49 protein-coding genes, 1 tRNA gene and 10 pseudogenes (1 of these 60 running past the window's edge) are annotated in these 56,564 nt (G+C 60.7%); 32 read left to right on the forward strand and 28 right to left on the reverse strand.

From position 1 onward, the window contains the following. Positions 1-663 precede the first annotated feature (663 nt). Positions 664-1,317: pseudogene (locus NKH29_RS25815) on the forward strand (IS110 family RNA-guided transposase); the annotation flags it as partial. A gap of 24 nt (positions 1,318-1,341) precedes the next feature. Next, positions 1,342-1,546 (forward strand): annotated as a pseudogene (locus NKH29_RS32705) (spore coat protein U domain-containing protein); the annotation flags it as partial. A 95-nt stretch (positions 1,547-1,641) separates the two neighbouring features. Here the strand turns inward: NKH29_RS32705 and NKH29_RS25825 are convergent. The 3 genes from NKH29_RS25825 to NKH29_RS25835 form a co-directional block, all read right to left on the reverse strand. Further along, complete coding sequence (locus NKH29_RS25825; protein WP_084643096.1) at positions 1,642-1,839, reverse strand: RNase H family protein; 198 nt, start codon at positions 1,837-1,839, stop codon at positions 1,642-1,644. A gap of 99 nt (positions 1,840-1,938) precedes the next feature. Beyond that, the gene (locus tag NKH29_RS25830; RefSeq protein WP_023722565.1) at positions 1,939-2,451 is read right to left on the reverse strand and encodes a DUF2231 domain-containing protein; all 513 of its coding nucleotides are present in this window, start codon (positions 2,449-2,451) and stop codon (positions 1,939-1,941) included. A gap of 418 nt (positions 2,452-2,869) precedes the next feature. Next, a complete protein-coding gene (locus NKH29_RS25835) occupies positions 2,870-3,079 on the reverse strand; it encodes a hypothetical protein (protein ID WP_023722566.1) in 210 nt (69 codons plus the stop codon). 313 nt (positions 3,080-3,392) lie between these two features. Between NKH29_RS25835 and NKH29_RS25840 the strand changes: the two genes are divergently transcribed. Continuing rightward, positions 3,393-3,611 (forward strand): KTSC domain-containing protein, encoded by a 219-nt coding sequence (locus NKH29_RS25840; RefSeq protein ID WP_023722567.1) that lies wholly within the window; start codon positions 3,393-3,395, stop codon positions 3,609-3,611. 435 nt (positions 3,612-4,046) lie between these two features. On the opposite strand, the gene NKH29_RS25845 is transcribed toward NKH29_RS25840, so the two are convergent. Then, positions 4,047-4,277 carry a hypothetical protein gene (locus NKH29_RS25845; protein ID WP_353000849.1) on the reverse strand — a complete coding sequence of 77 codons (231 nt, stop codon included), beginning with the start codon at positions 4,275-4,277 and terminating at the stop codon, positions 4,047-4,049. A 181-nt stretch (positions 4,278-4,458) separates the two neighbouring features. On the opposite strand from NKH29_RS25845, the pseudogene NKH29_RS25850 reads away from it, so the two are divergent. Further along, positions 4,459-5,334 (forward strand): annotated as a pseudogene (locus NKH29_RS25850) (IS110 family transposase). A 344-nt stretch (positions 5,335-5,678) separates the two neighbouring features. Here NKH29_RS25850 and NKH29_RS25855 read toward each other — a convergent pair. Then, positions 5,679-6,281 carry a DUF4142 domain-containing protein gene (locus NKH29_RS25855; RefSeq protein WP_352885128.1) on the reverse strand — a complete coding sequence of 201 codons (603 nt, stop codon included), beginning with the start codon at positions 6,279-6,281 and terminating at the stop codon, positions 5,679-5,681. Between the two features lie 56 nt (positions 6,282-6,337). Beyond that, positions 6,338-7,735 (reverse strand): cytochrome B6, encoded by a 1,398-nt coding sequence (locus NKH29_RS25860; RefSeq protein ID WP_353000912.1) that lies wholly within the window; start codon positions 7,733-7,735, stop codon positions 6,338-6,340. 228 nt (positions 7,736-7,963) lie between these two features. Here NKH29_RS25860 and NKH29_RS32710 point away from each other — a divergent pair. Together NKH29_RS32710 and NKH29_RS25865 are read left to right on the forward strand one after the other, a co-directional pair. Continuing rightward, positions 7,964-8,380 (forward strand): annotated as a pseudogene (locus tag NKH29_RS32710) (DHA2 family efflux MFS transporter permease subunit); the annotation flags it as partial. Beyond that, a pseudogene (locus NKH29_RS25865) lies at positions 8,376-8,782 on the forward strand (molybdopterin cofactor-binding domain-containing protein); the annotation flags it as partial. The pseudogenes NKH29_RS32710 and NKH29_RS25865, both read left to right, overlap by 5 nt. Before the next feature lie 24 nt (positions 8,783-8,806). Here NKH29_RS25865 and NKH29_RS25870 read toward each other — a convergent pair. Then, on the reverse strand, positions 8,807-9,424 hold the full coding sequence (locus tag NKH29_RS25870) for an alpha/beta fold hydrolase (RefSeq protein ID WP_352958801.1): 618 nt from the start codon (positions 9,422-9,424) through the stop codon (positions 8,807-8,809). 553 nt (positions 9,425-9,977) lie between these two features. On the opposite strand from NKH29_RS25870, the gene NKH29_RS25875 reads away from it, so the two are divergent. The 5 genes and pseudogenes from NKH29_RS25875 to NKH29_RS32720 all read left to right on the forward strand — a co-directional run bounded on the left by NKH29_RS25875 (position 9,978) and on the right by NKH29_RS32720 (position 14,262). Further along, positions 9,978-11,564 carry a serine hydrolase gene (locus NKH29_RS25875; RefSeq protein WP_353000851.1) on the forward strand — a complete coding sequence of 529 codons (1,587 nt, stop codon included), beginning with the start codon at positions 9,978-9,980 and terminating at the stop codon, positions 11,562-11,564. An 868-nt stretch (positions 11,565-12,432) separates the two neighbouring features. Then, positions 12,433-12,576 (forward strand): DUF982 domain-containing protein, encoded by a 144-nt coding sequence (locus tag NKH29_RS25880; RefSeq protein ID WP_352549436.1) that lies wholly within the window; start codon positions 12,433-12,435, stop codon positions 12,574-12,576. A gap of 42 nt (positions 12,577-12,618) precedes the next feature. Further along, positions 12,619-12,818, forward strand: a pseudogene (locus NKH29_RS32715) (biotin/lipoyl-containing protein); the annotation flags it as partial. Between the two features lie 168 nt (positions 12,819-12,986). Next, on the forward strand, positions 12,987-13,442 hold the full coding sequence (locus NKH29_RS25885) for a Ros/MucR family transcriptional regulator (RefSeq protein WP_353000853.1): 456 nt from the start codon (positions 12,987-12,989) through the stop codon (positions 13,440-13,442). Between the two features lie 229 nt (positions 13,443-13,671). Beyond that, entirely contained in the window at positions 13,672-14,262 is a 591-nt protein-coding gene (locus tag NKH29_RS32720) for a hypothetical protein (RefSeq protein WP_502897708.1), read from the forward strand. 55 nt (positions 14,263-14,317) lie between these two features. On the opposite strand, the gene NKH29_RS25895 is transcribed toward NKH29_RS32720, so the two are convergent. Beyond that, on the reverse strand, positions 14,318-14,581 hold the full coding sequence (locus NKH29_RS25895) for a hypothetical protein (protein WP_023722282.1): 264 nt from the start codon (positions 14,579-14,581) through the stop codon (positions 14,318-14,320). A 304-nt stretch (positions 14,582-14,885) separates the two neighbouring features. On the opposite strand from NKH29_RS25895, the gene NKH29_RS25900 reads away from it, so the two are divergent. Together NKH29_RS25900 and NKH29_RS25905 are read left to right on the forward strand one after the other, a co-directional pair. Next, entirely contained in the window at positions 14,886-15,548 is a 663-nt protein-coding gene (locus NKH29_RS25900; protein ID WP_352484673.1) for a nucleotidyltransferase domain-containing protein, read from the forward strand. After that, entirely contained in the window at positions 15,545-15,961 is a 417-nt protein-coding gene (locus tag NKH29_RS25905; protein ID WP_023722279.1) for a hypothetical protein, read from the forward strand. Before NKH29_RS25900 ends, NKH29_RS25905 begins: the two co-directional genes overlap by 4 nt. 41 nt (positions 15,962-16,002) lie before the next feature. Here the strand turns inward: NKH29_RS25905 and NKH29_RS25910 are convergent, their stop codons facing one another. Both NKH29_RS25910 and NKH29_RS25915 read right to left on the reverse strand, forming a co-directional pair. After that, positions 16,003-16,377, reverse strand: coding sequence for an FCD domain-containing protein (locus NKH29_RS25910; RefSeq protein ID WP_352593159.1), 375 nt, complete (start codon positions 16,375-16,377; stop codon positions 16,003-16,005). Between the two features lie 818 nt (positions 16,378-17,195). Further along, positions 17,196-17,507, reverse strand: coding sequence for a hypothetical protein (locus NKH29_RS25915; protein ID WP_023722276.1), 312 nt, complete (start codon positions 17,505-17,507; stop codon positions 17,196-17,198). A gap of 446 nt (positions 17,508-17,953) precedes the next feature. Here NKH29_RS25915 and panB point away from each other — a divergent pair, with 446 nt between their 5' ends. Continuing rightward, on the forward strand, positions 17,954-18,790 hold the full coding sequence (gene panB / locus NKH29_RS25920) for a 3-methyl-2-oxobutanoate hydroxymethyltransferase (RefSeq protein WP_353000855.1): 837 nt from the start codon (positions 17,954-17,956) through the stop codon (positions 18,788-18,790). Beyond that, positions 18,787-19,745 (forward strand): annotated as a pseudogene (panC, locus tag NKH29_RS25925) (pantoate--beta-alanine ligase). The gene panB and the pseudogene panC overlap by 4 nt, the downstream one beginning before the upstream one ends. Before the next feature lie 140 nt (positions 19,746-19,885). Here panC and NKH29_RS25930 read toward each other — a convergent pair. Then, complete coding sequence (locus tag NKH29_RS25930; protein WP_353000857.1) at positions 19,886-20,566, reverse strand: GntR family transcriptional regulator; 681 nt, start codon at positions 20,564-20,566, stop codon at positions 19,886-19,888. A 232-nt stretch (positions 20,567-20,798) separates the two neighbouring features. Between NKH29_RS25930 and NKH29_RS25935 the strand changes: the two genes are divergently transcribed. The 8 genes and pseudogenes from NKH29_RS25935 to NKH29_RS25970 all read left to right on the forward strand — a co-directional run bounded on the left by NKH29_RS25935 (position 20,799) and on the right by NKH29_RS25970 (position 30,186). Further along, positions 20,799-21,926: a sugar ABC transporter substrate-binding protein gene (locus NKH29_RS25935; RefSeq protein ID WP_023722272.1), complete on the forward strand. Its 1,128-nt coding sequence runs from the start codon at positions 20,799-20,801 to the stop codon at positions 21,924-21,926. 72 nt (positions 21,927-21,998) lie between these two features. After that, positions 21,999-23,537, forward strand: coding sequence for a sugar ABC transporter ATP-binding protein (locus tag NKH29_RS25940; protein WP_502911299.1), 1,539 nt, complete (start codon positions 21,999-22,001; stop codon positions 23,535-23,537). Then, positions 23,534-25,603: an ABC transporter permease gene (locus NKH29_RS25945; protein WP_353000859.1), complete on the forward strand. Its 2,070-nt coding sequence runs from the start codon at positions 23,534-23,536 to the stop codon at positions 25,601-25,603. Before NKH29_RS25940 ends, NKH29_RS25945 begins: the two co-directional genes overlap by 4 nt. Before the next feature lie 13 nt (positions 25,604-25,616). After that, positions 25,617-26,423 carry an SDR family oxidoreductase gene (locus tag NKH29_RS25950; RefSeq protein WP_023722268.1) on the forward strand — a complete coding sequence of 269 codons (807 nt, stop codon included), beginning with the start codon at positions 25,617-25,619 and terminating at the stop codon, positions 26,421-26,423. Between the two features lie 9 nt (positions 26,424-26,432). Continuing rightward, positions 26,433-27,380: a 3-hydroxyacyl-CoA dehydrogenase gene (locus tag NKH29_RS25955; RefSeq protein WP_353000861.1), complete on the forward strand. Its 948-nt coding sequence runs from the start codon at positions 26,433-26,435 to the stop codon at positions 27,378-27,380. Beyond that, complete coding sequence (kce, locus tag NKH29_RS25960; RefSeq protein ID WP_353000863.1) at positions 27,377-28,339, forward strand: 3,5-dioxohexanoate:acetyl-CoA acetone transferase; 963 nt, start codon at positions 27,377-27,379, stop codon at positions 28,337-28,339. The genes NKH29_RS25955 and kce overlap by 4 nt, the downstream gene beginning before the upstream one ends. Positions 28,340-28,374: 35 nt before the next feature. Continuing rightward, a complete protein-coding gene (locus tag NKH29_RS25965) occupies positions 28,375-29,253 on the forward strand; it encodes an SMP-30/gluconolactonase/LRE family protein (RefSeq protein ID WP_352593129.1) in 879 nt (292 codons plus the stop codon). Positions 29,254-29,557: 304 nt separating this feature from the next. Continuing rightward, positions 29,558-30,186: pseudogene (locus tag NKH29_RS25970) on the forward strand (DUF6088 family protein). Between the two features lie 23 nt (positions 30,187-30,209). Here NKH29_RS25970 and NKH29_RS25975 read toward each other — a convergent pair. The 4 genes from NKH29_RS25975 to NKH29_RS25990 all read right to left on the reverse strand — a co-directional run bounded on the left by NKH29_RS25975 (position 30,210) and on the right by NKH29_RS25990 (position 34,152). Further along, positions 30,210-30,890 carry a hypothetical protein gene (locus NKH29_RS25975; RefSeq protein WP_352791786.1) on the reverse strand — a complete coding sequence of 227 codons (681 nt, stop codon included), beginning with the start codon at positions 30,888-30,890 and terminating at the stop codon, positions 30,210-30,212. Positions 30,891-31,056: 166 nt separating this feature from the next. Then, a complete protein-coding gene (locus NKH29_RS25980; protein WP_352549455.1) occupies positions 31,057-31,929 on the reverse strand; it encodes a carbohydrate ABC transporter permease in 873 nt (290 codons plus the stop codon). Beyond that, entirely contained in the window at positions 31,926-32,816 is an 891-nt protein-coding gene (locus NKH29_RS25985; protein WP_353000866.1) for a carbohydrate ABC transporter permease, read from the reverse strand. The genes NKH29_RS25980 and NKH29_RS25985 overlap by 4 nt, the downstream gene beginning before the upstream one ends. 43 nt (positions 32,817-32,859) lie before the next feature. Then, on the reverse strand, positions 32,860-34,152 hold the full coding sequence (locus tag NKH29_RS25990; RefSeq protein ID WP_353000868.1) for an ABC transporter substrate-binding protein: 1,293 nt from the start codon (positions 34,150-34,152) through the stop codon (positions 32,860-32,862). Positions 34,153-34,601: 449 nt separating this feature from the next. Here NKH29_RS25990 and NKH29_RS25995 point away from each other — a divergent pair, with 449 nt between their 5' ends. Genes NKH29_RS25995 through NKH29_RS26005 form a run of 3 tightly spaced genes read left to right on the forward strand, consistent with a single transcriptional unit; the run spans position 34,602 to position 37,073 of the window. Continuing rightward, positions 34,602-35,477, forward strand: a complete 876-nt coding sequence (locus NKH29_RS25995; protein ID WP_353000869.1) for an ROK family protein — start codon at positions 34,602-34,604, stop codon at positions 35,475-35,477. Further along, complete coding sequence (locus tag NKH29_RS26000; RefSeq protein WP_353000871.1) at positions 35,474-36,244, forward strand: GntR family transcriptional regulator; 771 nt, start codon at positions 35,474-35,476, stop codon at positions 36,242-36,244. The genes NKH29_RS25995 and NKH29_RS26000 overlap by 4 nt, the downstream gene beginning before the upstream one ends. Before the next feature lie 37 nt (positions 36,245-36,281). Then, complete coding sequence (locus NKH29_RS26005) at positions 36,282-37,073, forward strand: sugar isomerase domain-containing protein (RefSeq protein ID WP_023722251.1); 792 nt, start codon at positions 36,282-36,284, stop codon at positions 37,071-37,073. Between the two features lie 24 nt (positions 37,074-37,097). Here the strand turns inward: NKH29_RS26005 and NKH29_RS26010 are convergent. From NKH29_RS26010 to NKH29_RS26020, 3 genes and pseudogenes are all read right to left on the reverse strand, one after another. Further along, a pseudogene (locus NKH29_RS26010) lies at positions 37,098-37,763 on the reverse strand (IS5 family transposase); the annotation flags it as partial. A gap of 148 nt (positions 37,764-37,911) precedes the next feature. Next, positions 37,912-38,340, reverse strand: coding sequence for a type II toxin-antitoxin system VapC family toxin (locus NKH29_RS26015; protein ID WP_353000873.1), 429 nt, complete (start codon positions 38,338-38,340; stop codon positions 37,912-37,914). After that, complete coding sequence (locus tag NKH29_RS26020) at positions 38,340-38,585, reverse strand: type II toxin-antitoxin system VapB family antitoxin (protein WP_353000875.1); 246 nt, start codon at positions 38,583-38,585, stop codon at positions 38,340-38,342. The genes NKH29_RS26015 and NKH29_RS26020 overlap by 1 nt, the downstream gene beginning before the upstream one ends. A 406-nt stretch (positions 38,586-38,991) precedes the next feature. Between NKH29_RS26020 and NKH29_RS26025 the strand changes: the two genes are divergently transcribed. Then, entirely contained in the window at positions 38,992-39,234 is a 243-nt protein-coding gene (locus NKH29_RS26025; protein ID WP_352578507.1) for a hypothetical protein, read from the forward strand. Positions 39,235-39,334: 100 nt separating this feature from the next. On the opposite strand, the gene NKH29_RS26030 is transcribed toward NKH29_RS26025, so the two are convergent. From NKH29_RS26030 to NKH29_RS26050, 5 genes are all read right to left on the reverse strand, one after another. Continuing rightward, a complete protein-coding gene (locus NKH29_RS26030; RefSeq protein WP_352938298.1) occupies positions 39,335-41,380 on the reverse strand; it encodes a CHASE2 domain-containing protein in 2,046 nt (681 codons plus the stop codon). A 15-nt stretch (positions 41,381-41,395) separates the two neighbouring features. Then, complete coding sequence (locus tag NKH29_RS26035) at positions 41,396-42,208, reverse strand: FecR family protein (RefSeq protein WP_352938295.1); 813 nt, start codon at positions 42,206-42,208, stop codon at positions 41,396-41,398. An 11-nt stretch (positions 42,209-42,219) separates the two neighbouring features. Then, positions 42,220-43,491: a tetratricopeptide repeat protein gene (locus tag NKH29_RS26040; RefSeq protein ID WP_353000877.1), complete on the reverse strand. Its 1,272-nt coding sequence runs from the start codon at positions 43,489-43,491 to the stop codon at positions 42,220-42,222. A 311-nt stretch (positions 43,492-43,802) separates the two neighbouring features. After that, the gene (locus tag NKH29_RS26045; protein ID WP_353000879.1) at positions 43,803-45,956 is read right to left on the reverse strand and encodes a SulP family inorganic anion transporter; all 2,154 of its coding nucleotides are present in this window, start codon (positions 45,954-45,956) and stop codon (positions 43,803-43,805) included. Between the two features lie 139 nt (positions 45,957-46,095). Continuing rightward, the gene (locus tag NKH29_RS26050; RefSeq protein ID WP_353000881.1) at positions 46,096-47,283 is read right to left on the reverse strand and encodes a magnesium transporter; all 1,188 of its coding nucleotides are present in this window, start codon (positions 47,281-47,283) and stop codon (positions 46,096-46,098) included. Between the two features lie 686 nt (positions 47,284-47,969). Between NKH29_RS26050 and NKH29_RS26055 the strand changes: the two are divergent. Continuing rightward, positions 47,970-48,774, forward strand: a pseudogene (locus tag NKH29_RS26055) (TIM barrel protein); the annotation flags it as partial. Between the two features lie 355 nt (positions 48,775-49,129). Here the strand turns inward: NKH29_RS26055 and NKH29_RS26060 are convergent. Continuing rightward, positions 49,130-49,294 (reverse strand): hypothetical protein, encoded by a 165-nt coding sequence (locus NKH29_RS26060; RefSeq protein WP_352593088.1) that lies wholly within the window; start codon positions 49,292-49,294, stop codon positions 49,130-49,132. A gap of 146 nt (positions 49,295-49,440) precedes the next feature. On the opposite strand from NKH29_RS26060, the gene NKH29_RS26065 reads away from it, so the two are divergent. Continuing rightward, the gene (locus NKH29_RS26065) at positions 49,441-50,148 is read left to right on the forward strand and encodes a hypothetical protein (RefSeq protein ID WP_352813356.1); all 708 of its coding nucleotides are present in this window, start codon (positions 49,441-49,443) and stop codon (positions 50,146-50,148) included. Next, complete coding sequence (locus NKH29_RS26070) at positions 50,138-50,215, forward strand: hypothetical protein (RefSeq protein WP_353000914.1); 78 nt, start codon at positions 50,138-50,140, stop codon at positions 50,213-50,215. Before NKH29_RS26065 ends, NKH29_RS26070 begins: the two co-directional genes overlap by 11 nt. 446 nt (positions 50,216-50,661) lie before the next feature. On the opposite strand, the gene NKH29_RS26075 is transcribed toward NKH29_RS26070, so the two are convergent. After that, a complete protein-coding gene (locus tag NKH29_RS26075) occupies positions 50,662-52,593 on the reverse strand; it encodes a calcium-binding protein (protein ID WP_353000883.1) in 1,932 nt (643 codons plus the stop codon). 863 nt (positions 52,594-53,456) lie between these two features. On the opposite strand from NKH29_RS26075, the gene NKH29_RS26080 reads away from it, so the two are divergent. After that, the gene (locus NKH29_RS26080; protein ID WP_353000885.1) at positions 53,457-54,443 is read left to right on the forward strand and encodes an NAD-dependent epimerase/dehydratase family protein; all 987 of its coding nucleotides are present in this window, start codon (positions 53,457-53,459) and stop codon (positions 54,441-54,443) included. Between the two features lie 74 nt (positions 54,444-54,517). Here the strand turns inward: NKH29_RS26080 and NKH29_RS26085 are convergent, their stop codons facing one another. The 3 genes from NKH29_RS26085 to NKH29_RS32725 form a co-directional block, all read right to left on the reverse strand. Continuing rightward, positions 54,518-54,976: a hypothetical protein gene (locus tag NKH29_RS26085; RefSeq protein ID WP_352813352.1), complete on the reverse strand. Its 459-nt coding sequence runs from the start codon at positions 54,974-54,976 to the stop codon at positions 54,518-54,520. A 740-nt stretch (positions 54,977-55,716) separates the two neighbouring features. After that, positions 55,717-55,791, reverse strand: a tRNA-Gln gene (locus tag NKH29_RS26090). Between the two features lie 250 nt (positions 55,792-56,041). After that, the gene (locus tag NKH29_RS32725; protein WP_502911300.1) at positions 56,042-56,293 is read right to left on the reverse strand and encodes a hypothetical protein; all 252 of its coding nucleotides are present in this window, start codon (positions 56,291-56,293) and stop codon (positions 56,042-56,044) included. A gap of 139 nt (positions 56,294-56,432) precedes the next feature. Here NKH29_RS32725 and ppdK point away from each other — a divergent pair, with 139 nt between their 5' ends. After that, a protein-coding gene (gene ppdK, locus NKH29_RS26100) for a pyruvate, phosphate dikinase (protein ID WP_353000887.1) crosses the window boundary here: on the forward strand, positions 56,433-56,564 show its 5' end (the start). 2,544 nt of this gene lie beyond the right edge of the window; only the first 132 of its 2,676 coding nucleotides appear in the window; the start codon lies at positions 56,433-56,435; its stop codon lies beyond the right edge, outside the window.

A 56,564-nucleotide genomic window follows, 5' to 3' on the forward strand; every position in this document is an offset into this window, starting at 1 on the left:
CGCTAAACACGGGGGCTGCGCGGCGGACACGCCGACGTCACAGCTACTGCCACGCCATTTTTGCAGAACTTGACGCACACAACTACACCGCCTTCGCGAAAGGAGCCCGCCGCCAGCAAGGGGAGGCGACGGACCCCGCCACAGCGGCTGCACATCCGAGAAGGACCACTGCAACCTCTAAACCCGCGAGGGCCTACATCGTTCCCTTGGCTGCGGCTACAACTGGGTTGGTCAGCGGGCTCTTGTCGCTCTAAGTTCCCCCTCATGGCTCCCCTCTCGTTCAACCCTCCGGTCTACGTGAAAACGAAACGTCCGGGCATTCGCAATGGGGTCAGCCACGTCGAGGGAGCCGCCGAGGAACTCATGGCGTGGGACACAAAGGGTCCGAAGTGGACCAAGGCGGTCCAATCCTGCGTGGACGCGTTCGAGGACAGAGTCTTCCCCCAAGAGGTCGTCAGCCTTTGAGGCGGCTGCCAAGGAGGCCAACGTGTATCGTTTTTTGCCGACTGTGCTATGAAGGCAGGTGCGGTGGCGGACCGGAGACCGGAGCATCTTTGGGTGATCGAGGCCGTGGGAGAGCAAGGGTCTTCGTCCGCCGTTCCATCGAACCCGAACAGTCGCCTGGGCCGCAAGCGAAGCCCGATTAGGCAAGGATGGGACAGGATGGAAATCATTGTTGGCATCGACGTTTCCAAGGATCGGCTCGACGTGCATGTTTTGCCGTCCGGCGAGGCGTTCTCGGTGGAGAATGACCACGCCGGGGTGGAGGATCTGGTTCGGCGGCTGGCAGCCCTTTCGCCGGCCGTTGTCGGATTGGAGCCGACAGGCAGCTTCGAGAGACTGGCGGTCGCCGCCTTGGCAGGCGCCGGCCTGGCGATTGTTGTGGTCAATCCGGCGCAGGTGCGCGCCTATGCCAATGCACTCGGCAAGCGGGCCAAGACCGACCCGATCGATGCTGCCGTCATTGCCGCTTTCATCGCTGCGACCAGGCCGCAATTGCGGCCATTGCGCGACGCCGAAACCGAGGCCCTGGCCGAGCTCGTCGCCCGCCGGCGTCAGATGGTGCAGATGATTGTGGCGGAGGACAACCGTGCTCGCACGGTCATCGCGAAACAGGCGCAAAAGAGCATCCACCGGCTGCTCGTCGCGCTTCGGCCTGAGCTGGCAAGCCTCGATGCGGGCATGGACGATCATATCCGCAAGTCCCCAGTCTGGCGGGTCAACGAAAAGCTGCTTTCCTCCGTGCCGGGTGTCGGTCCTGTCGTTGCCCGCAGCCTGATCGCCGAAATGCCGGAACTGGGCAGCCTCGACCGCCGGTTCACCCCCGCAGCCGCAAATGTCAAAGGGGGCGGAACCGTGACTTACGGGCTCTACAAGGACATTGCCCGAACTCAGCCTTGGGGTGATGCGTCGATGGCTGGCAGCATGGTGACGGGAACTGGCACCGGACACCCCAGCCTTGACCGTTTATGGCCGGGTGCCTCCGCAGGCCATGCCGTCGGCCGGTGTTTACACCGACACTGTCGTCGTCACAGTCACTTACTGAGTGGGACACGATGCGGCCCGGGGAGCGATGTTTACTTGGGCAGCCTGGCTAAAGCAACAATGGACGCGAACGCCAATCCGACAGCAATGAGCATTTTATGAGAACCTAGCCGACCGAGCAGCTTCATTGGCTAACCGGTCGACCTCCTCGTTCAATGGATCGCCATTGTGGCCACGCACCCGTTCCCAGGTGATATCGCGGCCGGCAACGAGGGCTTCTAGTTCCTCCCACAGGCTACGGTTTAGAACTGGCTTGCGTTGAGCCTTGCGCCAGCCCTTGGCTCTGCAACTCAAAACTCATGGTGTCTCCCTGGTATTTGACGAATCCCAGAGACACGAAACAACGCCGGTGACCACGACGACGGCTCCCGGCAGGTCGGCCATTCGTCAACCCTATCGGGATAGTTCCGGGCGGGAGTTGACGTCCTCACCCTCTTCGGGATGGACGCCTACCCTGTGTTCGTAGACAAGCGTCCCGCCTTTCCAGCCGGTATAAAGGAGCAGCAGAACGACAATCGTCGACAGCGCCAGGCCCCAGGGCAAGGCGCCCTCGGCGGCACCGGCGCTTAGGCGCAGGATGAAGCTGGCCAGCGCCAGCACCACGGCCACGACGTTGCCGACCATATGGTGCCACGCGGCATTGATGGACCGCACCCTTGAATTTCCAAGAAAATCGGCAAAGCCGGCCAGCGCCGCGGCAGCGCTCATCAACAGGGCAAAGCCGAGCAGCCAGAAGGATGCTTCGGCCCAGAATGCATTGCCGGTCGACCAGAACACTAAATCCGACAGGAATACCGACACGAGCAATGCGATCGGGAAAGGGATCAGCATGGGGTGAATCGGATGGCTGCCGATCTTTGCGGTGGTTGCAACGCCCAGCAGATGATTTGCGCGATCGTCAGCCATGCCCAACAACGTTGAAGGCGGCCCGGGGGTTCCAGGCGAACAGCAGCAATCAGTCGCTATCGAAAGTTGTTCTCAGCGGCGCGATGCGCAGGATGAAAACCTTCGACTTAAATATTCCGAGCCGCGCAGCCGAACCGCCATTCGGCCTCGGCGGCCTTGGAAATGCCGATCCTGCGGCCTGTCAGAACTTGCTGCGTTCGCGCGGTGGGTCTCGACGATGACGCCGCCGACGCCGTGGAAAAGGGCGGGCCGCTGGGCTTACAAGCCGATACGTCTTCCCGTCGGTCTGTCCTGGTGCGGGCAAAGGCCCGACGGTGGTACATTCAACGTTTCTAGATTGACGAGCGCACGCCCGCAAACGCCAAAAAGCCAGGCGCACCTTCGCGGCGGGATCTGGCCCGCCACACAAGCCAACTCCCTAGCGCGCCAGCGGTAGTTTCGACGTTGAAACAAGTTCTTCCTCGTGTGTAATTCCAGCGGTGTAGTTTGCAAGGATACGAGACGCCAGCGCTTCGCGCCGCTGTTCAGATTGACCTTCGAACTTGAGCCGATCGAACACGCGGCCCAGCAACGCGAGTTCGGATGGATTGAAGACGCCTGCCTCTTCAGCTTTTCGGTGGATCGGCATGTGTCCCTCCCACGCCGGATGAGTATGCTGCGCAACTAATCCCATTTGGCTGACGCCCGAGCGGCAATGTCATGGGCGGCTTCTTCGAGACCAGCCGCATTGTTAGTATTGACGCTCGCGCTTTCTCAGAAATCCAACGTGCGCGTGATGCCGAAAGGTGCAGCTACCTTTTTGTGTATCTCGATTGGGAACACGGGACCGCCGCGAAAGTTCGGTGCACGCAGCGAACCCTCCCCTCCAGGTATTGCTGCAGATCGGTATCCCGATCGGCCCGCGCTCCCCGCAAGGGCGCGGGCCTCGGCCTGTGGTGCTCATGCCATCTACTTCGATCCGCAAGATGGAATATGATCTGGATAGAAGGACCCTCTCGGTGTGGTTCGTCGCCAGCGGTAAACGGTACGAGTTTGAGGGGGTACCGCCGGAAACCTTTGCCGCGTTCCGGGCCGCGTTCGCCAAGGGCCGCTATTTCAACGACCACATCCGCAACAATTTCCGCTACCGTCTGGTTGCGAGCGATAGCGACCCGGGATGACCTGACCTGCCGGCGGCTCAATCGTCCTGTCGCTCCAACCGGCGGTTGGTGGACGCGTTGCCGCTGTTGCGCTTAGGGTTGGTTACGGTCCGCGCTCACTTGGCAAGCCCAACCCCCCCCGCATCCCCCGCCTGGTGCAAAGCGTTTGATCGGTCCCGCCGTTCTGGCAGTGCGGCGGGACTTTTTGCGGTCCAGGTGGAACATCGGCGCGCGGGGAAGGCGCGGTGCACGCAGCACCCTTTTCTCATCCAACGTACGTCGCTGGCGCTGAAGGGTCTCAACGTCGGTTTGCCGCCGGAGCTCAACTAGTGGATTATTGCTCGACCGGAAGCGGCTCGTGCTGCGGCTCAGCGTGGTGGAACACCTGTCCAAGATCGCGCGCGTCGAACGTTTGGCCGCAGACTGGGCAGTAGATAAAGTGCTTCGATTCGTCCTCTACCGGCCCGTCATGCGGCCTGCCCTTATAGCCTGTGGCGATGTTGTCGGTTCTAATCCGGGGCATCGACAAGTGCCTTTGGTCGTTTTGGCGGCCGATATTTCTCGCTTGTCACGGTCGACCGTGACTAGTGGCCCGAGGTCGATCGTCACGGTGTCCTCGTCGATGCGCGTGACCTCGCCTTTCAGGTCAATTTGCTGGCCTCGGTTCACCTTGATGTGGTCGATCATGGAATGTGGCAAGTCGTAACCTGGGATAGAGACGCTTACGCGGTCCTCTGTTATCCGCCTTCGAACCGTGGCAGTAATCGCCACTTGGTCACCAATGCCTATTCCCCGAGCCATGCCATGGATTCTGGTGCGGGCAGTGTCTTCTTCAAGAGGCTTCTAATATACGCCAGCCATCCTAAGGCTGAAGCAATATGTCGGATTGGATGTGTCGCAGCGAGAGACCAGCGTTTGCGTCGACGATGATGCTGGAAGGCCTATCTTCCAAGGGAAGGTGAAGTCCGATCCGGGAGCACTGACCGAGTTGCTCCGCAAACGGGCACCTCACGCCGAGCGCATCCGATTCGAGACGGGCCATGTCCAGCTGGCTCTGGCATGAGCTCAAGCGGGTCGGATTGCCGGTCGTCTGCATTGATGCTCGGCATGCGAAGGCGGCACTTTCAGTTCGAATGAACAAAAGTGATGAGAACGATGCCCGCGGCCTGGCCGAGCTGGTTCACGTCGGTTGGTATCGGGAAGTGAAGGTCAAAAGCGCGGAGAGTCAGGCCACCAGATCCATGCTCGTCGCACGGTCAAGACTTGTTGAGGTCCGGCGCGATCTCGAAAACCAGACACGGTCCAGGAATACGGGCTGCAGTTCAGTCGATCGATTGGGTCACAGTTCCGGCGAAAGGTTTGGGAGCTGGTTGCTGACGGGCATCCGCTTCGGTCGTTGGTTCAGGCCCTTCTATCTGTCCACGAGCAGGTCTGCTGTGAACAGGAGAAGCTCGATCGGCAAGTCCGGCATCTCGCTCGTGAAGACGACGGCGAAACGGATATCAATGGCCGCGTCTCACGCTGGGGCGATCGACTGTTGCGAACCTATCTCTACGAAGCAGCCAGTGTCCTCCTGCACCGGACGAAGAAATGGTCCACGCTGAAAGCCTGGGGGATGCGTCTGTCGAGGCGGATCGGCTTGAAGAAGGCAAAGGTGGCGGTCGCACGGAAGATCGCGGTTCTGCTTCATTGCATTTGGGTCGACGGCACCAGCTTCGAGTGGGGCAGCGAAAAGATGGCGTAACAGATCCGCACTCGATCCCAATCGCGGGCCCTTTGCGGAACTCGTGATGTCCCCCGCCGGGACGGTGGTTGCGGCGACCTCGGTCAAACGGCTGACAGCAGTTCATCTGCATCTCGTTGGAAACGTTGAGGCGCCCGACCCGAACATCATCATGAGGCACTCGACCTCGGAAAGGACCATGACCCCGGCGCTGGCAGTGCGAGATCCGGATTGACAACCACCCGCAATTAAAGGGCCGTTTGACAGGCGGAGCTCGCCGAATGGCCACAACAGCTAAGATTGACGCGTTTGGCGGCTCGCGTGCAATCGTAAGCACTGTTCACGTTGCAGATGTGGCCGGCAGTTTATTTGCTCTTTTGCGCTTCCGCTGCGAGCAAGGCTTGTCCCGCCAGTTCCGCGTGCAGCGTGCGCGCCATATCGAGGTGCTCGAGCACCTTTGGTAGGTTGTCTGAGGCGAAGTGCTGGAGCTCTGGATCTTCGCCGGAGCCAATCTCCCAAGCCAGAAGCTGCGCTGTTTTCTGGTGGTCGAGGATCTGCGCAGCCAGATAAGCAAGATCGAACGCGACGCCGTCCTGCTTTTCGAGATCAGCGCGGATTTTCTTATGATCAGGGTCGAGCTCTTCGGGAAGCGGAATCTCGCTCTTGTCCGCGACGGATTTCAGCTGTTTATTTGCCTCGTCGTGATCTTCGACCATTCGATTTGCAAATGCGCTCACCCCATCATGGCTTGTCTTTTCGGCCGCGAGCCGACCCAGTTCCACCTCGGCCCTGCCGCCAGCCGTGACCAGCTGGGCGAAAAGCCGATCCTGATAATTCGTCTGGTTCGGCGCTGGAACTCCGGGCTTCTCCATCCTCGTGTCGGGAGCAAGGCCGGCCGGATTGCCGATCTGCGCCAACGCACAACAAGGCGACAGCCCCACGGCGAAGGTGATTGCGGCAGCACGCATGAGTGTCCTCCATTCCGCGCCGAAGGCGGGCCCCCGGCAGCGGCTCTTTCGCTCGTTCAGAGAGTGAGCAGGTAAGCCACGAGTGAATCCTTTTCCGGCTGGTCAAGCTTCGTTCCGAGCACCAAGTTGAAGAACTCAACGGTATCGCCAAGCGTCATTAGGCGGCCGTCATGCAGATAGGGCGGAGAATCCTTGATCCCGCGCAGTGTGAAGGTCTTTATCGGCCCATCCGGTATGGCGACCTGGTCGTTGAAGGTCTCGCCGATCTTGTAGAACCGCTCGAGCTTCAGGTCGTGCATGTTGTTGTCCATGAATGACAACCCTGGAACATGACACTCGGCGCAGCGGCCCTTGCCCATGAACACCTGCTCGCCCTTGAGTTCCTGCGCACTTGCGGTGGCCGGGTCAAGCCGCCCGAACGGGTCGAGCTTCGGCGCCGGCGGAAAATCGATGATATTCTGCATCTGCGCCATCATCGCCACCTGGTTCGTGCGGTCGGGCAGATTCACCCCTTTGCGGGTGGCGCTCACGTGATCGCCGTTGAAGTAGGCGGTGCGCTGCTCGAATTCCGTGAAGTCCTCGACTGAGCGCAGCGAGCGCTTGGAGCCATGAATCTGCTGATTGAACAGGCCGCGTAGGCTGGTTGTGTCGAGCCGAAAGCGCTCGGCTTGTGGCCGGACGTCCGGCGTCAGGTGAAAGGCTGCGTTGGTATGGAAATTCGCATGGCAGTCGAGGCATGCCACACCCATGCTTTGCATCGCGACCTTTCTGTCCTCGGTCTGATTGAATTCCTCCTGCGGGAAGGGCGTCAGCAGCAGACGCAGTCCTTCCATTTGTACGGGTGTGATGATGCCGTTCATATATTCGTAGAAGTTGCGGATCGTCAGCAGATCACCGCGCGACACATCCCCCAGTTCGGGATGCGTGGTGAGGAATATCGGAGGTGGAAATTCCGGCGTAAGATAGTCGGGCAGGTCGAAATCGACGTCGAAGCGCCGCAGATCGCGCCCTTCATCGGCGCCGATCTCTCTGATCTGGTTTTCCGGAAAGACCTGGCCTCCGGTCGCCTGCTTGACGTGCGGCAGCGGCAGGAAGCCGTTCGGCAACAAACCACGGTCGCGGATTTCTTGGGGAGTCTTGGCGGCCAGGCTGTCCCAGGTCTCGCCTGCCGGGAGTTTGACCCTGACGCCCTCCTGCACCACTTTCCGGCCGCCCGACATCGTGACGCCCCGCATCGGCCGGTCCGCCAGGTTGTAACGGCTTTCGAGCAACTTGCGCTGCCGCTCGATCACGGCGGGTTTTTGCGCTTCGTCATTCTCCTTCACCGCAGAAAAGGGCAGGCTTGGCAATGGACGATAGGTCAGATCTGGCGGCAGCGGATCGGAAGCAGCGGTAAGCGTGACCGCGGCGGCGCCAAGCAGCGCCGGCAAGCCAAGGTTGAAGACACGTGACATATCCCCTCCCAAGATTATGAAAGTCTCAATACGAACAGACCGCCCCAACTCCCACGTGCGATGTTTGTTCCCGTGACTCCAACCAAACCGGACCGCGTCGTTGATGAGCTCGGGCGAGCCGCCGTGATAGTAAGACGACTGGAATTGCAGAGCGGTAATCCTCCTTGACCAAGGCCAACGCAACGGCTGGTTCGTGTCGAGCTTCATCACGACGTTTGCAGTCATTTCTGGGATATTGGCCGCGGCGATCCGACCGTCGACATACGCCTGCTGTTCACTCGCCAATTTGGTGCATGTTTCTTGGTTATGATGGCAGTCGGCGCCGTCATGTTCAGCACAACGCAGATCATGCCACAGCTGCAACAAACGGCATTGGCCTACACAGGGGACGCTGTCGGGCCTCTCGATAATGCCGGGCGGCATCGCCATGCTGCGGGTATGTGGGTGGCTACGTTCGCCCTATGGCATATGACGTCGCTCACCCCGACGCCAGCTACTACTTTTTGCCTTTTGGGCGCGTCTTCCTGATGATCGGACTGCGTTCCTGATCATCCCTATTTCGACCGCGGCTTACGTCGGTCTCCCTGCGCAAAGACCAATCAGGCGTCAGCGCTGATCAATGTCGCCCGCAACATCGGCGGCTCGCGCCTCGATTTCGCTGGTGGCGGCGGAGGAACTCGGTATCCCCTATGAGCAGGTCAAGGCGGTGGTCGCCGATACCTCCAGCCTCGGCTACAACGATATGACGGACGGCAGCCGCGGCGCCTTCTCGTCTTCGATGGCGGCGATCTCCGCCGCCCGCAGCGCCATCAAGATCCTGCGGGACCGCGCCACGCAGACATCCCGGTCGACGACCTGGCCTGGGAAAAGGGCCACGCGATCGCCAGGGGCGCGACGCACGGCCTTTCGCCGCTGTCGCTGGAGGACGCCGCGTCGGGGAAGACCGGCGGACCGATCGCCGGCCACAGTGAGCTCGTCGCCCACGGCGCCGGCGTCTCCTTCGCCACCCATATCTGCCATATCGAGGTGGATTCCGAGACCGGCTCGTGGCCTGCGGCTCGGTCGTCCTCGTCATGTTGTCGGTCTATGCCTAACCCGGCCCTGTAGTCCTCGATCACGCCGTGGACCGTCGCCGGATCGTGGATCGAGGCGAGAAATCAGCGTAAGCCTCCGCGCCCATCTCCGCGGGATCACCGCCGTACCATGCGTCTGGATTGGCAAGGATAGCCTGCTCCGGCTTTTCAGGCTGAGCGAAGAAGAACCAATGCCACCAAGCCGATGCGAACCGAGCGTCACATCGCGCCAGCGCATGCCGATCGGAATGGCTTGCCGGCTGACGGATGCCGGATGATCCATTGCTGTCCGAAATGCGGTGTACGCCCCACGGTCCTGACCCGCAAGTCCGAAGAGATCGAAGCCCAGATAGTACATAAGGGCTAAGCAATCGCGGGCATTGGACCTTTTAGACGAGCCCGAATGGTCAGGCATGTCAAAGGGCTTGGCCGAAACCGCGAAGATCAGGCAAATTACGGTGTATTCCTCAGCCAAAATCGGCGCCACGCGATGCCAAGTGGCATGGGTGCGAGGATGACCGTGCAGCATCAGAAGCGGTGGGCCCCTTCCACCAACCCGCACTCTGAGCGTCGCATCCAGAAGTTTGATCTGCTCCAGCGAGAAACCTTCAAACATGCAACTCCCTCCATTCGCAACATTTGTCAAACGTGTAAACGGGAGAGGCAGTTCAATGTCGGCTTCCGCGGGATGTGAACTTGCCACGTATTTCCGAGAAGAGGTCGTGAGCCGAATGGCGGCTTTAACTGGTCCCGCGGCAATAACCGGACGGACAGCAAACGGGCCCCGTGCCGCAGGCAAGATCGGTGAAGACGAAGCGTCCCGGCCCCTCGGCCATCGGACCCCATGCAGCTGGCCGTAGGGCCTCGCGATGGGCCATATAATTGGCTTCCATGACTTTCTGGTTGGCCGCCAGCCCGTTGGCGAACAACTCCTGATTAGATGCCATTTGCCGCCCGGCCTTGGAACGTGACGTTCTCCCGCGCAGTCCCATCCAATTGCCGCCCGCGTAGGTAACGCGGATACTTCACCAGGTCCCGCAATCACATGCGTGCAGCCGCGGTCGCTGTCTGATCTTTGGACTTAAACATGTCAGTAGAAATAACTGTAACCATCTTTCATCTTGCCGCGTATGATCCGATCATCTGCCGTGCAAGTTTGAGGACATGCAATGAAGAAGGCCGCTGCTCTCATGGTGCTTTCCCTCGTTACCATGCTCCCCGCCATGGCAGCCGCGCAGTCCTACGTGCCGGAGCTTGGGCCATCGCCGCCGCAGGATGCTGTGCAGCTGTATCCCGGCGGTGTCGAGAAGGCTGTGGCCGCCCTGTCGGACATCGTCAAGAAAGTCAAGGAAGCATCCGACGTTCCCGGCTTCGCCGTGGCGGTGGTGCAGGGCGGCAAAATGATCTTTGACGAAGGCTATGGCCTTCGCGACAACCGGGACGACACTTCTAGGGTCAGCAGCACTACCATTTTCCAGGTCGCCTCGGTGTCGAAATCGATCTCGGCCACGGTGGCCGCCATCGCCATGACGAAGGACCACAGCTTCGACTGGGATACCGCGGTCGGCAAGGTCTGGGACGGCTTCCGCCTCAATCTCGACTATGTCTCGGGCAACGCCACCATCGGCGATTTCTTCGCCCATCGCTCGGGCCTGCCAATGGCGGCTGGCGATGAGCTCGAGGATCTCGGCTTCCAGCGCAAGCAGATCGTCGGCGGCCTGTGGATGGTGCCGCTCGATCCCTTCCGCATCTCCTATCACTACGCCAATTTCGGCACGACGATCGGCGCCGAGGCAGTGGCCCACGCCGAGAAACAGCCTTGGGAGCCGCTGGCCAAGAGCCTGTTGTTCGATCCGCTCGGTATGCGCTCGAGCAGCTATCGGCACGAGGACTTCATGGCCGCCGGCAAGAACCGCGCCCTGCTGCATGCGCGCGTGGCGGAGAATGTGTTCGAGCCGCTCTATGACCGCGATCCCGACCAGCAGGCGCCGGCGGGCGGCGTCTCCTCCAGCGTCCAGGATCTTGCCAAGTGGATGATCCTGCTGCTTGGCGACGGCACCTATAACGGCCAGCCCATGATCGACCCGAAGATCCTGCAGCCCGCCATCACACCGCAGAGCGTGACCTACCGCGGCGAGACGCCCGATACGCGGGCCAGCTCCTATGGCTATGGCTTCAATGTGGGGGTGAACGCCAATGGGCGCACCACCATGGGCCATTCCGGCGGCTTCCTGCTCGGCGCCGGCACCACCTTCCAGATCTTGCCCTCGGCCGACGTCGGCATCGTCGTGCTCACCAACGGCTCCCCCGTCGGCGCCGCCGAGGCGGTCGCCGCCAGCTTCATGGACATCGTGCAATATGGCCAGATCACCCGCGACTGGTATCCCTACATGAAGCCGCGGTTCATGGGCTACTACAAGCCGGTGGGCGACCTCGCCGGCAAGGTCAAGCCGACGAACCCCGCCAAGGCGCGCAGTCCATCCTTCTACGAGGGCCAATATACGAGCAACTATTTCGACACCGCCACCGTGCGGGCCGATGGCGACAAGCTGATGCTCGAACTCGGCCCCAAGCCCATGCAGTTCACGCTCGAGCACTGGGACGGCGACACCTACGCCCTCACGCCCCGCGGAGAGAACGCGCCGACCGGCTCGCTGTCATCGGTGAAGTTCGTCGGTTCCCCCGGCGGCATTCGCGCGCGGGTGATGACGGTGGACTATCTGAATGAGAACGAGTTGGGGCATTTTCAGAGGTAGGGGGTGAAGGCGTCGGGTGCTTCATACACCCCATGCCGTCGGTCGACCTCACGCTTCAAAGCCTCGTGGGCGCTCGCCAGACAGAGCCGCAGTGTCTTAAAAAGCGCCTCGTCTCGTTGGGATCAAAACCACCCTGGGTGGTGGCCACCGACCGGCGGTGGCCCTCCTAGTGTTTCACGGCGTGCTCGGCCGCTGCCTGAAGGAATGCGTTCATAGCGTTGATGATCTGATGATCGCCTCGGCTCCTTCGATGTTCATAGCGAACTTCAGCTCTTCCGTGTCGGTATTCAAAGTCAGAATGCCGATCGAGGGACGATTTTCCTTCGAGAACTCCGCGGCAGCACCCACCCCGGTCAGGACGAACAGCGGCTTCGGAGTCTTCGTTGCGGTGCCCTCGCGGCCAAAGTTCGCGCAATCACGAGAGATGCGTCGAGTGCGGCGTTCTCGTCCCTCGCCCGCTTATCAGCCGGGAGGTGCTCTATCGCTTCGCGAGCTCCAACGCTCCAACCCGCTGCGATGACCTTTCCCATCAGATCCTAAAATGCCCAGACGCTCCCCTACGGCCATTGCGGCGGCGGCCTTTCCTCAAGAGAAGCTGCTTTCGCCTCTCGCCTTCCACGCTCGACGAGAGCGTCAATGTTGCGGGCCAACGCCGGAGCTAGCCCTTCCTCGCCCGGCGTAGTTGGAGTGCCGCGAGCCATATCGTTCCAGGTGAAGCTGGGGTGCATAGGTCGCTCCTAATCTTACACCTAACAGTGCATTTTGAATTTTGCTCCATGACCGCAAGACGACGGCTGGATCGCTTGTATCGACAGGTACTTTTTCGCGGTGAAGGTAGAGTCGAACGCTTAAACGCCGGCCTGACCTGATGCGTTATGATTGGCCCATTGGAGAAACTGGTCGCCGGATCCAGGCACCCATGGCCTGCATGCTCGGCTGGGATAGGGCCCCGGAGATTGCCCGCGTGGCATTTCTCAGCGCCGCCAAGGAAGCGAAAATCTTGAACGCCTGACATCTCCCGAATGCACGTTGCCATCCTGGGCTGTGTTCGCGTGTCCGCGCGCCGAGGCCTGGCGTCTCTCGGCGCTCTCGGTCGCTGCCGTCCAGGCGGTGAAGGCCGGCGATCTGCTGCTTTCGATCGAAGCGGTGAGATGGAACGGCGCTGCATGCCGAGCGCGACAGCACCATCGCCGAAGTCCAGATCAAGGCCGGCGACCAGATAATGCCAACGATCTGCTGATCGCATTCGGGTGAATGAGGGTGCTACACCTGAACGGAAATCGGCCGCAAACACGCATGTCGCAGAAGATGACCAGCAAAGTCGGCCTTGGAGTAATCTAGCGTCAAATAATCGTTGTTTGCAATTGCGCAGGCCGAATTTTCCAAATAGGAACGCCGGAGATCAACAAGGGAACAATTTTGATGGATGAACCAATTGGGCAGAGAAGGGCTGATCTGCTAGGGATGACAGCAGATATCGTCGCAGCCTATGTCCAGAGCAACGCAACGCCCGTGGCGGATCTGCCGAATTTGATCGCCAGTGTTAATTCTGCGTTGTCTGGCCTGGATGAGCCGGTCGCTGCACCATCGCCAATACTTACGCCCGCGGCAAATCCTAAGAAGTCGATCTTTCCCGAATACATTATAAGCCTTGAGAACGGGCGCAAGTTCAAGTCGATGAAGCGCCACCTGGGCTTGCTTGGCATGACACCTGATGAGTACAGAGCCAAGTGGGGTTTGGCGCGGGACTATCCTATGGTAGCGCCAAGCTATGCGGCTCAGCGGTCAGCGCTGGCCAAAGCTGCCGGTCTCGGCCGCAGGGCGGTTGCCAAAACGCCGCCAAAGAAAGCACCAGCAAAGCGCAAGGCCAAAGCCTGACAGTGCACGAATTCGGGCCATGCCATCAGGTCTAGATGGTCCAGGTGGCGTGGCTGGGAATGAGCTGCCTGGCTTCGCAGTTCAGTAAGCGCCGCTCACGCCACAACACAAGCTTCAGCACTGCTTGCGTCTTCACGTCCTCGTATCCTGGCGGGGGCAGGAGAGGTCGATCAATGTGCGATCGACAAGTCGAGCTGATACATCGTCGCCCTCGACAGATAATCAAATCATGTCGATAAAATCGCACTACATCGCTACATCAAGCTCTGCTCGATGCCACAAAGCAACAAAGCCGCTGAATCCAGCAGCGCTCCGTGCTTCAAGGGCATGGCCATACGGGTGCTGGGTAAGCCTAAATTTCTTCCCCGAGCAATATCCTGGCCTCCTTGGCAGCAGCGATGAACGCCTGGCGTGCTATCCTTGGTGGTTTTTCTCCACGGATTACGGCAAGGCATGCTTCGATTGCGGCGCGCCGCGACTTGCCCTCCGGCCTCGGCCAATCCTTCAGCAGAACTTCGGCCGCGTCGGATACCGACGCAACAACTCTGTCGCGATCGATCCGGCCGGGTTGAATGATGACGGGCTTTCTGAAACGTTTCGTACGCACGACAGCCTCCAAGAACAAGATATGTTAGCTTCTGCTGATCCTTTGCGCCACATCAAACGTCCGCAAGTAACAGAAGGCATCCGCTTAGCCCAGAAGCTGCCGCCGCGATGGACGCTGGCCAGTGCTTCAGCACGTCTGGCCGGCCCCGAGTTTCGAAGAGCGCATCGCCAAGAGCGGCGTTACCCAATAAATGATTCACAAAATACCCAGTGAAGGGCAGTGAAGGGGAGTTCTCCGAACGCCGCGAAATGGAATCTCGGGGCTGAATTTACTCCATATCCGGCACGTCACCGCAGGTGAATAGCACGGTCGGCGGGCCATAGTCGCCAATAGCCGGGTCGGCGTCGCGGCTCCATGCGATTACGCCAACGTGCTTCCCTGCGAGGGCCTGACCGGTGCGGATTGCGCGTTCCTCGCTTTGCTGATCGGCGGGACCAAAGGCGGGAAACAGTTCGCCGTCCTCGCCACGATCGAACGCCACTACGACGATTAGCTTGGGCTTCTTTTGACCGGGCAGAATATGATCAGACATGGCAGGAACCTGTCACATGACCGAGGATTGAGTCGTGTTCGAGACTCGGGAGGTGCGCATGCAAGACCACCGTTTTGAGGAGCCCGTGCAGGTCGCGGAACACTATCTACACTTGGAGCGGGTTGCCCAAGCCGCCGATATCCTCTGAACAGATGGCCGACGGCCAGCATCAGGTCCAGATGCAAACGTGGCGCAGCAACCGCCCAGGACTCAGACAACAGGACGTTCGTATAGAAAACAAAACATCCGATTTGATATCCGACGATTTGATGTGCTATGAGTCCACAGCAGAAGGAACTTGCGCATGGCACGCTCGACCGCTCAAAGCGCTTTGCGCTATCCACTCACCATTATGCTCGGCACCGAAGCAAGCGTAAGATTGCTCCGGGAATTGTCGCGCCACGGCGGCTTGCTTTCTTCTCCATTGCTTGCGACTCGTAGCGGGCTTGCAAGGGCAAGCGTGTGGTCTGCTCTCGCAACCTTGGAAGGGATTGGCATCGTATCTTCGGAGGGAACGGGCAGGGCTCGTCTTTACCGGTTGAATGATCGCCATCCGCTGGCGACATCACTGGAAGCTCTCTTCGAGCAGGAGGCGCTTCGGTATTCCAATATTCGCGCCGTAATCACTGAGGCGGTCTCCGCAGTTCGGCCGAAAGTACTCGCGGCCTGGATTTACGGCAGCGTAGCGAGGGGCGAGGACCGTCCAGACAGCGATCTCGACATCGCAGTGGTTACGCCATCCGAAAAGCTAGATAGCGCGCTCCAAGAAATCCGTGAGGCACTGGTGACCCAAGGTCAAAAGCTTGGCTTCAATCCCTCGGTCGTGGGACTCACTCCGGAGGATGTGGCAAGGCTGTCGAGCACGCGAGACCCGTGGTGGGGCGGGGTCGAAGCCAATGCCCTGCTCGTCTTGGGTTCACGCCCGGACGAACTCGCAACAAAAACTCGCCGGCAGGCGTTGGCATGACCAGAAGAGGTGCGACGAAAGCAGTCGAGACAGGCTTTGGCGAGGGGCGATTGCGCATCGCCCGCTCATATTTGAAGGCTGCCCGTTTAGAGGTGGCAATGTCCGGAACGGGTGACATCGGAAATCCGGCTATGTCGCAGATCGTGAATGCGGCAATAGCATACGCCGATGCGCTCACTGCCCGATTTGCAGGAAAGATCAACCGCGCGGATCATGCGGCCGTGGTGAAAACCATGCGCGACGCGCTTGGAAATCGCCTTCCTGCAGCGCAGGCCAGCAGGTTGCGGAGCATCCTCGATGAGAAGGACGAAACTCAATACGGAATCAGGGCGAAATCATTACCCGAAGCGGAGAGCTTGCTCGACAAGTTGGAAAAGTTCGCGGAGTGGGCGGAAAAAGAACTGGAAGTCTGATCAGCAATGGAGGCGGCATGTCGCTTACGGCGACCTGAATGTTACTTCAGCAGTTTGATCAGCACTGTGAAAGCCGCGTCGATGTCAGCGCGAACCGCGGCGCGGACCGCTTCCGCGTTACGGTCTCGCAGCGCTGCAAACATCTGCTGATGGTGCTGGTTGGCGGTCGAATAGTTTCCGGAATCGTGCAGCATGTTGAAATAGGGACTGATCTGCAGCCACAGGTTCTCGATGATGTTGAGCATGTTTTCCGAGCCCGCGGCTCGATAGATGGAGAAATGAAAGGCGTAGTTAGCCCTGAGGTAGGATCCGGAGTGGAACAGCGGGTTTTGACGAAGGTTTGGGCACCAGCAAAAAACGTAGGTGAAGCATGGCTGCTCATCAGGAAAGCAAGGACCGCACTGAGCGTACGGCACGGGAGGCAAAAACGGCCAGACTACGGGAACAGCGGCTGAAGACTGGGACTGCTATGCAAGAGCGGAATGATGAGGGCGCAAAACGACCGTCAACACAGCGACGCCGCAATCGGTGACGCCTATCTTGTTGGCAGTTAGGGCCTCGTTAGCTCCCGGGCCTGCTCCGGGGACAAGGCCGAATGGGTCAAGCCCGACCTTGTCGGTCGGGTGAAATTTTGCCGCTCAATTTCCTCGATGAGACCTGACTGCCTTCAGCAGTTCCCGCTCGTCAGTGTGAGCATTTCGAAAAGTCGCCACTACCGTTTCCGCCAGGATTTTGCCCTGTTGGCTTAAAGGGTCGAGGTCTTCGTCTGCGCAAATCTGATCGAAAACGCGCTGGCAAATAGCCAAATCATGAGGACTAAGGCAGGTGCGATTGGTACGCTGGCGCTGCGGCATGTGCGAACCCTCAGGCCCGCTGCCCGTGCAGAGCAGCGGGCCTTTACAGCCAGACTGGAGAACGGAGGAGAGTTCTCGCGCAAAAAAACGTTTGATGTAGAGTGCTTGTTCCCGGCTAACGAAGTTGGTAATTTTCGTACAGTGCGCCACCTGGGGCCGATTGCCTTTCCGCAAGCAGTTAGCCGTTCAACTGTTTCAATGATAGCCCTGGCAAGCGCCTCACCCTCATGCATGGGCTCTTGGCCATAAGAGCAGGAAGACAGCCTCCTCGATCGGCAGCACGCCGGCCGGGCAGGTCTCCTCGATGCCACGCGCACCAGAGCAAGGGCGGCCAGGCCTTGCGGATTTGTCTTCGGCATCGATGGTTTGATCTGCGTTCGCTAATCCGCCTCATCTCTGAGCGACATCTTTTTGCGGCGGACAGGCGTCCAGTCGATGATCGTATCAGCATCGACGGTGATTAGCCCGCCAGCTTTCACGGTCACCTTTCGATTTTCCTCGTCGACCCGCGTGACCTCGCCAGTGAGCTGGAGCTCGTCACCTGGTTTGGACTTTTTAGGAGCAGGGATCGAATGCGGAAAACCATAGGAGGGGATGCTGACGCTAGCTCTTCCGTCGTCCAGGAGCTTCAGCACCGTCACGGTGATCGCCACCTCATCGCCGATATTGATGTCCGCAATTTCCCAAGCCATGCCCCTGATTCTGGAGCGGCTTTGACGGTAGTCAAGGGATTGCTAATATGCGGAAGATGCCAACACCGCCAGCGTGCACCTTGTTTCGGAACTGATTCGAACCAGCGATTTTGATTCAAATCGTAGTGTCTGGAGTGCGGGCGCATGCTTCCGTCACAACGCATTTCTGGTAGGCTTGCAACCAAGGTCGCTTCTGGCGTGAACCGCCGTGCGGCAGTTAAACTGTTCGAGTTGAAAACTGCCGGAGCCCGATTGCTCAGCCGATCAGCAACACGGTTGTCGCGCAGGATCACCGAAGCAGAGGAACGCTGGCCCTCTGTATTTGCTTTGCGGAGAGCCTGCTTCGCGACGCAAACTTTTCTGATGCAGTGCGGTTTTGGCCTTCGCACCTGCACAGAACTATGCAAAACCGTCACCGCTGGAACTTGACCCGAGGGAATGTGCCCATGAGTGTGGCGGTTGAGACAAAGGCGCTGACGCCGTCGGACATTGCGGTCCGAAAGCACAAGAAGCCGATTGTCTGCTTAACAGCGTATACAACGCCCGTTGCGCGCCTCGCCGATAGGCATTGCGACGTGGTCCTGGTCGGCGACAGCGTCGGCATGGTGCTTCATGGCCTGACGTCAACCCTCGGAGTTACGCTGGAGATGATGATCATGCACGGCAAGGCCGTGCGCCGCGGTCTTGAACGGGCGCTGATGGTCGTCGACATGCCGTTCGGCTCCTATGAGGAGGGCTGCGAACAGGCCTTTCGCAACGCCGCCCGGCTGATGGCGGAGACCGGATGCGCCGCGGTCAAGCTGGAGGGCGGCGAGAGCATGGCTGACACGATCCGCTTTCTCATTGCCCGCGGCATCCCCGTCATGAGCCATGTCGGGCTGACACCGCAAGCGATCAATGTGCTTGGCGGCTACAAGGTCCAGGGCAGGGGCAGAGACGGCGACAGGATTTTGCGGGACGCTGTTGCTGTTGCCGAATCCGGCTCATTCTCCGTTGTGCTGGAAAAGGTGGCCGAGCCGCTCGCACGAAGAATAACCGAGGAGGTTACGATTCCAACCATCGGGATCGGCGCCTCCGCCGCCTGCGACGGCCAGGTTCTGGTCGTCGACGATATTCTGGGCATGTTCACCGGTTTTCGTCCGAAATTCGTCAAGCGCTATGCCGAACTGGGCTCAGAGGCCGAAGCGGCCATTGCGGCTTATGCGGCTGATGTGCGGGGAGGGCGCTTTCCGGCGGCCGAACATCTCTTCGCCGACGCGCCGCAGGCCGGAGAAACCGCGTGAGCGTGCCGATCGTCCGCACCATTGCCGGGCTTCGTACCGTTGTGGCGGGATGGCGCCGTTCTGGTGCCAATATCGCCGTGGTGCCTACGATGGGAGCCTTGCATGAAGGGCATTTGAGTCTCGTGCGTTCTGCGCTTCAAAAGGCCGATCGCGTGATCGTGACGCTGTTCGTCAATCCCAAGCAGTTCAACAGTGCGGCGGATCTTGCCGCCTATCCCCGCGCGGAAGACGAAGACGCTGCAAAGCTCACGCGGCTGGGCGCCCACCTGCTTTATGTTCCGGATGCGACTGAGATGTATCCTGACGGCTTCGCCACGACCGTGTCCGTGTCCGGCGTCAGTAAAAGCCTTTGCGGTGCGTTCCGGCCCGGCCATTTCGATGGGGTGGCGACCGTCGTTGCAAAACTCTTCCTGCAGACCGGCGCTGATTTCGCCTTTTTCGGAGAGAAGGACTTCCAGCAGCTTCAACTTATCAGGCGCATGGTCCGGGACCTGGATATTCCGATCACCGTCGTCCCCTGTCCGACAGTCCGGGAAGCCGATGGTCTCGCTTTGTCATCGCGCAATGTCCGGCTCTCGCCGGCAGAGCGCGCCGTCGCCCCAAGGCAGCATCGGTCCTACTCGATACGGCGGCGGGGCTCTCGAACGGCTCTCCCGTCCTGCCAACGCTTGCCGACGCGCGCGCAGCGATCCTGTCCGCGGGCTATCGCGAGGTCGAGTACCTGGAACTCCGTGGCGAGGCAGATCTGCAACCGATAGCAAGCCTGGATCGGCCGGCACGCCTGTTTGCAGCGGCCTGGCTCGGCGAAACGCGGCTCATTGATAACGTCAGAACACTGCCGTCTCCCGTTCTTGTTGACAAGCCGCTCGGGCATGCCTTCACCCGTGCCGACGGTCACACCGCAACGCCAGCATTCAAGGATGAGCTTGTAGGCTCTGGCAAGCGCTACCCCTGACCAACTCGGCCCTGTGAGCGCTGGATCGTTTCCTCTGGATGAATCACCGCAGCAAGGCGCCGGCAATGCCCGCTGATGCTCGGCGGTTCGGTTCGTGGTGAGCATCACCGTCCTGCCATGTCGGGCTTGGCGACCTGCGACTATTTCAGCAGTTTGATCAGGACAGTGAAAGCCGCGTCGATGTCAGCGCGAACCGCAGCCCGGACCGCCTCCGCGTCGCGGTCTCGCAGCGCTGCAAACATCTCCTGATGGTGCTGGTTGGCGGTCGAATAGTTTCCGGAATCGTGCAGCATGTTGAAATAGGGGCTGATCTGCAGCCACAGGTTCTCGATGATGCTGAGCATGTTTTCCGAGCCCGCGGCCCGGTAGATGGAAAAGTGAAAGGCGTAATTGGCCCTGAGATAGGATTTGACGTCGCCAGCGGCATTGGCCTGCTCGAGTGCCTCCAGATGCTGGCCCAGCAGCATCACGCCGTGATCGTCAATGCGTTCTGCGGCCCATGCGGCGGCGATCGCCTCGATTTCGAACCTGACGTTCCTGAGATCGATAAGCCGCGCACGACTTAATGCCGGGATACCGATCGAACGGCCCGAAACCACCATCAAGGCGTTGGCCGCGCTCAGACGCCTCAGAGCCTCGCGAACCGGCATCGGGCTGACGCCGAAAGCGTCTGCGAGGCTCTGCACCGTCACCATTTCACCTGGAACGATGCTGCCGTCGAGGATCAACTCGGTAACGTGCCGGTAAACCCTGTCCTGCAGGGTTTCCCTGGACAGCGGCGTGATCTCGACGCCCGGCTTCCTGAATGCCGCCCCAGCCATTTCTGTCAACCTTCCCCCATTCGGGCGACGCTCTTGTCATACCCGGCGCCTGTGTCCGGAATGCAAGGTTCGGATTGCCGCGTCAAGCGCCCGCGTTTCCGACTTTTCCCTCTTAGCCATTTCATCATTGATCTTTGATCAAATCATGATACGGTCAGCCGCATCGAATGACAAGGAGTACGTTTCGTACCCTTGGGAGGCATTCGGTCGTCTGAACTGGGAGGAGTTTCGAATGGGTATCGGATCGAAAGCCCGGCGGCTTGCGCTGCTTGCCGGCATGGCTGTTTGCGTTTGTGGTACGTCCGCCGCCGAAGCGGCCGGAAAGCACAAGATATTTCTCAGCATGAGCTTCATCGGCAATGATTGGCAGGCCGAGGCCGCCAACATGCTCAAGGCGATGGCGTCGCACAAGAGCATGGCCGACAAGGTCGACCTCCAGGTTCAGGTGGCGGGGCCGAACGCACAGCGCCAGATCCAGCAGATCAACGCGATGGTGCAGGCAGGCGCCGAAGCCATCGTGATTTTCCCGATCTCGCCGACAGCGCTCAACCAGGTGGTGAAGAACGCCTGCGACAAGGGGGTAAAGGTGTTTGCCTATGATGCCGAGATCACCGAGCCCTGCGCCTACAACGTCCATATCGACCAGGAAGAGGCTGGCCGGGTGACGGCGGAGTGGCTGGTCAAGAAACTTAATGGCAAGGGCAACATCATCGCGGTGACCGGCGTTCCCGGCACGTCGGTCGATGATCTGCGCACCAAGGCCGCGAAGGAGGTGTTTGCCAAGCATCCCGACATCAAGATCGTCGGCGAAGCTGTCGGCATGTGGAGCCAGGCGGTGGCCCGTACCGAACTGTCCAAGATATTGGCGACGCGCAGCTGGGATGACATAAATGGGCTGTGGATGCAGGTAGGCTGCTTCACTGCCAATTCCATGCAGCTCGAGGCCGGCAAGAAGGTCAGCGAACTCCTGCCTTGCGCCGGCGAGGGCTCCAATGGCGGGCGCATCCAGATGCTGCCGGAGGGCACGGAGGTCGAGGGCGCAACCTCTCCCTATGCGCCGCTCGGCGCGCCGCGCATTTCCTACGCCTCGCCGCCTTATTCCGGGGCGCTCGCTCTCAAGCTTGCCGTCGAGGCGCTTGAAGGCAAGCACGTTGCCAAGAAGACGATCCTGCCGCTGCCGGTCGTCACCAACGAGACGATAAAGCTTTGCGACGAGGGCACCTGGGCGGAGATGAAGGCTGGTTGCAATGCGTTCAAACCGTCGCTGGTCTCGAACCCAGGCTGGTTCGCCTCGATCTTCTCCGATCAGACACCTGAGATCGGTCTCGCGGCCGCCCTTGTAGGCCAGCCCGAGGAGTAGGCCTTCCGAAGTGGGGCGTGGGGTGCTTTCGAGGCGCTCCACGCAGCTTTCATGCGGGCTGGGACTGAGATCATGATGTCAGCGCATTCGACAGCTGTCGGCATAGAGGGCGTCCGCAAGGCGTTTGGCGCAACAGTTGCCCTCGATGGCGTTTCCTTCGAGATCGCTTCCGGCAGCGTGCATGCCCTGCTTGGCGAGAACGGTGCGGGCAAGTCGACCCTCGTCAAGCTGCTGTCGGGGCTGGTACGGCCCGACGAAGGGCAAATCACCGTTCTTGGCGAACCCGCACCCCTCGGTTCGCCGCGCGCCGCACACGCCAAGGGCGTGCAGACGGCCTTCCAGGAAATGACGCTGGTACGCGATCTCAGCGTTCTCGACAATATGTTGCTGCCTTACGCGCCCGCCGGCCCGATCGGCCTGATCAGGCGCTCGGCGGCACGCAAGGCAGTCCGCAAGCACATTTCCGATCTGGGGTTTTCGGTCGATCTCGATGCCGAGGTGGCGACGCTCGATCTTGCCGTGCGCCAGAAGATCGAAATCGCGCGCGCGCTCTATCGCAAGCCGCGCATCCTCCTGCTCGACGAACCGACCTCGACGCTGTCGGGCGGCGATGTCGAGTGGCTGGGCGCCATCATCGCGCAATTGAAAGCGGCCGGTACCACGGTCGTGTTCATCACCCATCGCATGCGCGAGGTGCGGGCTTTCTGCGACACGCTGACCATTCTCAGGAACGGCCACCACATCGTGACCGCGCCGGTTGCCGATGTTTCGGATGGTGAGGTGATCGAAAAGATCATCGGCCGCAGCATCGCCCAGACCTTCCCGCCGAAACCTCAAAGTGAGGCCGCCTTCGGTCCGCCGGTGCTCGGTGTGCGCGATCTCAAGACGGGGAGAAAGCTCGACGGCGTCGATTTCGACCTGCGCAAGGGCGAGATCCTCGGCATTGCCGGGCTGCAGGGCATGGGTCAGCTCGACCTGTTCCTCGCCTGTTTCGGCATGGCCGAGATCGAGCGCGGCCATATCCTGGTCGACGGCCGCAAGGTATGGCTCGGCTCGCCCGCCGATGCGCTCAAGCCCAATATGGCGATCGGGCTGGTGCCGGAGGACCGCAAGACGGAGGGCCTGTTCCTGAAGCTCTCGGGCCGGCAGAATGCATCGCTGCCTGTGGTCGAACGCTTTACCCGATTTGGCCTGATCAGAAACGACGAGGAGGCAAAGGCCGTGCAGTCCGCCTTCTCAACCGTGGAGGTCGACCGCAGTGCATTATGGACGAGGGCAGGGGCGTTCTCTGGCGGCAACCAGCAGAAGATAGCCATTGCCAAATGGCTGGTCGCCGAAAGCCGGATCCTGCTGCTTTTCGATCCGACCCGCGGCATCGACGTCGGCACCAAGCACGAGCTCTATGTGATGATGCGCGACTATGTGGCGGCCGGCGGCTCGATCCTTCTGCATTCAACCGAAATTCCCGAGCTGGTCCATCAATGCGACCGGGTGCTCGTCCTCTACGACGGTCACCTGGTGGCGGAGCTTGCCGGCAACGACATCACGGAAGGCGCGATCATGCGGCCGGCGCTTGGCCATGGCGAGTTGGTCCGGGAGGCGGCGGAATGAGCGTGACGAGTTCGCCCGCGGCACCGGCCGCAACAGTGTCGCGGCTCCTCGCGCGGCATCGCGGCGCGATCATCGCGGCGATCGTCTTTGCCGTGCTCCTGCTAATCGTTGATCTGGTAAGTGCCGGGCGGCTCACCTATTTCGATATTTCGTTCCTGTCGAGCGGCGGCGCCACCTCGGCACTGGCGGCGATCGGCCAGACCCTGGTCATCCTGTCCGGCGGTTTCGACCTGTCCGCGGGCGCGGTGATCTCGCTGGTCAATGTCGTTCTGGCAAAAGGCATGGATCCGATGGCAACCGGCACGAGTGTCGCGCTGTGGACCTTGGCCGGAATTGGTGTCGGCATGCTGGTCGGCGCCTTCAACGGCTTCTTCATCGCCGTCCTGCGCATGCAGCCAATCGTCGTCACACTGTCGACCATGTTCATCCTGCAGGGGGTAACGCTGCTGGTCATGGACAAGCCGGGCGGTTTCGTCTCGCCCGATCTTGGCGCCTTCTATCTCGGTGATGCCATTGCCGGCTGGATACCGATGCCGCTGGTGGTCATCGGCGTCGTCCTGCTCGGCTGGTTCTGGCTCAAAGGAACACGCTTCGGGACGGCGCTTTATGCGGTCGGCAGCGACCCGGATGCCGCCGCCGCGGTCGGTGTGCGCGTCGTTCTCGTACGCTTCCTGGTCTATGTCATTGCCGGCGGCTGCTATGGGCTTGCCGGCGTTTTCATCAGCGCCCAGACCGGCAGCGGCGATCCGCTGGTCGGCAACCCGTTGTTGCTGTCGATGTTCGCGGCAGTCGTCGTCGGCGGCACAAGGCTGGGCGGCGGTCAAGGTGGGCCGGTGGGCACCGTCTTCGGCGCCTACATCCTCATGATGGTCGTCAACATCCTGCTCGTGCTCAACGTCTCGGCCTATTATTCGACGATCGCCGAGGGCACAATCCTGATCCTTGCCGTGCTTGCCGGCTCGCTGTCGCATGGCTCCGTGCTTGCCCGCCAACTGCGTGCGCTGCGGGCTCGGCTGGCCGCCTGGCGCGCCGGAATGCTGCCCTCGCAGATCGATCGCACCGACCGGCGGCTGAGAATCGCGCGAGGCAGCGCCGGCGAGCAGCAGGCGCGGCGGCCTGCCTTCCATGTCCGTAACGCCGAGACGCTGCGCTATGCGCTGCCGGCCTATGTCTGTCTTGCCATCGTCGTCATTGTCACCCAGATCTGGCTCGGACGCGCCATCGTCAATTTCAACTACTGGAACTCGCTGTTCGTGCTGTCGAGCTTCCTTGCCATCCTGGCGCTTGGGCAGGGCAGCGTAATCCTCACCGGTGGGCTCGACCTGTCGCTGCCGTGGACGATCGGCCTGTCAGGAATCCTGCTTGCCGGCATGGTCAACGGGTCAGATGCTGCACTTGCCTATGCGCTGCCGATGGTGCTCGCCGTCGCTTGCCTGATCGGTCTCGCCAACGGCATCGGCATCGTCTTTCTCGGCATCTCGCCGATCGTTATGACGCTGGCCACCAACGGCATTCTGCAAGGTTTCGCTTTGCTCTACTCGCAAGGCACGCCGGCCGGCTTCTCCTCGCCGATGCTGCGCTGGTTCATGACCGGCAAAATATTCGCCATCACGCCGGTGGTGCTGTTCATGATCGCCTTCGTCGTATTTGCCGTACTGCTGCTCGGCCGCACCGCTTTCGGCCGCCGCGTCTATGGCATCGGCAACAGCCTGCGCGCAGCCCAGCTCTCCGGCATCGCGGTCGGTCGCACGCTCATCCTCGTCTATGTGCTGTCGGCGGTCTGCGCGGCGATCGTCGGCATCATGCTGACCGGCTTTTCCGGCCAGGCCAGCCTCGGCATGGGCGACGATTATCTACTGCCCTCCATCGCCGTCGTCGTGGTCGGCGGTGCGCTGATTACCGGCGGGCGTGGCCACTATCTCGGCATGCTGGGTGGGGTGCTGCTCCTGACCGCGTTGCAGATGCTGCTCGCCGGCACGACGCTGCCTTATGCGACGCGGGCGATTCTGTTTGGGCTGGTGGTGCTCGGTGCCGTCATGGCGCTGCGCGAAAGGCGGATTCAGTGAAAGGGATGGAACAATGAGCTCAAGCTCACCGGCATCGGCGGACGAATTCCTGACCGGGCTCAAAGGCCAGCGCGTGCTGGTCACGGCGGGCGCTGGCGGCATTGGCTTTGCCATTGCAGAGACGCTATCGCGGCTCGGCGCACGCGTCGCGATCTGCGATATTTCCGACGAGGCGCTGGCCGCTGCTCCAGAGAGAATTACGCTCGCCGCCGTAGTCAAGGCCGACGTTTCGCGCGACGGCGATGTCGACCGACTGTTCGAGATCGTCAAGGAGAAGCTCGGCGGGCTCGACGCCCTGATCAACAATGCCGGCATTGCCGGGCCAACCGGCGGCGTCGACGAGATCGATCCGGCAGACTGGCGGCGTTGCATAGATATCTGCCTGACCGGCCAGTTCCTGTGCGCGCGGCGTGCCGTGCCGCTGATCAAGGCGGCGGGCGGCGGCTCGATCGTCTCGATGTCTTCGGCCGCCGGCCGCCATGGCTACGCGTTCCGCACCCCCTATTCGGCTGCCAAGTTCGGCGTTGTCGGCCTGACCCAGAGTCTTGCCAAGGAACTCGGACCGCATGGGATCAGGGTCAACGCCATCTTGCCCGGCATCATCGAAGGGCCGCGAATCGACAAGGTCATTGCCGACCGGGCAAAGCAGCTCGGCGTGTCAAACGAGGAGATGACACAACGCTATCTGCAGAACATCTCGCTGCGCCGGATGACCAGCCCATACGATGTCGCGGCGATGGTGGCCTTCCTGCTTTCCGATGCGGGCGTCAACATTTCCGGCCAATCGCTTGGCGTCGACGGCAATGTCGAGACACTCTGAGGGGCAATCATGGCGAAGGTAGCAATTGTCGGAAGCGGTTTCATCGGGCGAGCGTGGGCGATCAGCTTCGCTCGCGCGGGGCATGATGTGCGGATGTGGGACCAGGCGCCGGCCGCGACCAGCGATGCGCGCGATTATATCGCCGGCGTGCTCGGCGACCTCGCCGCCAACGATCTGCTGCGGGGACAGGCGATGGATGCCGTGCTTGGCCGCATCACCATTGTGGCGGAGCTTGGCGAGGCCCTGGCCGATGCCGTCCACGTCCAGGAGAACACACCCGAAAACCTGGAGGTGAAGCGTGACGTGTTCTCCCGGATCGACGCCCTTGCCGGTCCGCAGGCGGTGATCGCCAGTTCCACCTCGGCGCTGTTGCCGTCGAAATTCACCGATCATCTGCAGGCGCGGCATCGCTGCCTCGTCGTACATCCAATCAATCCGCCCTATCTCATCCCGGCAGCGGAAGTCGTGCCGGCGCCATGGACCTCCGCCGAAACGGTGGAAAGAACCCGCGCCTTTCTTGTCGAGGCGGGCCACGCGCCGCTGGTGATGAAGCGCGAACTCGACGGCTTCATCATAAACCGCTTGCAGGGCGCGCTGTTGGAGGAGGCGTTCCGGCTCGTCGCCGACGGCTACGCCAGCGTTGAGGACGTTGACACGGGCCTGCGCGAGGGGCTGGCGCTGCGCTGGTCGTTCATGGGTCCGTTCGAAACGATCGACCTCAACGCGCCTGGTGGTGTGCGCGACTATGTAGAGCGCTACCAGACGATCTATTCCAACATCTTCCCGCAGATGCTGCGTCGGGTCGACTGGGCCGGCGAGGTCATGGAGACGGTCGAGGCCGAGCGCCGCAAGCGCCTGCCGCGGGAAGAACTCGGCGAACGGCAGCTCTGGCGCGACCGTCGGCTGATGGCGCTAGCGGCGCACAAGAAAAAATCGGATCAGGAGTTTGGACGATGATGGAAACAAGCCGCAAGCCCGGCGCCCCGCAGGCCAAGGGCAAGATCATCATCACCTGTGCGGTGACGGGGGCAATCCACACGCCGACCATGTCGCCTTATCTGCCGATCACGCCAGACCAGATCGCCTCGGAGGCGATTGCGGCGGCCGAGGCTGGTGCGGCAATCCTGCATCTGCATGCCCGCGACCCTGAGACCGGCAAGCCCGACCAGACGCCGGAGGCGTTCGCGCGTTTCCTGCCGCGCGTCAAGCAAGGCACCAATGCCGCCATCAACATCACCACCGGCGGCAGTCCTTACATGAAGGTGGAGGAGCGTGTGCGGCCCGCCGCCGAGTTCAAGCCGGAAGTCGCCTCGCTCAACATGGGGTCGATCAATTTCGGGCTCTATCACCTCGTAGACAAATACGAAACGTTCAAGTTCGACTGGGAAAGGCCGCACCTGGAAGCGACGCGTGACCTGGTCTTCCGCAACTCGTTCAGGGATATCGAGTACATACTGGAGACCTGTTACGACAACGGCACGCGCTTCGAGTTCGAGTGCTACGACATTGCCCATCTCTATAACCTCTCGCATTTCGCCGATCGCGGGCTGGTGAAACCGCCGTTCTTCGTACAGTCCGTGTTCGGCCTGCTCGGCGGCATCGGTACGCACCCGGAAGACGTCGCCCATATGAAGCGCACCGCCGATCGCCTGTTCGGCGATCAATACCGCTGGTCGGTGCTGGGTGCCGGCGCCAGCCAGCTGCGCATTGCCGCGCAATCGGCAGCGCTTGGCGGCAATATTCGCGTTGGGCTCGAAGACAGTCTGTGGGCCGGCAAGGGCAAGCTTGCCAAATCGAACGCCGAGCAGGTGGTGCTTGCCCGTAAGATTATCGAAGGCCTCGGCATGGAAGTGGCGACGCCCGACGAGGCTCGCGAAATCCTGTCATTGAAGGGCGGCGACCAGGTCGCCTTCTGACCGGTTTCTGCAAGGTTCGAACAGAGGAGGACGGCATGAAGATCGAGGTCGTGGTGGACGTGAAAACCACGCTGGGCGAGGGACCGCTGTGGGACGTTGAACAGGAGCGCCTCTACTGGATCGACAGTTTCGATGGGCGCGTGTTTCGGGCGACCGCCGACGGCCGCGAGATCCGTTGCTGGGACGTGCCGATGAAGATCGGCTCGATGGCATTGCGCAAGGACGGTGGTGGCGCGGTGGTGTCGCTGCAGCGCGGCTTCCATCTGCTTGATTTCGCCACCGGCGAGGTGACGCCGATCCACGATCCGGAGCCGGACCGGCCGATGAACCGGCTCAATGACGGCAAGGTCGATCGGCGCGGCCGCTTCTTCGCGGGCTCAATGGACACGATGGAAGAGGGACCCTCCGGAGGGCTCTACCGGCTCGATCCCGATTTCTCCGTGACCAGGATTGATTCCGGCATCATCTGCTCGAACGGCCCGTGCTGGAGTCCAGACGACCGCACCTTCTATTTCGCCGACACCTGGACCGGCGAGATCTGGGCCTACGACTATGATATCGAAACCGGTGCCGCCACCAACCGGCGCACTTTCACCCGCGTCGATACCAGCCGGGGAGGGGCGGCCGACGGCTCAACTGTCGATGCCGAGGGCTTCCTCTGGAACGCGCTGGTCTATGACGGCAGGCTGGTGCGTTACGCGCCCGACGGCAGCGTCGACCGCATCATCGACATGCCCGTCAAGAAGATCACCAGCGTCATGTTCGGCGGGCCGAAGCTCGATACCCTGTACGTCACGTCGATGGCCAAGCCGCCGCTGCCGCGCTTTCCGGGCGACGGAGTTTTACGCGGCAGCCTTTTTGCCATCACCGGCCTCGGCGTAACGGGAGTTCCGGAGCCAAGATTTGCTGCGTGAAGCTCGGCATCGAGCCGTCACTTTGTGGCGGTCATCGTCTCGGCAGCTTTCCGCAGTACTCAGTCTGTAGCAGGCTGCCATCCGACGGGCGTGACCGGTGGCCGGCATGACCCTCGCGCCCGAATTCGTTTCAACAACAGGTTCTCACGGACAAGCCGTCTCCGAGTCCTCTGTCGCTGCGGCCCGCCAACTGAGTCCGCGGCGCTTGGTTGGGCTCTCGCACTCTGTTGAGAAACCTAGCAACCAGACAGCGATGCCTATTTTTTCGATGAATGTCAGTAAAAGATGCGTTACTTTCTGACGCATGAAGATGGTCGTTTCCTCAGTTCCTGATCGGATCTTGAGGCGCGCCCGCGGTAGTGGGCGCGGGAGCGTTTTCACGCCCAGCGATTTTCTTGATCTGGCGGGACGGTCAGCGATCGATCAGGCGCTCTCGCGCCTCGTCAAAAGAGATAGGTTGCGGCGTCTCGCCCGCGGACTTTACGATTTCCCGAAACTGCATCCAAAACTTGGGGCGCTTTCCCCGTCGCCCGATTAAGTTGCCCAGGCGCTGGCCAGGGAGACGGGCTCTCATGTGCAGGTCGCCGGGACGCATGCGGCCAATGCGCTTGGTCTGACCAGCCAAGTTCCCGCCCGAACCTCATATCTCACGGATGGTCCATCCCGTCGCGTGGTGCTCGGAAAGCGTGTTATCGACCTGCGCCATGCGTCGCCCAAACACCCGATAGCACCGGGGAGTGCTGCGGGAACAGTCGTTCAGGCGTTGCGGCATCTCGGGCCATCACGGGCCGCCGATGTCGTTCAGATCGCGTCGCGCCAACTGTCCCTGAGTAACAAAAAGAGACTCGTCTCAACCGCCATACAGGCGCGGCTTGGATGCGTCCGATACTAAGCGCCATTGGCGACTCACCATCGGATGCGGCTCATGGATAGCTTCGTGCGCCAAGCCGCGTCGGTTAGCCATGTGGTGCGCGTGCTAACTCATCCACGGCAGCTGAAAGAACGCGTTCGGGGTCCGAGGCGAGCACATCTTGCGGACGTTTGCCGCCAAGGAAGCTATTGATCGATGCAAACCAATAGGCGAGCCCCCAGGCATCCTTTTTCCCGCGAAACACACTCAGAACCTTAGCGAGCGGTTTAGTGGGCCGATATCCAGCTGCAATATCCAGAGCGTAGCCGGGAAAATAGTCTACACCCCAATGCCGAACTGCGAAGATGCGGCCTTGTTTTTTCCACTTGTTTGGCTGCGCACGTGGGTTGCTCGTGCTGAACCCTGCCATTGTCGCGACTTGAGGAGCGGTCAGCCAACCGCCGCTTTCCAACACTTCTCTTCTCGCCTCGGCCGCCATCCGCGCTTGTATGAGCACGTGTTGCGGAGGGAGTACGTCAGGGACCAGGGCGTCGATTATCGTGCTTATGGCTTCGCGCTGGCGACTCATCAGGATCGTACGCACCAGAGGCGCAATGCTGACGAGCGTGTCCGCGAGGCCGCGCACAGCAGGTTCACTCCCATGCTCGACCGTTACTGCTATGACCAGCTCGGCAGTTAGGCGATCAAGTCGGTCACCAACCTCCTTCGGCTTTCCGGTGAGGACGCCAAATCCCGACAGTTCAATAGTCTCATGGGTAAGTGCCATGATCTCCCGCTCCTGGGGCGATGAGCATGGTTACATATGTAGCACAACAACCGGTATCACAGGTGCAGCTAAGCTGTGGCATTTGGCGTCCAAGTTCGCTGATTGCCTGGAGCTTGCAGAGCGCGTCCCAACGACCGACCGGCGTAAGCCGGCAGTGCCGCCGACGCTATCCCTTGATCGCCGAGCCGACGATCGAATCCACGAAGAAGCGCTGCAGGAAAACGAACAGCACCAGTGGCGGCAGCACGGCAAGAGTGGCGCCCGCCATGACCAGTCCGGTGTTGAGCGCACCTCTGTTGTAGCTGAGCAGGCGGCTGAGGCTAATGACGATCGGATAATCTTCCGCATTGCCCTGCAGCACGGTAAGCGGCCACAGATAGCTGTTCCAATGATAGACGAAGGCAAACAGCGCCAATGCCGCGGTCGCGGGCGCCACGCTCGGCGCGACGATCTTGAACAGGATCACAAGTTCCGACGCCCCATCCATCCGTGCCGCGTCGATCAAATCGTCCGGCACGCCGGCGATGAACTGGCGCATCAGGAAAATGCCGAAGGCATTGGCGAGGTTGGGCACGATGATGCCGGCAAGGCTGGCATTCAGACCGATCGATCCGACGAGACGGTACAGCGGGACCAAAGTCACGATCGGCGGCAGAAACATTGTGGCGATCAGCACCGAAAACAGCAGTGAGCGGCCGGGAAAGTGATGCTTGGCGAACGCGTAGCCAGCCATCATGCTGGTGACCAGAATGCCGGCGGTGGTGATCGTGGCGATCACGAGCGAATTCCACATCGAGCGGCCGACATTGATGACGCCGGACACTTTCTCATACGCTTCGAGGCTCGGCGTGCGCGGTATCCACACCGGCGGCACCTGCATGGTTTCGGCCGGCGTCTTCAGGCTGGAGAGCACCATCCACAACAGCGGAAAGGCGGAGGCCACGGCAACCAGCAGCATCAGCGTGGCGAGCAGTGCTCTGCGGCCCGCCAGGCGTTTGCGCGCCAACCGGCTCGATGCTGATCGGCCCGGCGCGCTCATTCGTCATCCTTCCGGTTGGCAAATGCAAACAGCGCGCACACAACGACGATCAGCGCCAACATCAGCATCACTGCCATGGCCGAGCCCAATCCGCCTTGCGCGCGCTCGATGCCGACACGGCGGATGTGATAGGTCAGCACATTGGTCGAGCCGACCGGCCCGCCTTGGGTGATCAACGCCACCGGCTCGAACACCTGCACGGCGTTTATGATGGCGATGACGGCGCTGAACAGAAGCGTGCGCCGCAGCAGCGGCAACGTGATAAAGCGGAACTGTTCGCGTCGGGTGGCGCCGTCCAGAGTCGCCGCCTCGTAAAGACTGCCCGGGATCTGGGTCAGCCCGGCCACGGCCAGCACGGTAAAATAGCCGATCTGCTGCCAGACATTGAGGACGACGATCGAGATCAACGCCGATCTTGGCGAGGATAGCCAGGGTTGCGGGCCGATGCCGGCGAGGCCGAGCATCTGGTTGAGCGGCCCTTCGCTCGGCGAATAGAGCTTCGACCAGACCAGCGTCACGGCGATCATCGGCACCATGTAGGTGGAAAACAACACGGTCCGCAGCGCCGTGCCGCCTGCGACATCGCGCTGGTAGACCATCAAAGCGAACGCGACCGAAAGGGGCAGGATGAGCATCACCGACAATGCCGTGTAGATCGCGGTGTTGAGCAGTGCTCGCTTGAAATCCCGCCCGACCGAGGTCGGTCCGAATATTTCGCGAAAATTGTCGAAGCCGATGAAGCTCGCATTGGAAAAAGGCGTCTGCGTCGACCAGTCCTGGAATGACAGCCAGATGGTGAGCAGCATCGGCAGCAGGATGAAAACGCCGATCAGTGTCACGACGGGCGCCAGCATGATGCCCGCCGAGGCACGATAGGTCTTGATCATCGCTCTGCTTCCAAAGCGTCGGGCTCTCGAAACAACGCCTACGCTATCTGGCGGCACGCTCCAGGATCGAGACGGCATCGGCCTGCGCGTTCGCCTGCGCATCCTTGGCCGAGAGCTGCCCATACTGCAACGCCTCGAGCGTCTGCTGCAGTGATTCGCTGAACTCCTGGCCGCCCGGGACGACAGGGAAGGGCTTGGCGTCGGCAAGCACGCTGACATAGCCGGACAGGAACTCAGAACCGAGCTTGTCCTTATGGGCTTCGATGTCGGACGTCCGTGTCGGCAGGATGCCCATCGAGATCAGAATATCCGACATTGCCGATGCGCCGTTCTTGCCGGACTTCGGACTGTTCAGCCATACCAGGAAATCCCATGCCGCTTTCTGCTCGGCCTCACCGGCATTGGCGTTGACGACGGTCATCCACGAATAGGAGATCGAATGCGGCTTGTCGCCGCTCGGGCCAACCGGAATGGGCGCGGTGGCGATATTGGAGAACTTGTCGCCCATGCCGCCCTTCAACGCGCTTTCCCACCAGTTGGCCATGATGATCATGCCGGTCTTGCCGGAGACGAAATTGTCGAGGAAAGGGCCTGTGGTGTTGGCGTCGGCCGTGGCCATCGCCGGATCGCTGGCGCCGGACTTGATCAGGTCCTCGTAGAGCTGGAAAGTCTCGCCGGCTTGAGCACTGTCGAGCACCGGCTTGCCGTCCTTGACCAGCTCGCCGCCATTGGAGACCAGCAGCGAGGCGAAGGGATGGACGACGCCCGCCGCCCAGGAATTGATCATGCCGAAGCCTTGCTGGCCGGCATCTTTCCTGGTCAGCTTCTGGGCCGCATCCTTCAATTCGGACCAGGTCTTCGGCGCGGCTGTGATGCCTGCCCGTTTGAACAGCTCCTTGTTGTAGTTCAGCGCATAGACGTCGATCTCGTTTGGAATGCCGTAGAGCGTGCCACCAACAGAGGCCGCACTGACGACACCGGCCGGCCACGCACTCTTGACCTCGCCGGCAACCGCATCGGGGGCCGGCGCGACCAGCTTGTCTCGCGCCAGTTCGGGCAGCCACAAATCATAGATGCCGCCGATCGTCGGCCCGTCCGAGCTGCCGCCCTGGGAACGCAGTGTCGTCAGGAGATCGCCGAAGGGGACGGCGCGCACGGTGACGGTCACATCCGGATTGCTCTTGGCGTAGTCCTTGGCCGCGGCGTCCAGCAAAGCGACCGTCTCCGGTGACCAGTGGGTCAGATAGGAGATGTTGACCGATTGCGCCCAACCAATGGTGGGCGACGCCAGCAGCCCTGCAGCCAGTGCCAGTTTCGAAACCCAAGCCCAAGACATCCGGATCCTCCGCGTAGCCGCACAGCGATTTGAATGACGTTATGACAACTTGAAGCGGCGATGCAAGCGCTATCTTCATGAAGAGTTCCCGCCGGCGCTGCGGACGATTTCTTCATCTGACCTACAATGAGAGAGATAGCTTATTGAAACTAGTTCGTTAGGTAAGATTATTCGAGCCGTTTCTCCCTGCCGAAGATGCCCAAAACGTGCCGCAAGGCTCTTGCAGTCGAAGTCATGTCGTTATAATGACACTTAGCCGCCGCAAAGGAAGCCGATGTCGAATGAGAGACGATCATGATTCATCGACGCGCTGCGCTCTGCCTGATCGGCGGCATTGCCGCGGCGTGCACCGGGGTCTGTACCGCACTACCGACCAGAGCCGACAACACCGTGGCCTTGTGGAACTGGCGCTCCGGGGACCGGGCGGTCGCCAGTCGGAGCCGCTCTCGATGACACGCGTTCTGGCCATCGATCTTGGCGGCACCAATTTGCGCGCCGCTGTCCACACCGGTGATGTTCGCTGGCTGGAGATGCTGAGCCGCGAGCCTGCGCCGGCAAGCCTTGATGCCTTTGTCGCCCGTATCGGTGCGTTGCTCGCCGAGGCAGGCCTGGTCGAGGCACTCGGCGTGGCGGTGCCCGGACTTGTCGAGGGCTCGGTCTGCCGCTGGGTTCCGAACCTGCCTTATCTCGATGGCATCGACATCGCGGCCTTGTTTCCTCGCCTGCGTGTCGCCATAGGCAATGACGCGCAGGTCGCCATGCTCGCCGAAGCAGTCGAAGGTTCCGCAAAGGGCCTCTCCGATGCCATCCTGCTGGCGATCGGAACTGGTATCGGCTCCGCCGTTCTGGCCAATAACCACATCGTCGCCGGCGCAGGTGGCGGCGCCTGCTCATTCGGCTGGGCCTGCGCCGACATCGAGGATGAAGGCGAGGACCGCAGCGGCTGGCTAGAGCGCTTCGCCTCTGGGCGAGCGTTCGATGCCGCGGCGCGTCAGATCGGGTTGGCCAATGGCGGCAGGTTGGTCGAGGCCGCCCGGGCTGGCAAAACGGCCGCACTTGACGCGTTGGAGCTGCCGGCGCGCCGGCTGGGCACTGCCCTTGCGGGTGCGGTCGCGCTGCTCGATCCTCAGGCAGTCCTGATTTCCGGCGGCCTTGCCGATGCGCTGGACGTGATAGGGCCGCCGCTGCTTACGGCATTGCGGCGTCAGCTGCCGCCGCATCTGCGCGATGTCGTTCTGCGGTCCGGCGAATTCGGCTCCCGCGCCGGTCTCGTCGGCGCCTCGCTGGCCGGTCTCGCCGGAGCACAGTGGAGGCAGATAAGATGAGCGAGCCGAGCTTTCAGCAACCCGACCGCCGAAGGCCCGAGCCGCTCTGGTATCAGGTGGAAGAGGCCATCCGCGCCATCGTCAAGAGCGGCGAGTGGGCGACCGGCGACCAGATTCCGGCCGAAGACAGATTATGCGCCTTGTTCGGGGTGAGCCGCATCACGCTGCGACACGCCTTGCGCAATCTTGAGGAGCACGGGCTGCTCAGGCGCGAACATGGCCGTGGCACCTTCGTGCGCTCAACTACGCTGGTCGCCGGCACCCGCGAACTCACCAGCTTCACGCAGGAAATGGGCAATATGGGCGTGGTCGCCGGCTCGCGCTTGCTCGACTGCAGCCTGACCACCGCCAATGCCGCCGCGGCCGGAGCGCTGGAGATCGAGGAGGGCGACCCGGTGGTGCGCATCCGGCGGCTCAGGCTCGGGAACAACGAGCCGATCGGCATCCAGACGGCGCAGCTCTCGGCCGCGCGCGTGCCGGGCTTTCTCGATGCCGGCCTGTTGCAGGGCTCGCTCTACGAAGCACTGGAACGCCACTATGGCATCGTGCCGGTCGCAGCGCGCGAAAACTACCGTGTCGGCGCGGTCGGGGCGGCGGATGCCGAGTTGCTCGATCTGCCCACGGGGAGTCCCGCTTTCGTGGTCGAGCGCATCACCACCGACGAGCGCGGCCCGTTCGAATTCACCGTCTCGGTGATGCGTGGCGACCGCTACGAAATCCGCTCGACGCTGCGTGCCGGCCGCGCCCCGCCAAACGCACGAAGCTGAGCCATTACCGAAGCCGACACATAACAGGAGTACCCACGTGTCCGATCTTTACATACCCCGCCTTGCCGCCCTCATCGAACAGGCCTCGAAAGCCAATGCCGAAGCCTTTGGCGAAGCGGCCAGCCGCTTTGCCGACACGCTCGAGAGCGGCGGGTTGGTTCATCTTTACGGCTCGGGCCACTCGGTGTTGCCGGTCCAGGAAGTGTTTCCGCGCTACGGCAGCTATGTCGGCTTCAATCCGCTGACCGACCCGCGTGTCATGTGGCATAACGTGCTCGGCGCCGGCGGCGTGCGCGAACTTCTGTGGCTGGAGCGGACCGAGAAATACGCCGAGAAATTCCTCGACCACCAGCCGCTGAACAAAGGCGATTCGATCATCATCTTTGGCCACAGCGGCCGCAATTCGTCCGGCATCGACACCGCGCTCTACGCGAAAAAACGTGGCATCTTCGTCGTTGCGATAACTAGCAAGAACAATCTCGACAAGCCGGCGACGCACTCTTCCGGCAAACGGCTTGCCGATGCCGCCGACCTTGTCATCGACACCTGCTCGCCGATCGAGGATGCCATCGTGCCGGTCGAGGGCTGGAGCCGGCCGGTCTCCGGTTCGTCGACCGTGCTTGCCATGATCCTGGCGCATGAGCTGATCGCGCGCACCGCCGAGGCGCTTTCGAAACGCGGCATCGAACTGCCGGTTTTTGCCTCGCCGACAATTGCCGGCGTCACACTGCACGACACCGACGTCATCTATGGCGTCTATCGCGAGAAAATGCTCGAGGCGCAGAAGAAGCACCTGCCGACGTTCCAGGCGACCATGCGCGGCGAATGACAACCGGGCAGGGCACGCAAAACGCTAGGACGTAGACTCATCACCGCGTAGCCAGATGCGAGTTGACACGAGTTTCAGGGCAGCAAGGTAGTTTTCTGCCAGCTTGTCATATCGAGTTGCGATGCGAGGGAACTGCTTGGCCTTGTTGAAGAACGTTCGACGAGGTTGCGGGCCTTGTAGAGAAAGGGGCTGAAGCACATCGGGTCCTTGCGGTTGGCCTTGGGCGGGATGTTGGCCCATGCCTTTTGCGCGGTGACGGCATTGCGCAAGGCGTGGCATCATAGGCCCTTGTCGGCGAGCAGCATGGCACCCTCGGGCAAATCCTTGATCAAGTCCGCTGCGTAGGCGATGTCACTCATTTGACCTGCCGTGAGCGTCAGCTTGATCGGCCTGCCTTCGGCGTCGACAAGAGCATGGATTTTGGTCGTCAGCGCGCATCGGGAACGACCGAGACAATAATCTCGATCCCCCTTTTTGCTGTCGCGCCTTGCTGATGGACGCGAACAATGGAGGTATCGATCATCTGCACCGTTGCATCATGGGCTTTGGTGATGCCATGCATGAGGCGGTCCCACACACCTGCTTTCCGCCATCGAACGAAGCGATTGTAGCAGGTGGTGCGTGGGCCGTATCGCCCCCTGGAAGATCGCGGCATGGCGCACCCGATCGCAGCACCCAGAAGATGCCGTCTGCCCGCTGTGCCTGGACGGTGATCGTGCCGAAGACTGCAGCGAACGTTCCTCGTAATATTGCGTTTAACCATGAAAGACGACGATTCGCCCAAAGCATGCAAAAGGGCCCATCGGCTCTCGCGCCGCGATGCAAGGCCAGGAAAGCCTTACGCCAGATCAGTTTGTGAAAAGTCATTGCCCTTGTAAAGCAGGGCAAGCCGGTGAGCCTTCGCGCAAGCGTAGCCAAAACAATCGCCGAAATTGAGATCGGCTTTGTGCCCGACTGCTTTGCCGTATTTCATGCTGGCTTCGATCGCCCGGTCGCCGATGTCGCCGGACATCATGATTTCCTTGCCGGCGATCTCGATCAAAAAGGCGTCGACGGTCTCACGGGCTTGCGCCAGCATGTCGGCCGTGGGCTTGGCGTTCTTTTTGATGGCTTCGGCCGATGCTCGCGCGAGACCCTGGACTGCCTCGAACCGGACGAGCGGGGAGATATACAGCGGCTTGGTCGCGGCCGCGAGCCGCTTTTCCAGTTCTTCCGCGCCAGGTTCCTCGTTCAGGATGGCAACGATCACCGAGGCATCGATGAACATCAGTCGTCGCTCCACATTTGGTCGGTGAATTTCTTCATATCGAAATCAGGGTTGGCCGGCCCGATCCGCCGTGCCATTTCCTTGACTTTGACAAGTCTCTCGCGCAGCGGGACGCTGCCGCGGTTGCGCTCGATCTCATGGCGCAAGGCGGTTCTGACGGCCTCGGTCTTGCTGCGCGCGTTGGTAATCTGCTGCAGCTCGACGGCCATGGCATCGACGTCGGGATCGCGAATGAAGAGCGGCATTTGTATATCCTCTGAGTGATATATGTATATCATATCGCAGATATACTGGCCAGCGAATTCGCGAGCGGCGGTTTTGATAAGGAGGGGAGGGAGGAATGCAGCTCGCGAAAATCCGTCGGAAGGTTCGGTTCTGGTGCTCAGTCCTTGGAATTGCTCGGCGTCTGAAACACGTCGCTGCGGCCATGTCACTGTCAACGCCCACATGCCCAAGGCGCATCGGCGCTACGTACGCCGACGCCTGCGCATCCCAACATCCGCGGCGACCGATTGATGTCGATAGACCGCCCACGCGCCCGACGAGGCCAGCGCCAGCTGCATCGATTGCGTCAGGTTCATAACGGCCATAATCCCGGCCCAGCGAACTCTCTCGTTAGGGCAGCTCGGGGAGTGCTACGGCTGGATGCTCTTGGGAACATCCCGAGCGCATGATCCGGCGGCGAGGATAAACAATCTGAACCACGCGCTGCCTCCACATGATGGCGCCGGCGAACTCAACGAAGCCGTGCTGCCATTCGTGGTGAACTGGATAACACGGCCTATCTTCTCGCTCGAAAATTCGGCGGCCTCGACAATCATTGCCGGGGTTACCTCGACGGATCCCTTCGCCGTCTATCCGCGTCTCATCGGCTGTCGCGCTGATCCGGATTGACAGCCACCCGCAATTAAAGGGCCGTTTGATGACACCTAGGCCTCCCCAGCAGTATTAATTCACAAAGCAGGTCGGCACCCCTGCCATCCGCTGGATCCGGTCAGCGTGTGCTTCGGGTTCGGGGTGCAAGATCAGGCGGTGCCATTTGCACGGATGGCGGCGAACCAACCACCACGGCAGGGGCGCCAGATTGCTCACCACGTTGGCTCTCTACTTCGCGGCTCATACCTTGGTGAGCAGCTTGCATCTCCGGAACGGTGAAAACCGGCACCTCGCCCTTGAAACCCTGGAGCTCAAAGGCGCCTGCCTGGACGACCGGCATCGATGCTCCTGCCGCAAAGCCGGGACCAAGCACCAGGGGGATGCCCAGCTTCTTGGTCGTCGACTCGAGCCGTGCCGTGCGGTTCACCGGGGAGCCGATCGCGGTGTAATCGAAGCGCCGTTCGGAGCCGAAATTGCCTACCGAGCAGATGCCGGTCTCGATGGCGACGCCGATTGCGATGGAGGGGTGGCCGTCCGCGGTGAAGGCGGCGTCTTCACGCTTCACCCGTTCGATCAGGGCAAGCCCCGCGTCGAGCGCGCGCTCGCGATGGTCCGGCTGATCAAGCGGCGCGTTCCAGAAGGCGAGCACCGCATCGCCCATGAACTTGTCGATGGTGCCGTCGCGCTTGAGGATCTCATCGGTCGCAATGCCGAGGAAGTGATTGACCACCTTGGCGATTTCCTGGGTATCGAGTTGTTCGCTCATCGTCGTGAAGCCGCGTATGTCGCTGAGCAGGATCGTGATCTCGCGCTTCTCGCCGGACAGGATCGCTTCGGTGTCCGAGCTTGCGAGGCGCTGCACCACGGAAGGCGACAGATACTGGGAGAACTGCCGTGCCAGGGTGGACCGGCGCTGCTCGCTGCGCCTGTAGAGAACATAGCCTTCGAAGCCGGCTACCAGGATCGTCGCAAGCGCCGGCTGCAGCGGGTCATAGAGTGCACCCTGCAGGCTGTATTCGAGAGCGCCGAACACGAACGGCGTGACGGCCAGCAGCACGAGAGCCAGGGCACCAAGCACGACACGCCAGGCGAGCACTCCGGAAAGTCCGATGAAAACGACGGCACTGAGGACAAACCAGAGCCGCTCGAGCATACGCGCGTGCGTTGGCTCTGCCAGGTAGCGCCCGGCAAGCATCTGGCCGATTGCATCGGCGTGGATGTCCGCGCCTGGTCGCGCTGGACGCGTCGGGGTGGGCAGGTACTGCGTCAGTCCCACGGCCGACAAATCGACAATGGCGATGGCGTCCCGCAGCCGCGGATCGCCATGGCCCGAAAGGATAGTGCCGGCAGATAGGCGCGGCGTGTCGGTGGCGGTTTCCCATAGCCGGATGCTCCCCTCGGGCTCGAGCGGCACAATGGCGCCAGCCATCCTGAGTGCATTAAACCCCGCGGCATTCAGGCGGGCTATGTAGCCGTCCTGTCCGGCATAAAGGCGCAGGAGTTCGAGCGCGAAGGACGGCCACAGCTGCACGCCTTGAGCGGTGTTGCGAAGCCACAGCAGCGGCACATGGCGCAGTACGCCGTCGGGGTCGGGCAAGGTGCGAATTACGCCGAGGCCCGCGGCGGCGTTCGAGAATTCGGCAAGCGAGCCGGTCAGGCCGGTGAAGCCGGGAAGTGTGTCGGGTACTTGCCCGACGATCGACCAGCCGGCTTTGGGCTCTGCTTCTGAAACCGTCGCCTCGTTGCCCAGGCTGACGGCAAGCGCCGTTCGATTTTTCGCCAGCGCCGCTGCCAGGCGCTTGTCTCCGCCGATGCCCTCAGGCGAGGTGTCGGCCTCGGGGAGTACCAGCGCAAGCCCGACCACCGCCGCGCCGGATGCGGTGATGCCATCGACCAGATCGGCCAAGAGGCCACGGTTCCAGGGCCATCGCCCATGTGCCTTGAGGCTGGCGTCGTCTATCGAGACGATCACGACAGGATTGCTCGTCGCCTGGCGTGGGGCGAGAAACTGGTAGAAGTCGTACGTCCGCTCACGCAGGCGCGACAACGGCCCGTCAAAAGCCAAATGGCAAGCGAGCAGCAGGAGCACGACCACAAGGCCGGATATTTTGCGCCTGCCAGCTTGCCGCCAATCAGCCCAGCGCCAACCGGCCAAAAGGCTCATGTCGTGCGGCCGGGCCTAATTGCAGTAGTAGTCGCAGCCCTCGCCATCGCCATCGCCCTCATCCTTCACCCCGCCACCGGCAGGTGGCGTTGGGCTGTCGGGGAACTCCATGACCACTCCTGGCAATGCGCCGTCGGTGGAGTCGCAGACCTTGAGCGAGCCGCCGAGTGCCGACGCACAAATCGCGCTTACGTCCAATCCCGGACCCGGTGCGCCTGGCAGGCCGGTGCCGGCTATCCGGTCGATGCTGTCCAATATCGGGAAGGTGTCGATTCCGCCGTAGCCGGTCAGCAGCTTGCCATTTTCCGACGTGCAGGCGAAGCCCGGGTTTGTGATGACCAGCCGTTTGCCATTCATCGTGCAGGTCATGCGGCCGGCGCGCAGTATGCCGACGGTCTGGCCGGCTGCCACCAGCACTTCGATGATGCCGCCTCTGGCCCCGAGCACCATGTGCGGCGTCGCAACCTGCATGACGCCGCCTTTCGAAACCTGGCCGCCATAGAAACGGGCCAGGCCGCTGTTCATCCCGATGTCGATCTTTCCCGATCCGGAGCCCGGATTGTAGACGAATTCATCGATCGTCAGGCTGGTGTTCGGACCAATCTTGGCGCTCGATTCGTCCCGGAACACCAGCATTCCAAGACCAGTGGGATTGCTGCGCAGCTGGTCGCCGAGTTCGACGCCCGCGCCGACGTTCATAGTCCCGCCGTTGTTGCGGACGATGTTGGTCTGGTAGGCCGTCATCGACCCGACCGTCTCAGCGGCGGATGGTGCCGCGAAGGCAAGGCAGGCGACAAAAATGGCGATCTGACGGTACGGGGTCCTCATCGCGGCCTCTTTCAATTGAGCGTCAACGTGTAGCTCATGAGCATTTCGAACGATTTTCGGTCGCGGCTGGCGATGTCGAAGTTGGTTTCGCGATAGGCGAGATCGACGCTGATCTTCTGCGACTCCGTCAGCTGAAAATCGCTTTCCGAGGCAATGCGCCAGAAGTCGCTCTTGATACTTGTGCCGATGCCGACGGACAGATCGGGAGCGTCGCTATGTCCGGCCGAGAAGGCGACCTGGTGCGACCATGCGAAAAGATCCGGTACATTCATCAACAGGCCGCCATAGCGGACCTCGCCCGTGTAGCTGCGGCCGATTTCAGATCCGGAAGCGAAGTCATTCGAGCCGACAAAGCGCAGTCCGAGCGCCTGGCCATTGCGGAAGCGGTAGCTGCCGCCTGCCTCATAGAAAACCCTGCTATCGGCGAAAATGCCTTGCGAGGCGCTTAGATCGATGTAGCCGCCACCGGCGAAGAGCGTCGTCTCGACCGTCGGGCGCACAAGAAAGCGCCCACTGACGCCGATGCCGGTTTCCTGGATATCGCTGTCGAAGCGATCCGTAACTGTGAAGGCGGAAAGCAGCAGGCGCAGCGAATCGATCCCACTGTTGGGCAGCCCCTTGTCCCAGGTGATCGCGGCGTTGCCGTGGATGAAGGTCTCCTTGCCACCCGGAACCGACAGGTCTGGCGTGAAAAAGCGCTGTGTCGCCGTCAATGACCCCGAAAGAACGAGAGCGTCGGCACTTGGCGTACCGAGGTCCCATCGGACAAAGCCTTCCGCCCGCCCATAGGGCGAGACGAAGCTGTCGTCGTCCTGCGCCCCGCCGGGCTCAAAATCGGTAAATGCGCTGAACACGCCGCCGGTCAGGGCGAGTTCCCAGGTGACGCCACGCAACGCGCGCTCGATGCGGGCGAGCAGGCGAACAGCTTCCTGCTGCTCACTTGCGGTCAGGCCGCCGACTTCCATGCCGTACTGCACCTGCCGCCGAGCCAATTCATAGGAGCCGACATGATAGTACAACCGGCTGGCCGCCAGCCGGGCGCGCGCATCGCGGGGATATTTGATCAGATACTGCTCGATCGAGGAGATCGCCTGATCGTATTGTCCCGCGTTGACGGCAACTGTGACGAATTGGGCGAGCGTTCCATTGTCGGCCGGACTGGCTATGCGGGCCGAAAACGCATCGTCATAGGCCGGAAAGAGACCCTGCGCGCCGGCCGGCAATACGCCGGTACAAAGCAGCGCCGCGGCGAAGCCGAAGATAGCTGGAAACGAAGATTGCATGCCGAGAACCACCCCAAACCCGACTAGTGCGAACGATTTAGCACGACTACAAGAAAAAGGCGACTGACCTGTGACGAAATCGTCCGAGTTTTCAGCAGCTGTTGCAGCCGCGCAACAAACAATCGGGTTAATTCACATTTCGGCTGCGCCGGTTGCCAGAACATCTTCGCAGCGTTGCTGTATTGGCCGAAGTATTAGATAGCGGTATAAACTAACAAAACTCATCTCCGGATAGCGAATCTAGCGTTCTTCAAGATCAATATAGTTCGCGTGATTCTGCGCGCATTTGGTCGCTGCCTGACCCATCGATGTCACATATGGCTCATCCGAAGGTCTTCCGTCGCATTGCGGAGGCGATCGGAGAGCTGGCGGGCAATGCTTCTCAACACGGCTTGCGCGATATGCGGCCTGGCCTTTGATATCTTGTTGGCGGCCGACGAGGTCAGCTCATAGGCAACAACGTCCTCGTCCGCGATGACGTCGGTCGAGCGCGGTCGCTCAGTCAGGAAGCCCATTTCCCCCACAGTACATCCAGCCCCGATGCTCGCCAGCCGCCGCCGTCCGCCAGGCGCATCAACCCAGACGCTGATACAGCCGCGCGTCGGCATCCACAGTCGGTCGGCCTGATCGCCAGCGCGGCACAGCACGGCGCCTTTGGGGAACTCGACGCGGTCGAGATAGCTCATCAGCATCTTCAGATCTTCCGGCGCCATGGTCATGCCGAAATCGGTGCGCTCGAGCGGCACCTCTATCACCGAGCGGGCAGCACTGTCGGTCCGCTCGACGATTTCCTCCTCGAAGCGCTCCAGCGCTGCCTCGAGATCGGGGTAGATGTTGGGCCCATCGCTTTGTGACGTAAACTCCTCCAGGGCCTCGGCATCCCTGAGATCACTGAAGAACAATCGCTGACCGCGCCGGGCACAGCGAGCGGAGATCTGCTGCAAGGTCAACGCGCCGGAGGCGTCGACGTCGCTGACGGCGCGGAAATCGAGAATGATCACCCGCACCACGCTGGGCAGCCGGTCAATTTCCTCCGCGAGCTCATCGGCATTGCCAAAGAACAGCACGCCCTGCAGCTCGAGGACTGCCAGCTCGCGCTCGTGAATCGCCAGCAACTCGGTCTGAGCAGTGGAGCGAATGCGCCTGGAGCGCGTCTTGCCGACGATCTCCTTGCGCCGCACCACCGGTCGGCTCATTTCGATCATGAAGACAATGCAGGCCAGCGCCACGCCGACCACGGCGCCGATAACGGGTTGGCCAAGGACTGTGGCGAGCGCCACAGCGGCGACCACGGCCATATTGCGCCGTGCCTGGCTGCGGCCCGCCGCGCTGTCGCCGAGAAGTGCCTGCCGCGCCGTCCGCAGTGCCCAACGGTCGATGGTATTGATGCCGACGAAGACCAGAATGGCGGACAGCACAACCAGCGGCATCGAGAAGATCAGATTCGGGAACGCAAGGATGGCCGCAAGCAGCACCGCCCGGCTCGCAAACGTCGAGGTGCGCATGCGCCCGCCGGCACGGTAGTTGGCGGCGGTCAGCGCGGCCGACGTGGATACGAACAGCCCGCCCATCATGGGAGAGACAAGATTGGCCATGCCCAGCCCGACAAGGGCGCGGTCCTGGCCGACCTGAATGTCGGCCAGATTGCGCGCAGTGCGCAGGGTAAAGACGGTGTCGAGCGTTCCCACGATCGCCAAGGTCAACGAGCCCGCAATCAGGGTCCACCAGATATGTTTCAGCCCCAGCCGGAGCGTTGAGGCAGCCTCGATCATGCTTACCGGTGCCCAGCCCTCTATATCGATCGATCCGATAACGGGCCCGAGCTCAATGTCGGGCGCCCACAGACGGGCAGCATGGTAGATTACATAGCCGATGATCAGGCCGGCAAGCAGCGCCGGAATTTTGGGCGCATGCCGCGTGATCATCGCCATGGCCGCGATCAGCGCAAGACCGAATGGAAGTCTTGTGATCGTCGCCAGGCTGAAGTCCGCCGCCATGATGCCGCTCCAGGAGGAGACTGCGAGAAGCATCGGCGTCTGGCTCTTGATGACCAGGATTCCGACGCCCGAGACGAACCCGGCGACAACCGGATGGGGGGCAAGCTTGACGATCCGGGCGAGTCCGGTCGCGCCGATAAGCATCATCCATAGGCCGGTCAGCATCACGCAACCGACGAAGGCAAGCAGCGCTTGTGTCGTGTTGCCGTCGAGAGCGACCAACAGGGATCCCAGCAGGCTCGCCTGGATCAGCGAGTTGCTGGGCATGGTCGTCACGAAGCACGACCGTTGAAATGCGGACGCGACAATGCCGCCGACAATGGCAGCGATGACGCCGGCAAGCGCGCCTTCCGCCACCCGATCTGCGCCGAGCGGTGATAGGGCAAGGACGCCGGAGGAGACGCACATCGGCAATGCTACGCCCGCGGTCGTCACGCCCGCGGTGAGTTCCTGGGCCAGAAAGCCCATGCCCGCGCTTAAATTACGCGCAAAATCCGTCTGTATCGCAACCTGCTCAGTCACGGTGGTTCAAAGCTCCAAAAATCCAACGGTGATGATCCCGTCGACCGCGTCCTGTGCAGGACGCGCATCGGCGGACACGCCAAAACTACAACACGAGCATGGTGGCGAGCCCAAGCATCAGGCCCATGCCTACGATATCGGTGACGGTGGTGAGAAAGATCGCCGAAGCGACCGCCGGATCGGCGCCGACCCGGCGCAGGCCCAGCGGGATCAGCACGCCGGAGATTCCGGACATCAGGCACGATCCAGACATTGCGAGCAGGATCACAAGTGCCAGCATGGGCGCCTGGGCTGCCGACTCCGGCTGCCGCGAGGCGTAGAACCACATGGCCGCAGCCGCCACAAGACCGACGAGCACGCCGTTGGCGATCCCGAGCGCGCCCTCCCTCATCACCAGGTGCAGCTTCGGTCGTTTGTCCACATCGCCCAGGGCAAGGCCACGCAGCGTCATAGCCAGTGCCTGGCAGCCGGTGTTTCCGCTCTGCCCGGCCAAGACCGGGAGGAACGCTGCCAAGGCGACGATCTTTTCGATCGTGCCTGTGAACGAACTGACCACGAAAGCGGCCATGAAGGCCGTCAGCAGGTTCAGCTGCAGCCACGGATGACGCTTCAAGAAGGCTGAAATCAGCGGCGTAAAAGAACGCTCCTCCTTCTGGACACCCACCATCTGGCCAGACTGGGCGGAAATCTCGATGATTTGCTGCTCGAACAGCCGCCAGCCGCGAACCTGCCCGAGCAGCCGGTTCTCCGCGTCTACCACGGGATAGATAGGGTAGTGACGGCGTACCGCCGCCTTGCATGCGTCGCTCAAAGACATACTGACGGGAAGGGCGAACGGTTTCGGCAGCATGATCTGATCCACCGTGGCGTCCGCTTCGCTCAGCATCAGATCGCGCAGGACCACGAGGCCAACCAGTTTGTCGCCCTGGTCGGTGACGTAGAGATAAGTGAGCTCGGTCGGCACCTGGGTGCGTCTGACGGCCTCCACTGCGGCGGCTACCGTCGTGCCGACAGGAACGCTGGCGGGAATCGGGTCCATCAGCTCGACGAGCGACTCGGGGATCGCTGGGTCCTTGCCATCGCCATGAGGCTTGATAGGCCGCATATGCGGCGGCAAATGCTCCACCACCTTCCGGGCGTGCCGGTCCGGCAACAACTTTAGTGTGTCCCGAATGAACTCGGGAGACTCTCGGGCCAGCAATACCGCCGCGTCATCAGGTGCTCGAGCACGCAGCGTGCGCACCAGCTTCTCAACGTCGTTCTCTTCCTTCATCTGTTCCCCCAATTGCGAGTGTCTTGCCTCTGACGGTATGACACGAATCTGATCGCTCCGCCCTGGCGCAGTGGCCTAAGCGCCTCGATCCGAGAATCTTCGCCTTCTCCAGGCGCCGAGTAGACCGTACCCGGACAAATCTGAGCCATTGCGGGTGCATACAGGCGGGCTGTAACCTCTGCGTGTCGCCGAGAATTCAACGTGTTGCGAACTTCACCGGTCTTTTCGTGGGCTCTGCGAGCACGCCGCACCAATGAAACTTAAAACCCGGAAACTCTGCAGAGGCTGGGCCTCTGACGTTCGAATGATTTGCCTCATGCGGCGCATCTTGCCAGTTCCACCAGCTCTGAGGCTGATGAATTCGCCAGGATGACAGGATGATTTGCTTGAAACCGTAATAGTTTAGCCTGAGAAAGGGATTCTCTGTATGAAGTCTGTTCGGAACGAGAGGTGCTCTTGAGAGCTTGCAGGTCCGGGGCAGGCAGCCTGCTTCGTGAGACTCGACGTCGCTTCGGTCGGATCCGCGTTAATGTAGGCCTACTGATCACAGCGGTAGACCGCTCGATCGCACCTGGGGGCGAACGAAGACTCGTTTCGAGAGTGGCATCGGTTCAGCAATTGCCATCTCACCTAGCAGTGATACGGACCGGCTGGGACTCCTGGCCGCCCGTCATCGGGGGATGCATATGAGCAACATTATCGCCACAGGTTTTAACTCAATCTCCCCCAATGGCGGGTTGGAGAGCATTGAAGCGGACCTTCGCAGCTTTGCTTATATGGGCGTCGAGGCCGTCGAACTGGGCCTGACGACCCTCGATCTCATAGCGGGTGGCCGCGTCATCCCTGAGAGAGCCGAGAGGCTTGTCGCACTGACCACCAATTCGATTTCCGCTATACGGTTCACGGCGTCGTCTCATCGAACCTCATGGACCCGGCGGTCTGTCGTTACCAGATTGATGCAGCCAAGGCCTTGGTCGAACTCTGCGATCGGATCGATGCGCGCGTGCTTGTCCAGCATAGCGGGCATCTTCGCGCCGACCAGATTCTCGATGGTCCCGGTTTCGAGGAACGCGAACGCGAAGCGTTGCTCGAGCTCGCTGAGTTCAGCAAGCTCTATGGTGTGCGCATCGCCTTTGAGAACCTCTTCGCCATGGACCCAAGTCAGCGCCGGCAGACCCCGGCCGAGGTGGCGCAGACGGTAAAGGCGGTCGGCCATTCGAACCTGGTGGCGCTTATCGATTTCAGTCACGCTTATATCGAATCCGCCCGTGGTGGCCTGAACTTCCGCGCTCAATTGCGGGCCACGGCGCCGGTCGCGGGGCACCTGCATGTCCATGATTCCTTAGGGCGCCCGAAGGGCCTCCATCGAATTTACCTGCCGCAGGAGGATGCAGCGCTAGTCTAGGTCTAGGCGACCTGCACTTACCCCTCGGTTGGGGCGATATCGAATGGGATGACATCTTCAGCGAACTGATATTCTTGCCCGGGACCTGAGCGGGGAGCGGCGGAGTAAAGGTCGAGAATCCGCCGCTATGGTTTAGCCAATGTCGGCCAGAGCTGCTGAATTCGCTGGCAGCGAGCCGTTCCGCATTGGCAAGATCGATTGTAACGATACTTGTCGATCTTGTTTCGATGAGATTGTGAGAAGAGTGCGCCTGCCGGTCTACGATACGATGGGCAGCATTAGGTTTGATCTATCGTTGGCGGTCGAGCGCGGGGGCAGGGGCCGGAAACGTGCCAATCACCCACCGTTGGCCAGCCGGGCCGTCGACTGATTTTTGCTCCATGTAATCGTATGCGTGCTCGCCAACTCGATACCTTGGCGGCGTCCGCCAGCTCGCTCTGACTATTCCCTTTCCTTCGCACTTATCTTGATTCCCCGCCGTTCTGCGTACTCGATTAATGCGAGTTCTATCACCGAGGTGATAGAACGCCGCTCCGCTTCTGCAAGTTGTTGTGCCAACGCCAACACCGGCGGATCAAGGCGGGTGGTGAACGGCTTTTTTGTCATTTTCGCTCTGGGGCTTGATATTCAGTTTCAAAAGGCGCATAAATATGCACGTGCATTGCACTTGCATCGCAAGTGCGGCGGCTGGCCAGAGTGCGCCAACACCCCAGTCAGCCTGACCACAGCCCAACCTGACTGGAGCTCGGATCATGGCTGATTCCGACAATATCATGACTCTGCCTTACGTCACCCGCAGGCGAGTGCTTGCGGGAACGATCGTAGCCACCTCCGCGTGGACGCTCGAAGGCAACGCGTCCGTAAGCGGCGCCGAAAGCTCGAATGCGCGCTCTGATCCTGCGCTGGCGCTTTGGCGGGAATGGGAGAGAGTCCGCAAACAGACCGAACGGCATTGCCGCGAGCAGCAGCGCCTTGAGACAAGGCTTGTCGAGAGCGTCGGCTTTCCTTGTGCGACCGTGCGCCTAGCCGAGGGTGAGCAGGTGACGGTCCATTCGATCGAGATGCTCAATGAACTGCTCGGCAAAGCGCCGGATATGGCGGCTCTCCGCGATAGGGCCGAAGCTGATTTCGCGGCGCATCAGGCACGCTGGGATGCGGCCGCGGAGGAAATCGGCTATACCGCCGCCTTCAGCGCTGAGCGCCAGGCAGGCGAGAAAATGCAAGATCTGCTGCAAGCGTTCTCAGCGACTCCCGCCACCACTATCGCCGGTGTGGCAGGCAAGCTCGATGCCGTATTACGCGAGGGCGAGGCATGGGAGGAATGCTCCGAATTTCCTTGGGCGCAAATCCGTTCAGCGCTCAGCGACCTGATGCGCATCGCCGAAGGCTTTGGTGCTGACCGGATGCGGCGCCGAAGGATCCGTCACCACCAAGCTGAAACTCTCCGCCATTCCCGATGACCGTCCGGTCAAGATCACGGTCGAACTGCCCCGGAGCCGTACATCGCGATCTGGTCGCCCATGCTGAATTGCTCGGTCTGCGAGACCGGACAGGTAGTTGCCGATCCGGCAAAGCTGATAGGGCCGATGCTGATCCGGTTCATGACAAGACGGGGCGTTTATCAGAACCCGGCGAAGCCTGAAGCCGGGATAAGTGTTCCAGGTTTATGCCGGTCGGACGGCCGTCAGAAGGAATACCGATCACGCGGGAACTCGATGAAGATCGGCAGGGCAGGATTGCCGTTGTCCGGGCAGATGCCAACCGCGCTCCTGAAAGTGCCGTCTGCCGTAAGCTGCGGATCTGGGGCAAGCCAATCCAGATCTGCAACTTTGCCCGTTGGCGGTGATCGATATCGGCGCGCCGGGCCGCGCGCAGAGAGCTGCCTTCCTCGGCGACCTCAAGGAAAATCCGGTGCTTTAACAAAGACAGAGCGGCGGACCGGCTCGATGAGAAGGTCCGCCGTTCTGGGTCGTTCAGATCACAAGAAACGAACCTGCTGCAAGCGACAGACCTGGAGCAAGCGTGGCGAACTGTATTTGAGCTGCGCCTCCGATCCCGTCGCTGTCGAAAGAGAGCGCTCCGGTTGAGCTGTTGTAGATGATATGGTCGGAGCTATCATGCGCGGTCGTACCAGCAAAGAAAGCATCGGATGAAAGGCCACCCAACTTAAGCCCTGCAAAAACGGCGTCATCGAGGTGGATCTTGTCCTGGAGCTTGTTGAAGTCGGTGACCTTGTCGATATTGCCGGCTCCAAGAGCGCTATTGAACACGAATGCATCATTGCCTCCGTTACCGGTCAAGATGTCGGCACCCCGTCCGCCATTGATGACATTGGCGCCGGCATTACCCACGATCGTCTGAGCGAATTCGTTGCCGGTGAGATTGATTACAGTTGTGCCGGACGGGTTGCTGGTGGCGAGAATCTCGACCTGCGAGCCGGCCGAAAGCGTGTGGCTCACCGAGGCGAGCACTTTGTCGGCGCCCGCATTCATCGCTTCGTGCACCCTGTCGCCGGCGTTGTCGACAAAGTAGGTGTCGTTGCCGCGATAGCCGACCATGATATCGGCGCCTCCGCCACCATCAATGACGTTGGCGCCCGAATTGCCCCTGACTGTCTGGGCGAACGCATTACCAGTGAGGTTGATTGCCGTCGTGGCAGAAGGATTGTTGGTTGCGAGAAGCTCCACCGATGAGGCAGCCGAAAGGGCATAACTCACCGTACTGAGCAGCCTGTCGGCGCCTCCGCCCGCCACTTCATTTATCCTGTCTCCGGCATTGTCAACATAATAGATGTCGTTGCCGCCATAGCCGGTCATGGTGTCGGCGCCGCCGAGGCCGTTGATGACATTGGCACCGGCATTGCCCTGGATGGTCTGGGTGAACTCGTTGCCTGTGAGGTTGATTGCCGTCGTGCCGGACGGGCTGTTGGTGGCGAGAAGTTCGATCTCGGAGCCAGCCGCAAGCGCATGACTTACTGACGCGAGTGCTTTGTCGGTACCGCCGCCCGCCGCCTCGATCTCCTTATCGCGGACATCATCGACATAATAGGTGTCATTGCCGCCGTAGCCGATCATTGTGTGGCCGCCGGCCCCATGAAACACATCGTCGCCGCTGGTGCCATACAAGGTGTCGCTTGTGTCGACGGGAGGCGGAGTGGTCCCCGTCGTTGCAAGGTTGTGTTCCCGGAAAACGGCCTGCAGTTCCGAAGAGCTCTCCAACGCTGTGTCGCCTCGCTGCGAACCCCAGGCGTATGCGTAGTCGAAGGCGGGTGACGGAACCAGCTTGGCCCAGTGCTCCATCATGATTTCCATCTGGGCGGCGGTGGGCACCACATATTTGCCACCCATGTCGGTGTTATACTCGCCACCTCCAAACGCCTGGTAGCCCGGAACGATCTGGCTCGTCGGGATGCCCGATGCCTGAGCGGCGGCGACGAATTTGTCGATCATGTTGTAGTCGACCGGGCCATCCGTGCGGACGGGATAGACATCTATGCCGTAGTAATCGATACCCGTATTGGCGGGATTGTACGTGCCCCTAAAATCCGGATTCGCCGACGTCCCCAAGCTCATCATTGTGATGTAGGTCTTGGCGCCTGGAAAATGCTCATGGATCCAGTCGGATTCTGCCTTCAGATTTGCGGCGGAGGCGTAAGTACCCCATTGGCCGGTGGGATCCGGCTCGTCAACCAGGAAGAACCCAAATACGTTCGGATTGCCTAGGAAAGGTGTAACCTTGTCGATAAAGGATTGTGTTACGCCGTTGGCCTCGTCAAGGTACACCAAGCCTTTCATGCCTTCCGGCAGTTCATTGACCTGCTCAACATATTGCACGCTAGCCAGATTGAATCCGGCCTTTGCAATGTCCGTGCCGGATCCACCCGACGTATAATGGAGAGTCGCCATCCATAATCCCTCATTTTGATTCGATAGCGCCCCGCGGATGTCTGCCTACTAGAAGGTGTATATTAGCGCCAAATCACATACCTGCACGCCTTGATAGAATGATTGATCGGCGGCTGGATTGTCACATTGCTGAAAAAACGTACTTCGAATAGATGGCGGGCGAGGATAAATGGATAGTTGACTGTGGATGAGTTCGTAGCTGTGATGCAGAACGTTATTTGTGGTGTTAGAGTAATTGCGTCATGATTAATTTGAGATGGGTTATTTATGAAATAATTTGTAGAAAAGTTTTGAATTTTTTAGCAACCCTTATTGATGGCTGGCGACTATGATAAAGGAACATAAGGTAGCTGTACTGTGCTCCGGCAGGATCTCCCATACAAATATAATATCTTGGCTTGTGAAAGTCTCAATATACAACAGGCGGGACGCCAAATCATAGTCAGAAAACGGCTTTCTTCCACAACGGGCATTTGACTGCGGCCGGTACAGCCGATGTTAAGCTAAGATGCAAGCCGGATCATGTTCTCCGTCGGTGACACTAATTTATTGTGGAAAAATACTGGGCCGGTGCTAGCCCGCGAAGAGATCAGCCGCAACTGAGATTGCGAAGCGGGATGGTCAAGTTGCTGTTAGTGCGTGAAGGGCGTGCCCTAACCCGGTGACCAATTTTTCATCGTGCGGCAATTCCGATTCGACGCCGGGCAACATTGGCTGAGTGAACTTAAGTGCGATTCAGAATTTTCAAAGAGTGATTGGGGTACCGATTGAACCCCCCGACGAGCAATGGTACTCAGCTCGCTCCGCATGGGCAGACTAAAAATATCCTGAGTTCATCTACCACGCCGTTGAGAGGATTTCGCTTGCCAATCTTGGTCACAGGTGCAGCTGGTTTTATTGGAAGCTATGTTTGTCTCAACCTTCTGGAACGTGGTGACAGCGTAGTGGGTGTCGACAATTTGAATGATTACTATGATCCGAGATTGAAGAGAGCTCGGCTGGCGCGCCTGCTCGGACGGCGACGTTTTTCCTTTCTAGAGATTGATATAGCTGATCCGATGGGGCTCGCGAGAGCCCTAAACGGGCAGAACATAAATAAAGTCGTTCATCTCGCGGCACAGGCTGGGGTGCGTTATTCGTTAGAAAACCCACGAGCCTACATCCGGTCCAACATCGCCGGTCATCTTGAGGTCCTAGAATTTTGTCGTGGCTGCCCCGGCTTTGAGCATTTGGTCTATGCCTCATCGAGCTCCGTTTATGGAGGCAACCAAAAAGTGCCTTTCAGCGAGAACGACCGGGTGGACCATCCGGTGTCACTGTACGCGGCCACGAAAAAGTCGGATGAATTGATGAGCTACACGTATGCCCATTTGTTTGGCCTGCCTCAGACCGGTCTGCGATTCTTCACGGTCTATGGTCCCTTCGGCCGGCCGGATATGGCCTATTGGATGTTCACCAAGGCCATGCTTGAAGGCAAGGCGATCCGCGTGTTCAACAATGGCGAGATGTGGCGCGATTTTACATACATAGACGATGTAGTGGAAGCCGTTGTTGCGGTGCTCGATAAGCCGCCGGTAACGTACGTTCCGCCCAGCAAGCTCTACAATGTGGGGAACAACCAGCCAGCTCGACTGGACGACTTCGTTGATGTTTTGGAGAAGCTGTTAGGCGTAAAGGCAAACCGCCAATCCGTGGCGATGCAGCCCGGCGATGTGGTGCAGACCTTCGCCGACATGACATTGATGGAACACGACTTCGGTTTCAAACCGCGAACGTCACTGGAAGTCGGCTTGGGCAGGTTTGTAGACTGGTATAAATCGGAATGGATAGCCAATACACGCGCAACGTGACGATGAGGTCGAAAACGTTTAAGCGGATAGGACGCGACGCGCCAGATTAGGGCCAGCGCTCCCATACCACGAGGCTACGGACACGGCTTATAATGTCCACCGGATTGGTCTGGCTGGCCGCACAAAATTCCTTGGCTTATGAGTTGTTCGGCGAGATCGGCTCCGTCTTTAGTGAAACATTGGGCCACGATAAAGTTGTTCAGCCTTGACGCGACAAGACCGTCACAGGGCGTGCCAAGCCCTACTGGTTTGCATGTGACCATCTGAGGCGGGAACCGATCGCTTGCCGCTTCGGATACAAGGGCAGTCATTTGGGCAGGTTTCGTGAAAGTTGCTCCGCACAAGATCACGTGGTTTGCCGCGACAGTAATATCTCTAATGTCTTTTATCACCAGCGTGCCGCTAAAAGCTTTAGGCCCGTCGGCCATGACCGGCGGAGAACGCTTTTGATCGTTCACTTGCAGCAGGGTGAGGATGCCGCACATAAACAGCGCCAAAAACATAGCTAAAGTAGCAGACAAGCGCCAAGACATACCCGTTCTGATCCCGTTGATAACTTAAGAGGGTTTAATTACCTATCGCGCCAAGCAGAAGTAACAAGGATCCTCGGCAAGTCTCCCTGAGCTGCCCGGAAATTCGCGTGAATACTCGGTTGTCAGCGCGCCATCCCCAACAAGCTTGGGATTGCCTACTCCCAGGGGACTGAGCCACACACAGATGTCAAGTGGCCCGCCCAACGAACGAACTGGCACAGCTGACCGCCACCAGACCGCATCCAATGCCAACGCAATCGGCGGCCAAGTCAAGTCCGTCCAAATCCCGCCTTATGAAGGCCGATCCTTGAACGAGCTCTATCGCAGCGCCAACCAAGGCGAGGAAAAGTATCAAGTTCGGTTTGCGTTCGGGCCGAGACTGCCAACGAATGTCAGAACGGCGCGGGCCGAACCTGTAGATAAACCCAGCTCGGAGGTGTCGCGCCGCGTCCACCACGATGTCGGGGCGAGCCACTACCGCTCGTGAAGCCCACATTCGGCACCGCAACCACGACCAGTCAAGGACCTCAGAACCGCGATTGGGCAGAGAACGGTCTCCTACGCGCCCTTACTTCACCATCTCTCAATCGCACACTCATGTGAGCGCGTCTCTCCAGAATTAACGCCATTGCCCTTCTTCAGAGATGTGACAGTTCATCCCAGATATCCCTTCCTCGACAAGGACCACGCTCTGCTACCCATGTCTTCGGGTCTGACACAGAATGGACCCCGTTTGCGTTTGGCTGGGGCGCCAGGATTCGAACCTGGGAATGTCGGTACCAAAAACCGATGCCTTACCACTTGGCGACGCCCCAACAGCCGGAGCGTGCCCGCTGTGCGCGCGGCCTTATAGGACGACCCGAGGGAAAGCTCAATGCCGACACATCGACTATGGGCGACCGATTCACCGGCTTTGCAATCGTCAGCTTGAACGGGCCTATTCACCCCACACGGCCACTTCATTGCCCGCTGAGTCGAGGAAATGGAACGGCCTGGCGCCGGCAAGTGAAAAGATCGGCCTGACGAATGGTGCCGCCGGCATTCTCAACGGCGCTCAATGTTTCCTCAGCCTTTCAGAATAGCACACGTGAGCGGCTTCGCCGGCAGATACTGGCCGTCCGCCTGAAGACCGCCGTCCAGCCCTTCGGTATAGGCTGAATAAGTCGATCCGGAATTGGTGAGCAGCGACGAGAAGGCCGCGCTGCAGAAGGCCTCCACACCGTCTAATGTTCCGCCCGTCATCGGCATTTCCAGATAGTCGAGCTCTCCGGTCGTTCTCATCGTTCTCATTATGTTCCGCGCGGCAAAGCGTTCCAAAAAGCAAGTCTTTCCGCCGCCGCTTCTCCTTAATCGATTGTAGAGGCCGGCTGGCTCGGTCGATGCCTTGCCTTTCGCACTGCAGCATCATATCGCTCGATTTGCCAATATTTCCAATCTCCTGCACCGGAGAACAAGCATGACCAAATGGGTCTACACCTTTGGCGACGGCGCCGCGGAAGGCCGTGCCGGCGACCGCAATCTGCTCGGCGGCAAGGGCGCCAACCTTGCCGAAATGTGCAGCCTGGGCCTGCCGGTGCCGCCGGGCTTC

The sequence above is a fragment of the Mesorhizobium sp. M1295 genome, assembly GCF_040318135.1.
In the GTDB taxonomy this organism is placed as follows: domain Bacteria; phylum Pseudomonadota; class Alphaproteobacteria; order Rhizobiales; family Rhizobiaceae; genus Mesorhizobium.

Coding starts and splice junctions, on each gene's coding strand:
- NKH29_RS25995 (WP_353000869.1), top strand. CDS start 34,602: ATGACACGCGTTCTGGCCATCGATCTTGGCGGCACCAATTTGCGCGCC.
- NKH29_RS25985 (WP_353000866.1), bottom strand. CDS start 32,816: ATGATCAAGACCTATCGTGCCTCGGCGGGCATCATGCTGGCGCCCGTC.
- NKH29_RS25965 (WP_352593129.1), top strand. CDS start 28,375: ATGAAGATCGAGGTCGTGGTGGACGTGAAAACCACGCTGGGCGAGGGA.
- NKH29_RS25840 (WP_023722567.1), top strand. CDS start 3,393: ATGCCATCTACTTCGATCCGCAAGATGGAATATGATCTGGATAGAAGG.
- NKH29_RS25950 (WP_023722268.1), top strand. CDS start 25,617: ATGAGCTCAAGCTCACCGGCATCGGCGGACGAATTCCTGACCGGGCTC.
- NKH29_RS25895 (WP_023722282.1), bottom strand. CDS start 14,581: ATGTCTGATCATATTCTGCCCGGTCAAAAGAAGCCCAAGCTAATCGTC.
- NKH29_RS26075 (WP_353000883.1), bottom strand. CDS start 52,593: ATGGCGACTCTCCATTATACGTCGGGTGGATCCGGCACGGACATTGCA.
- NKH29_RS26035 (WP_352938295.1), bottom strand. CDS start 42,208: ATGAGGACCCCGTACCGTCAGATCGCCATTTTTGTCGCCTGCCTTGCC.
- NKH29_RS25845 (WP_353000849.1), bottom strand. CDS start 4,277: ATGATCGACCACATCAAGGTGAACCGAGGCCAGCAAATTGACCTGAAA.
- NKH29_RS25955 (WP_353000861.1), top strand. CDS start 26,433: ATGGCGAAGGTAGCAATTGTCGGAAGCGGTTTCATCGGGCGAGCGTGG.
- NKH29_RS25880 (WP_352549436.1), top strand. CDS start 12,433: ATGCGTTATGATTGGCCCATTGGAGAAACTGGTCGCCGGATCCAGGCA.
- NKH29_RS25855 (WP_352885128.1), bottom strand. CDS start 6,281: ATGCGTGCTGCCGCAATCACCTTCGCCGTGGGGCTGTCGCCTTGTTGT.
- NKH29_RS25905 (WP_023722279.1), top strand. CDS start 15,545: ATGACCAGAAGAGGTGCGACGAAAGCAGTCGAGACAGGCTTTGGCGAG.
- NKH29_RS25940 (WP_502911299.1), top strand. CDS start 21,999: ATGATGTCAGCGCATTCGACAGCTGTCGGCATAGAGGGCGTCCGCAAG.
- NKH29_RS25885 (WP_353000853.1), top strand. CDS start 12,987: ATGGATGAACCAATTGGGCAGAGAAGGGCTGATCTGCTAGGGATGACA.
- NKH29_RS26085 (WP_352813352.1), bottom strand. CDS start 54,976: ATGTCTTGGCGCTTGTCTGCTACTTTAGCTATGTTTTTGGCGCTGTTT.
- NKH29_RS26045 (WP_353000879.1), bottom strand. CDS start 45,956: ATGGGCTTTCTGGCCCAGGAACTCACCGCGGGCGTGACGACCGCGGGC.
- NKH29_RS25875 (WP_353000851.1), top strand. CDS start 9,978: ATGAAGAAGGCCGCTGCTCTCATGGTGCTTTCCCTCGTTACCATGCTC.
- NKH29_RS25990 (WP_353000868.1), bottom strand. CDS start 34,152: ATGTCTTGGGCTTGGGTTTCGAAACTGGCACTGGCTGCAGGGCTGCTG.
- NKH29_RS25915 (WP_023722276.1), bottom strand. CDS start 17,507: ATGGCTTGGGAAATTGCGGACATCAATATCGGCGATGAGGTGGCGATC.
- NKH29_RS26015 (WP_353000873.1), bottom strand. CDS start 38,340: ATGTTCATCGATGCCTCGGTGATCGTTGCCATCCTGAACGAGGAACCT.
- kce (WP_353000863.1), top strand. CDS start 27,377: ATGATGGAAACAAGCCGCAAGCCCGGCGCCCCGCAGGCCAAGGGCAAG.
- NKH29_RS26060 (WP_352593088.1), bottom strand. CDS start 49,294: ATGACAAAAAAGCCGTTCACCACCCGCCTTGATCCGCCGGTGTTGGCG.
- NKH29_RS25930 (WP_353000857.1), bottom strand. CDS start 20,566: ATGGCTGGGGCGGCATTCAGGAAGCCGGGCGTCGAGATCACGCCGCTG.
- NKH29_RS26065 (WP_352813356.1), top strand. CDS start 49,441: ATGGCTGATTCCGACAATATCATGACTCTGCCTTACGTCACCCGCAGG.
- NKH29_RS25900 (WP_352484673.1), top strand. CDS start 14,886: ATGGCACGCTCGACCGCTCAAAGCGCTTTGCGCTATCCACTCACCATT.
- NKH29_RS25975 (WP_352791786.1), bottom strand. CDS start 30,890: ATGGCACTTACCCATGAGACTATTGAACTGTCGGGATTTGGCGTCCTC.
- NKH29_RS25860 (WP_353000912.1), bottom strand. CDS start 7,735: ATGTCACGTGTCTTCAACCTTGGCTTGCCGGCGCTGCTTGGCGCCGCC.
- NKH29_RS25945 (WP_353000859.1), top strand. CDS start 23,534: ATGAGCGTGACGAGTTCGCCCGCGGCACCGGCCGCAACAGTGTCGCGG.
- NKH29_RS25980 (WP_352549455.1), bottom strand. CDS start 31,929: ATGAGCGCGCCGGGCCGATCAGCATCGAGCCGGTTGGCGCGCAAACGC.
- NKH29_RS25870 (WP_352958801.1), bottom strand. CDS start 9,424: ATGTTTGAAGGTTTCTCGCTGGAGCAGATCAAACTTCTGGATGCGACG.
- NKH29_RS26000 (WP_353000871.1), top strand. CDS start 35,474: ATGAGCGAGCCGAGCTTTCAGCAACCCGACCGCCGAAGGCCCGAGCCG.
- NKH29_RS25835 (WP_023722566.1), bottom strand. CDS start 3,079: ATGCCGATCCACCGAAAAGCTGAAGAGGCAGGCGTCTTCAATCCATCC.
- NKH29_RS26030 (WP_352938298.1), bottom strand. CDS start 41,380: ATGAGCCTTTTGGCCGGTTGGCGCTGGGCTGATTGGCGGCAAGCTGGC.
- NKH29_RS26040 (WP_353000877.1), bottom strand. CDS start 43,491: ATGCAATCTTCGTTTCCAGCTATCTTCGGCTTCGCCGCGGCGCTGCTT.
- NKH29_RS25935 (WP_023722272.1), top strand. CDS start 20,799: ATGGGTATCGGATCGAAAGCCCGGCGGCTTGCGCTGCTTGCCGGCATG.
- NKH29_RS32720 (WP_502897708.1), top strand. CDS start 13,672: ATGTCGATAAAATCGCACTACATCGCTACATCAAGCTCTGCTCGATGC.
- NKH29_RS25830 (WP_023722565.1), bottom strand. CDS start 2,451: ATGGCTGACGATCGCGCAAATCATCTGCTGGGCGTTGCAACCACCGCA.
- NKH29_RS26050 (WP_353000881.1), bottom strand. CDS start 47,283: ATGAAGGAAGAGAACGACGTTGAGAAGCTGGTGCGCACGCTGCGTGCT.
- panB (WP_353000855.1), top strand. CDS start 17,954: ATGAGTGTGGCGGTTGAGACAAAGGCGCTGACGCCGTCGGACATTGCG.
- NKH29_RS26020 (WP_353000875.1), bottom strand. CDS start 38,585: ATGCCGCTCTTCATTCGCGATCCCGACGTCGATGCCATGGCCGTCGAG.